Genomic DNA, 57671 nt, shown 5'->3' with positions numbered 1-57671 from the left:
CGCCAGTTCCGGCTGGCCTACGGCGAGTCGCCGTACACATACCTGATGACGCGTCGCATCGAGCGTGCGACGGCGCTGCTGCGTCGTGGGGATCTCAGCGTCACCGACGTCTGCTTCGCGGTCGGCTGCTCATCGCTGGGCACGTTCAGCACCCGCTTCACCGAGCTGGTCGGCATGCCGCCCAGCGCCTACCGGCGCCGCGCAACGGGCGCTGTGGCGGGGATGCCGCCGTGTGTGGCGAAACAGGTGACAAGACCGGTCAGGAATCAAGAAGCGCCGGCCGCCGAGCCGCAACTAGCGTGATGGCCATGGCATCCATCGCATCCGTAACCCTCGACGTGGCCGACCCGTCGGCCGCCAACCGCTTCTACACCACAGCCTTCGGCTTGGACACGCAGATACGCCTGCGGGCCTCGGAGGCACCCACCACCGGCTTCCGTGGGTTCACGCTGGCGCTCACGGTGTCCCAGCCTGCCACCGTCAACAGCCTCATCGACGCGGCCCTCGACGCCGGTGCCACGCCGCTGAAGCCTGCCGCGAAGTCGTTCTGGGGCTACGGGGGCGTCGTACGAGCCCCGGACGGGACGATCTGGAAGGTCGCTACCTCGGCGAAGAAGGACACCGGTCCGGACACCCGGCAGATCGACGAGATCGTGCTCCTGCTGGGAGTCGCGGACGTGGTCGCGAGCAAGCGGTTCTACGTCGAGCGCGGCCTTGCCGTGGCGAAGAGCTTCAGCCGCATGTACGTCGAGTTCGCCGCTGGACCGAGTCCCGTCAAGCTGGCGCTGTACAGGCGCCGTGCCCTGGCCAAGGAGGTCGGCGTCGCTCCCGAAGGCACCGGATCGCACCGACTCATGATCGGCGGCGACGCCGGGCCCTTCACCGACCCGGACGGGTTCGCGTGGGAGGCCGCATCGCTCGCGCCCACGCCCTGATGGGCCACTGCCGCCGGCCCTGCCCGGCCGCCGATCACGAGACGGCCGCCGGGTGAGTCGGCGGATGACCGACGGAGTCACTCCCCTGGAGGAAGGGCTCTCCACGAAGCGACCGGAGGAAGCATGACGGGCGTGCCGCCGCGTGGGCTTGAGGAGAGGCTGTGCGACACTCGCGCGAAACTGGAGAGCGACGTCGATCTCTGGGTTGCGACGTCGGGCTCCCCGGGCGGCGTCCATCTCATTCCGCTTTCGTACCTCTGGGACGGGACCGCGTTCCTCATCTCGACGCCGCGCGCCTCGGTCACCGGCCGCAACCTGCTGGCGGACGGCCGGGTACGACTCAGCCTCGGGCCGACGCGTGACGTCGTCGTCATCGACGGCACCGCCGAGCCGGTGGACATCGCCGACCTCGGCCCGGAGACGGGCGACGCGTTCGCGAGCGACCGGTTTCGACCCGCGCGAGCTCGACGAACCCTACGAGTACTTCTGGATCCGGCCGCGGCGCATCCAGGCCTGGCGGGAGGCGAACGAGCTGCCGGGACGCGATCTCATGCGCGACGGCCGCTGGCTCGGCTGACCGCCCCACGGGAAGCACCCGCCCCACCCGGCGCGGGGTGACTCCTCACTCGGACCGAGCAGCGCTGACGCATCTCGGACCGCTCCAGCATCGAACTTCGCCGGGACAGGCACGTGGCACCGGTGACCGTTCGGCGGCCCAGCCATCCGGTATCGGCACAAGCTTCGGGTCCCTGCCTACGCAAGTCCGCGTCCATCTGCTGAGCCGCTGGGCCTACTTGTACGCCGACCACTGACAGTGACGATCGGTGTCGAAGCAGGTTGCGACCTCGAGGGGTTGGTGTTCGTGTTGAGGTGACGAAGACGCTGCGCTCACGCAGGACCCTCTCCGCGCTGACGCCCGATCTCCATGGAAACGGAAGTGAGCATGGAAGGCGCAAACCACAGTCTCCACGCTGATGTCCTGGTCATCGGCTACGGCAAAGGTGGCAAGACGGTGGCCGCGAAGATGGGTCGCCTCGGCAAGCAGGTCGTGCTCGTGGAGCGGTCGGACCGGATGTACGGAGGCACCTGTCCCAACGTGGGCTGCGTACCGACGAAGGCTCTGGTACACCACGCCGACAAGCGCCGGCCGGAGGATGCGGCGCAGGAGTGGTACGAGCGTTCCGTCGCCAAGGTCCAAGCGGTGACCAAGATGATGCGCGACGGCAACTACGAAGGGCTGAACGGCATGGAGACCGTCACGGTTCTCACCGGTCAGGCCGCGTTTGTCGACCCGCACACCGTCGCGGTTCAGGCAGGCCGCGAACGACTTACGGTCACCGCCGACACCATCTTGATCAATACCGGCTCCGAGCCGATCATTCGCGACATTCCTGGTCTGCGTGACAGCCAGTACACCGTCACCAGCACCGAGCTGATCGAGACCACCGTCCTGCCGGAACGACTGACCATCATCGGCGGCGGATACCTCGGCCTGGAGTTCGCCGCGATCTACCGTCGGTTCGGCTCGCAGGTGACCGTGCTCGAGGCATCTGGGAAGATCCTCGGCCGTGTCGACGACGATGTCGCCGCCGTCGCCCAGGACATCCTCACCGACGAGGGCATCGAGATCATTGCCGGCGCCCAGGTGAGCCAGGTCCGCGACGGGGACGGCGGCGCGACCGTCGTCTACGACAAGGACGGCCACCAGCACTCCGTAGCAGCCGACGCCATCCTGGCCGCCACCGGCCGCGCCCCGGCCACCCGCGATCTCGCCCTGGAGGCAGCCGGGGTCCGTACCACCGAGCGGGGAGCGGTCGAGGTCGACGCGTTCTTGCGCACCAGCCAGCCGCACATCTACGCCCTCGGCGACGTCAACGGCGGTCCGCAGTTCACCTACATCTCTCTCGACGACAGCCGCATCGTCCTCGATCAGCTCATCGGTGAGGGCAAGCGCTCCACGGCAGACCGGGTGGCCATCCCGCACACACTGTTCATGACCCCGCCGCTGGCAACCGTCGGGCTGACGGAGAAGGAGGCCCGCGCGGCAGGACACCGGGTGAAGATCGCCAGCCAGCCTGTCGCCGAGATCATCGCCATGCCGCGCGCGTACATCGTCGAGGACCCCAGAGGCGTCATGAAGTTCGTCCTCGACGCCGACACCGACGACATTCTCGGCGCGGCCCTGCTCAGCATCGACGCGCAGGAACTCATCAACACCGTGGCGCTCGCCATGCGGCACGGCGTCAAGGCGACCGAACTCCGCGACGCCGTCTACCAGCACCCCACCTCCACCGAAGCCTTCAACGACGTACTCGCCACCATCGTGCGAGCCGACTGACCACAAGCCACCTGCGCCCGGGCCGTGTTCGGTGACAGGCTGGTCCGGCATCGCCAAGGCGCGTGACCCTGACATCCACTGGGAACGGCAACCTGGATTCGCCGGCCGTGTGGGCACGAGTGGTTGACATCGGGTCCTCTCCTGCTGCTCGGTGAGCCCGTCCTCGGCCGCCGTGTCCAGCGTGAACGCCCGCCTCCCGCGCTGCGCAGAAGAACATGTGCTCCGCCTGGAACCCGTAGTTGGATCCGACCGCTTCTCCGTGACAGATGCGTTGTCGCGTCCGACGGCGACGCGGGTTGTCGGAGGGAGACGCACGGACGCGAGAGCCGACGGGACCCGACGGACAGCACGCTCATCCATCTGGGACAGCACCATCCACCCGGCCGGAACCTGATCACCGACCTATTGCGTCCTATGGGTCACGTCGTGCTCATGGCTCCAGGCCGAGGACGGGTCCGAGGCAGATGGGTGGGACATGGTGAAGCGGGCTACCGGCACGGTGGTGCCGGAATCCAGGGATGCGACGTCCCGGTGGCGGCCGATTCATGCAGGCCGGTGGCGGTGGGGCAAGGACGCCAAGGGCCGGTCATCCTGGGCGCGTGGGCGTGTCCTCGCCTCACTTGCCGTGCTGATCTCCGGCCTGCTGGCCTTCCACGCGATCGTACCCAACACGGTGGGCCACCTGGGCAGTTTGGTGGAGGCGTTCCTGCCCTGGCTCGGCCTGGCCGTCCCGGTGCTGCTCGTCCTGGCCCTGCTGCGCCGCTCGGTCACCGCGCTGGTGTCCCTGCTTCTCCCCGCAGCCGTCTGGGCGAACCTCTTCGGGGCGTTGCTCCTCCCCGGGGACCGCGGTGCACATGACATCACGGCGGTCCAGCACAACGTCAGTGACGAGAACACCGCCCCTGTCGGCACGGCGGAAGCGCTCATCAAGGCCGCGCCGGAGCTCATCGCTCTGGAAGAACTGACGCCGCCCGCGTTGGCCCTCTACGAGGAGGCCCTGGCACTCGACTACCCGTACCGCGCCGTCGAAGGCACCGTCGGCCTCTGGTCGAAGTACCCGCTGGCAGACGTCGGCCGGGTGGACATCAAACCCAAGGGGATCGAGGAGGGCTGGAGCCGTGGGTTGCGGGCCGCCGCGCGTACGCCGTGGGGCGAGACCGCTGTCTACGTCGCCCACCTGCCCTCGGTCCGTGTCCGGCTGACCGGCTTCGACTCGGGTTGGCGGGACGAAAGCGCCGGCCTGCTGGGCGCGGCCATCGCCGCCGAGAAGCTGGGCAAGGTGATCCTGCTCGGTGACTTCAACAGCACGGTGGACGATCGCGGGCTGGCCCCCGTCACTTCGCAGATGAACCCGCAGCCGCAGGACTTCGCCTTCAGCTGGCCCGCGGTCTTCCCCGTTTCCCGGATCGACCACATCATGACCCGCTCGGCAACCGTTACCGGCGTTCGGACCCTGCCCGCCACCGGCAGCGACCACCTCCCGATCGCCGCCGGCATCAAACTTTCCTCCTGATCGCCGAGCGCGCCGGTCGGTGAAGCCCGCCGAGCAGTGACACGGGTGGCAGCGGTGACGGATGCGCCGACGTGGACGCACATCCAGCTGACGTACGTGCTCCGTCACTTCCCGCGCTCGTCTCACGTGGCCTTGTGCCTCGGATCATTCTGTCTCGCTCGACGACTCCTCTCAGGTCGCTGGGCCGACTCAACCGCGCACCGAATCAGCACCGTCGCCGAGGCGAACGCTCAGCTGGGAACCCAGCTCCTGAAAGCCCAGGGCATGCGCCACACGCCTTGACGGATGCGGCCGTGCTCTCCATTGCGGAAGCTGCCCGGCGTCCAGCGCATGGGTCACCGCCGCAGACGCCACGACCTGCGCCAGTCCCCGGCCTCGACAGTCAGGCGCAACCAGCACGCTCAGGTGAGCGACCGACTGCGGCCAGGTTCGATAGCCGGCCGCAGCAACGACGTCCTCACCCTCGCGGAGGACGAACGCAGGAGAGGTGATGGTCTCCAGGCCACTCTCGTCTGCGTCCTCTTCACCAGCACGGGCCAGGAGCGCGGCCAACTCGTCGTCGCCGCACATCACCTCCTCGACAGCGGCGCCTTCATGCGCACGAAGGAAGTCTGCCCGGTCGAGATAGAAGAGGGAGGCCGGCCCAAGTACATCGAGGACGGGCAACACCTCACGCAAGCGATCGTCGTCGACGAGCTCCTCAGGGGACAGCTTCCTCGAAGCGTCCGCCATCAGCTGGGCGGCGTGCACACTCGGCGCGGTGACGATGCCGGCACCTCCGAGGATCACAACCCCCGTCCACAGCGGCGGACACAACCACGAGCCGGGGGAGACCACAATGCTGGTCCCGTTCGAGGGGAACTTCACCGGCGTCACCGCCAGTTCAGTCCACAGCTCCCGAGCCCGGCCGAGCAGCAGATCGCCAGTCATGGCCGTATCGTGCCGGACCCCACGCCCCTGGACAACTGGTCGTGGCAGCGTCACAGGTATCCCGGCACAGGGGGCGGCGGGCTGCGCCGATCGTCGGCGGCAGTCGGGCCGTGGAATCATCGGGCCGCTGGGCAGGCGGGTATCTCTACGAACGGTGGTGGGTGGATGTGGTTGCCGACTGGGAGTGGGACGACACGTTGTTCCTGGGCACGGCCGCCCACTATCGGCGTGGGAGGCTGCCCTATGCCCCCGGGCTGGCGGACGTGCTCGCCGAGGTCCTGAGGCTCGACGGGCGAGGGCGCCTCGTCGACGTGGGCTGTGGACCGGGCGTCCTTGCCCTGAGCCTGGCGCACTTGTTCCGTGAGATCGTCGGCGTCGACCCGGACGGCGGGATGATCGCCGAAGCCGAGCGCGGGGCCGCCGAGTGCGGAGTGACCGGGAAGATGCAGTGGGTGCGGGCCCGGGCCGAGGATCTGCCTGCGGGTCTTGGAAGGTTCACGGTCGCGACCTTCGGCCAGTCCTTCCACTGGATGGATCGCGACCTGGTGGCGGCAATCGTCAGGGACATGCTTCAGCCCGGCGGGGCGCTGGTGCACATCTCGGACTTGAAGACGGAGACCCGAGCCGTCGACGGTCTTCCGTATCCGGCAGTCCCTTATGAGGCAGTGGAGGAGCTGGTCAGGCAGTACCTGGGACCGGTCCGACGAGCCGGCCGGGGGACGCTGCCGCACGGAACACCCGGCGACGAGGCGGCGGTGCTCACCCGGGCGGGATTCGCCGGTCCCCAGCGCCATGTAGTGCCTGGCGGGCAGGCGTTGGAGCGCACTGATGACGATGTCGTCGCGTGGTCGTTCTCGATGTCGTTCTCGGCTCCGCACCTGTTCGGCGCGCGCCGCGACGACTTCGAAGCAGACCTGCGTCGACTGCTGCGGGAGGTCTCCCCGTCGGGCAGGTTCTCCGAATGCCAACCGAGCACCGAGGTCTTCGTCTGGTGGAAAGGCACCGCCGAACCAGGACCCGCGCCTACCGCGTGACTCCTTCCGCGGAGGCCAACTCATTTGAAAATGACACCGGACAGCGTTTCGAGAGCGTCCCGCTGCCCTGAAGGACAGAGCCTTGCCGCCCGTCAACTCGGGTGCGGCGTGACTGTTCTCCGGTCCGTGGGCTGTGTAACCGCCCGAAACTCACGTCTGGGCGTATTCGTGGCGTCGGCCGGTCCAACCCGGCCCAGAGGTGCCCCTCCGCGACGCTGACCTGGGTAATTGTGATCGAGGAGCCGTTGACAGGTGCATAGATCGCTACGGAGAGTGGTGATCTCGTCAACTGGGGTGGGAACGTGGAACGACAGCAGTACGTGGAGCGGTGCTCAGAGCTCTTCGAGGTAGGCGGCTATGCCGCTGTCCGGACAACCGCTGAGGCCGGCCTCACGGAGCTCGGGCCGGATACGGATCTTTTCCGCTGGCTCGGGCAGGCACACGCAGCGGAGGACGACGACGACCATGACTCCGAAGCGGAGGCCGCCTATCGGAAGGGCCTCGCACTCGCACCGGACGATCTTGGCCTCCTGGTGTCGTACTTGGAGCTGTGCCTTCGTTCCGACTCCTTCACCTACCCGGGACGGTCGAAGCGCGCGGTCACCATGCAGGCGAGGATCGAGGAACTGGCGCCGCCCGGGTCGTCCGAACGCCGGCGCGTCGACGACGCGCTCGGCTGGGCGGGCCGCGGCTACTGGGACGACCTGAAGGCCGGCGCTGCCAAGGGACGGCTGCAGAGGGCAGCCGCCGCGGATCAGAGCGTGCTGGTCACGGACGCACTGCGGCGATCCGCCCGCGGCGAGTTCGCCGGGGATGGAGGAGAGGACCTTCACGCGGCAGAGCTGGCTGCGGCGGTCGAGCTTCTGCAAGGGCGTCGATACGCATGGATGCGCCTACTGATCGCCCATCGAGTCGCGGCGTACGTGCTGACGTTCGGCATGTCCTTCGGCGTCAACAAGGCACTCGTCTGGAGCGGAGTGCTGGACTTCAGCCTGTGGGGCTGGCTGTTCTGGATCCCGGTGCTCACCGCAGAGGCCAAACTTCGTCAGGCCAAGAGACTCGGACAGGAACGGGTCGTTGCGCGCATGCAGGAACGTCACGAGCAGACAGACGCCGCGTGAGCGGCGTTGCACAGAGGCGGCCCTTTCCGGGCGTTTCAGTTCAGCGTAAGAAGAAGGGCAGGTCAGCTCCTGCGGCATAGGCGCAAGGGAAGGAGGCTTCCCTTCCCCGCCTCCAGCGCGCCGGCCGGCAAGACCCGCCAACTGTGCGCTGCTTACCGAACCGGCCCCGTACGCGCCCGCCGGGGGCACGTACGGGGCCGGTCCGCGTTCGAGGTTCACGCGCTCGGCCGGCGACTCGCCTCGAGCCTCGTCCGCGACGAACGGATTCAGGTACGCGCTGACTACGGCTGCAGGTGCGGACGGGCCGACGACGAACTCGCCCGCTCCCGCCCCCAGCGATGGTGGAGAGAGCAGGTGACCCGGCCGGCCTACCAGCCGAACTCAAGCTTCAGCTTCAGCTCTCGCGCACCAGTGTGAACCGGTGGGTTCCCTGTTGGAGGCCGGAGACGGTCACGTATCCGGCCTCGGGACGCACCCCGGAAGTGGTCGCCCTGCCGTTCTTCCAAAGCGTCCGGCCGCCCGAGTGCACGGTGACGCGGTGACCGTCCGTGGGCAGCGCCACGGACCCGAGCGTGCCCCGCGGCGCCCGTACGGTCAGAGTGAACGTCGCGTCCTTGCGGGTCCACTCCACACCCAACGGTCCCTGCGGTGTGGGTAGTTCACCCTGTGCCCAGTCCACCGATCCGGGGTGTGGACGTACGTCCCAGGTGGCGTACCCGGGCGACGTCGGCTTCGCGCCGAGCAGTTGGTGGGTGAGCGCCGGCAGGACCCCGGTGGACCAGCCGTGCGCCATGCTCGTGTAGGCGTCCTCGTACAGTGATCCGTCCGGGCCGATGCCCTCCCACTGGGTGATGCCGGGGTCGTGGCTGTCCATCCACCCGTATGTGCGCTTGATCTGGTCGATTGCCGAGTCGGCCAGGCCGGTCTCGAAGCGCGCCACGAGCTCCGGGTAGGAAGTGAAGGCGTACACGCGCTGGGAGGCGCCTCCGAAGAGCGTGTCGTTGTCCATGAATGCGTTGCCGTAACGGCGCTTTGTCGTCTTGTCGAGGTGAGCGAGCGCCGCGGCCGCCCGTTCGGAGTCGGCGACGCCCGAGGTGATGGCGATGGCGTTGCCATCCTGGGCGTGCCGGACCGCTCCGGTCGCGGAGTCCAGATAGGCCCCCGCGGACTCGTCCCACAGGTGGGTGTTGATCGCCTGAGCTACCTTCTTGGCCCGCTCCTGCCATCGTTGCGCATCCCCGGCATGGCCCAGATGGACGGCGATGCGTGCTGCGTCACCCAGGGCCTGTACATAGTTGGCGTTGTAGTAGGTGACCCGGCCGGTGCGGCCGAGAAACGCGTAGTCGCCGTAGCCGGCTGTTCCGTTGAGGCCCTTGCTCAGCAGCCCCGCATCGTCCGTCACGCTCGGGTACCAGGTGTCGAGCACCTTGACCAGCTGCGGGTAGTAGCGCGCGGCATAGTCCCGGTCCCCGGTGTAAAGCAGGTAATCCCAGCTGCACGTCACCCACCACAACGGGTAGTCGAACAGAGGGAGGGTGTAGTTGTTGATCGAGGCCGGCGGGATCCATCCGTCGTCCCGTTGGTGTTCGGCGAGGTCGGCCAGCACGTTGCGGGCAGCCTCGGCCACTTCGTCGTGGGTGAGATAGAGGGTGCGACCGGACACCGCGAGGTCGCCGACGTAGGGGTCGCGGTCCCGTTTGGCGCCGTCGTGCAGGACCAGCTTGCCGTCCAGCGAGGCGCTGAAGGCGTTGCGGGGATCGACGTCGTCCTTGCGGAAGGTGTCGACGACCAGCTCGTTCGTGTAGGACGCGCCGTACCAGTAGCGGTTCAACTCCTCGTCGGAGCAGAGGAACCAGCCCCGGTAGGAGTCGGGTGTGCCGATGTATGCCGTGAAGTCGAGCGACACCGCGTCGACGGCCACAGTGCCCCAGGGCTGGGCGGCGGGTGCGTCGGACGGCAGGGCGTCCAGCGTGATCTTGACATAGCGGAAGCCGTGCAGTCCGTCGGCGTACACCTTGTCGCCGTCCGAACCGTAGCCCTTCTTGTCCGTCCATGATGCGCCGCCCGCCGGTACGGCGTACTGATCGGTGCCCTGCCCGGCGCCTCCCGCCTGGTCGGCGCGGGTGAAGTCGGAGCGGTCGGTGAGGTACTGCAGCGTCTCGGAGAAGGCGAGGCGCACCCCGGGGTGGTTGTCCGAGGCCCAGGCGAAGTCCACCTTCGGGTACCCGACGACGACCTTGCCGAAGTCGAGCGTCACACTGGGGGCCACCACCGGGTCCATGGCCTCCGGCCAGACCTCGTTGATACGGGTGAACACGCCCCGGCCGAGGTCCTGGGCGGCGGTGACCGTGACCCGGACCCGGGTCGTGGAGACCGGCGTGTCGAAGCGGACGGCACGCTGCACGGCACTGTTGCCGGTGACCGTGGCGACCGTCCGCCACGCCGAGTCCGCCCATACGGCCACAGTGAAAGCGGTCGGCACCCCGTCCGTGCTGGACACCACTGTCAGGCCCGACAGTTCTTGCTCCTCGGGCGTGGTGAGGGTCAGGCTGTCGGGGAAGTCGCGCTCCGTGTCGTCGTTCCAGAACGTGCTGAGGTCGCCGTCGACGGCGTTCTTGGCCTCGTACGTGCGCGGCCGGCCGTCGTTACCGTTGTTGCCCGCGTGCGTGGAGGACGCCTCGACTGCGGTTCCCTCCGGCCAACGGGGCGCCGTGGGCGGTTGGGCGCGGCGCAGGACAGCGACCTTGCCGCCGGGCGTCAGGAGGGCGTCGGGCCGTGTCACGTCACCGTCCGACCGGACGATCCGCACCGGCCGCACCATGCGTCCGGACGGTCCCTGTACGTAGCGGCGCCAGGACCCGGCCGCGGGCCGGTGGCCGGACAGGGTGGGCCCGGCGGCCGCTGCCGGGCCGGCTGCCGTCAGTGGCAGCCCGGCAGTCGCGGCCAGCATCGCACCGCTGAAACCCACTTCGAGCACCGTGCGCCGATTCGGCCCCGATGTTGTCTTCACTTCATCCGTCATATTGGCGTGCCTCCATCTGTGCGCACCGTCCACGCGCGGGTGAATCGATGTGGACCGGGTGCCACCGGAACGTCGTTACAGGTCAGTTGGAGAATCGGTGCGTGCCGGAGCCCGCAGCGAAGACGGCGCAGCCGTCCTCCATCCGGAGGAACTCCGATGTGCCATGGGCGACTTGGGTAGCCTCGGTGGCGGGGATCCATACCTCGGCGGTGGTGTTGGCGGGCACCGTGAGGGCGAGGCGGAATCCGTCGCCGTCCAGTTTCCAGCGGGTGGTGACAGGGCCGCGGACGGAGTCGTAGCGTCCCTCCGCCTCAGTTACACCGCCGCCCGGGCGGGGCCGGACGAGGATCTTCCGGAAGCCCGGTGCGGCCGGTGCGATACCCGCGATGTTCGCGTACATCCACTCACCCACGGAGCCGTACGCGTAGTGGTTGAAGGAATTCATTGCGGCGTCCTGGAAGCTTCCGTCGGGCTTGATGGAGTCCCAGCGCTCCCACATCGTCGTCGCGCCCTTGTCGATCTGGTAGCCCCAACTGGGGAAGGACCGCTGGACGAGCAGCCGGTAGGCGACATCGGTATGACCCGTCGAGGTGAGCACGGGCAGCAGGCGAGGGGTGCCGAGGAATCCGGTCGAGAGATGCCAGTCCTTGGCCTTGACGAGTTCGACGAGGCGGTCGGCCGCGGGGCCCCGGTCGGCTTCCGTCAGCAGGTCCATGGACAGGGCCAGCACATACGCGGTCTGTGTGTCGCCCTTCACCTTGCCGCCGCTCGAGACGTACGCCGCGCGGAAGGCGTCACGGACGCTTGCGTAGAGCGAGGTGTACGGCGCCGCATCCCTTCCGAGGGCCTGAGCAGCCCGGGCGACGAGGTCGGCGGCATGGGCGAAATACGCGGTGCCGATGACGTCCTTGGGGGTCTCGTCCTGGATGTTGAGCCAGTCGCCGTACCCCTCGGCCGGCCGCAGGAAGTTGCTGCTGTGCTGCTCCAGGTACTCGAGCCACTTCAGCATCGAAGGCCAGGACTGATCGAGGACCCGGGTGTCGCCGTACGCCTGGTACAGCGCCCAGGGCACGGTCACTCCGGCATCACCCCAGCCCGCCACGCCCTTGCCTACCGTGCCGACAAAGGGAGCCACATCGGTGAACGCGCCGTCGTCCGACTGACCGTCACGCAGGTCGACGAGCCATTTGGTGAGGAAGCGCCCCGACTCCATGTTGTACGTGGCCGTCGGCGCGAAGACATTGATGTCGCCGGTCCAGCCGAGCCGCTCGTCGCGCGCGGGGGTGTCGGTGGGGATGGAGACGAAGTTGCCGCGCTGCCCCCAAGTGATGTTGCTGTGCAGCTGGTTGAGCATCGGCACGTTCGTCGAGAAGTCCATGGTCAAGGGTGCATCGGTGTGGATGACCCGCCCCGCTACGGCGTTCAGCGGTGGCTTGCCCGGATAACCCGTCACCTCGACGTAGCGGAAGCCGTGGAAGGTGAAACGAGGCTCGTACGTCTCCTTGCCGCCACCCTTGAGGGTGTACGTGTCGGTGGCGCGGGCGGTGCGCAAGTTGGTGGTGTAGATCGTGCCGTCCGGGTTGAGGACCTCCGCGTGGCGCAACCGCACGGCCGTCCCCGCCTTGCCCGAGACGGTGAGGCGGACCGCACCGACCATGTTCTGGCCGAGGTCGTAGACGAAGACACCGGGCTTCGGCTCGGTCATCTTCCTGGCGGGCAGTGTGCGCTCCACGCGCGTGGGACCGCCGGCTTCGGCGACAAGAGCGGCGCTCACCTTGTCGAAGGCATCGGCCGTCACCCAGGCGGAGTCGTCGAATCCGGGGCGTGTCCAGCCCTCGGTCTCCAGGCGGGCGTCGTATTCCTCGCCCGACATGATGTCGGCGCTCGCGACGGGACCGGTCGCTGCCCGCCAATCGGTGCCGGACAGCACCCGCTCGGTCGAGCCGTCGGTGTACGTGACCTCCAACTGGGCGAGGAACGCGGGTCGTTCGCCGTACTGGTGGGGACCGAACATGCCGACATTCCCCGCGTACCAGCCGGTGGCGACGGTCACACCGAACGCGTTGGCCCCGGCCCGGACCAGTTTCGTGACGTCGTACGTCTGGTACTGGACCCGCTTGCGGTAGTCCGTCCAGCCGGGCGCGAGCCGGTCCTCGCCGACCCGCTCGCCGTTGAGATGAGCCTCGTACAGGCCCAGAGCCGTGGAGTACAGCCGCGCCCGCGCGACGGATGTGCGCTTCAGGCGGAACTCATGGCGCAGCTGCGCGGCGGGCGATGAGGACGGTGTCACCTTGCCCCACGGGCCCGAACCCCACTTCGCGAGCGCCTTCGCCTGCTGCCAGGAGACGTCGTCGAAAGCGGCGGAGCGCCAGTCCCCGCCCGGCTCTTCATCGACGGCCTTCCAGTCGGCGCCGGTGACGAAGGCGCGCACCCCGTCCGCGGTCGTCAGCTCGAGGAGTCCGAGCAGACCGGCCGGCGAGGCCGTGGCGTTGGTGGCGGATACGGCGATCACCGAGGTGCCGGTCGGCAGGTGAGCGGTCACGTCGACGAGGGCGGGGCGGCGCCAGTTCTCCGCCGGCCCGTCCGCTTCGGCGTGCGCGACCTGCGTCCCGTTCACGTACGCGGTGTAGCCGTCGTCGGCCGTCATGACCAGGCGTGCACGGGTCACCCCTTCGGGGATGTCGACACGGCCGCGGAAGAAGCGGGTCGCCGCGGGCGCGCCGGCGGCCGGGTCGCCCTCCGGGAACCAGATCCAGGAGGCGTCGTCCAGCGCGGGGGCGCCGACCAGCTCGGCGGGCGCGCCGATCCACTGCGCGGACCAGTCGGACCGGTCCGTCAGACCGGTCTCCCACCAGGACGGCTCGCTCCAGGCGGAGGCTTTGCCCCCGGCGTCCCAGACACGCACCGACCAGTAGTAGCGGGTACGTGACGTGAGTGCGGGTCCCGCGTACGGCACCAGGACGGAGTCCGGGGACATGACCTTGCCGCTGTCCCACACGTCGGGCTTCGCGAGGCGGCCCGGGGAGCCGGCGACGCGTATCTGATAGGCGCTCTGCGCCTGGCCCGGCTCGTCGGACGCCAGAGGCCAGCTCAGCCTGGGTTGTGGCACGTCAAGACCGAGCGGGTGACTCACGTACTCGACGGTCGGTCCGTTGACGTGTACGCCCTGCGTCACTTCTGTTCCTCCGGCGGCGGCCCCGGGGGCTTGAGTTGCCTGTGCGGCGGCGCCGGGTGCGGCGGAGGCGATGGCCGTCCCCAGGGCTGCCGTGGCGGTCGTGCTGAGCAGTCTTCTTCTGCTGATCACGCTCGGCTCCATACGACTCGATGATGAATCGTTTCAGGCATGGAAACTAGGGTGGGTGAAGTGAACTGTCAAGGGTTTGGGCGTAGCCGCAAGGGGTTCAAAGATTTGCAAGTCCGCGGCATTGACGCCGCTCGTACTGCGAGGCTAGGTTCCGTGCGTCCTACTTGAAACCTTTCACGGCTACCCTCCCTGGCCCGGCCTTGCGGACTCGACCGGTGCTGTTGGCGCCTGCGGCGGGAACGGCTGCCGACTGTGCGGTTCCGATTCGTGCGAGAGCGGACCGACTTCACCGTCTCCAAGCCCTCGACGTCAGTCATCGGTGAGCCTTGTCGGTGGACGTGCACAGCGTGGGGCCGCGATCTGCGGTCGTTCGGACTGAGCGAGACATAGGGTGAGTCTGTGACAGTAAGGATCAAGCTATGAGCGGCCTGCCGCGCGAACTGCGAGAGTTGATCGCGTCCGGGCCCATGGTTCACCTGAGCACGATCAACCCCGACGGAAGTCCGCAGGTGACGGTCATCTGGATCGGGCTGGACGGCGATGATCTCGTCAGTGGTCACATGTCGCGCCACGTGAAGCTGCGCAACATCGAGCGCGACCCACGGGTCGTATTGTCCTTCGACGCACCGCGGGCGCCCGGCGTCTTCTTGAACGAGTACGCCGTATTGCGGGCGCGGGCCGAAGTTCAGCCGAGCGGAGACGCCTGGGATCTGCTCAATGGATTGGCGAAGGTCTACATGTCCCAGGACGCAGAATTCCCGGTGCCGAAGGGGCCCGGCTATCTCGTGCGCTACTCCGTCGAACGCATCGGTGGCGTCGGCCCGTGGGCGCCCACCTCCCGCTGACCCGCGGGCAAATGGCAAGAGGTATAGATCGCCGCTCTCGGTCACAGCTGGTTGGCGGAGCTCCCCAGGTTTATGGTTGAAACGCATGACGATGCAATCGGAGGCGATGATTGTGGGGCTGATAACCGGTCAGAACCCGGGCAGTGCCAGGGCTGTCGCCGAGGCCGTCGTCCGTCAGCCGACTGCAGCCTGACACGGCGTGGTGGGGGGACCGGTTCACCGAGCCCCGCGGATGCACCGTTGATCAACTCGATCTGTGCGTAGTAGATCCGGCCCGGAGACGCGAATCTACGTGGACGTGTGCGCCGGGCCCGGCCTGGTGAGACGACGCGTTCAGGAGAGGTCATGGGCGGAAGTGAAGCGCAGGTCGATTTCGTGTCGGAGGCCCCCGAGCCGCGCCTGTCGGCCGTCAACTGGATCCACGGATCCCCGTCGGCGAAACACAACACAGACCCGGATATCCAGGTCCACGCGTACGACGAGCACACGTTCATCCTGCGCCAGAACATGGCGGTCAACTACGAGGCGCCGTTCCTGTTCCTGATCTTCGGCAACACTCGAGCTGTACTCATCGATACCGGGGCCACCGGGTCCGCCCAGTTCTTTCCGCTGCGCCGGGTTGTCGACGACCTGGTCGGGCGGTGGTTGGCCGAGCATCCCCGGGATGACTACACGTTGCTCGTCCTGCACACCCATGGCCACGGCGACCACATCGCGGCCGACGCACAGTTCACCGACCGTCCCCGGACCACGGTCGTTCGGGCGGACCGGAGCAGCGCCTGGGGCTACTTCGGTTTCACCGACGACCCGGACCGGGTGGCCCGGGTCGACCTCGGTGGCCGAGTGCTTGAGTGCTTCGCCACCCCCGGCCACCATGAGGCGGCCATCACCTACTACGACCCGCACACCGGATTCCTGCTCACCGGCGACACGGTCTACCCGGGGCGGCTGTATGTGGAGGACTGGGACGCCTTCGGAAGAACTGTCGACCGTTTGATCGCGTTCGCTGACACCCGACCCGTGACACATGTCCTCGGCTGCCACATCGAGATGACCAACGAGCCCGGTGTGGACTACCCGGTCCTGACCACGTACCAGCCGGATGAGCCACCGCTGCAGATGACCACCGGCCAACTGCGCAGCATTCGCGAAGCGATGGACGAGATCGGCGGCCGACCCGGACGGCACGCCTTCCCCGACTTCATCATCTGCAACGGGGACGCGTGAGCAGTCGCGGAATCCGGGCGCTCCACGTCAGCCGCCTCCCATGGTGACCGTCCGCCTGTACAGCGGAGACACGGGACCCCGCTCTGGATCCGGGCAGTTTCGTGATCATCGGTCGTGTTGAGCGGGGCGACGACGTCTCGGCAGCGATCCTGAACGTCGTCGCAGGTGGCCCCTGCTGGGCGCGACAGGGGAGACACCCGTATCGGACTCAGGTCACTGGAGTCGGGGCTCTTCCGGTCAATGGCTCGCTGTCAACGCGCGCTGGTCAGGTCACGATGGATGACGCGCGCAGCTCCTTCGATGGTGGCGACGCCGTAATCCATCGTGAGGTTGCCGCTCGAGAGGACAGCCATGCCGTAGTCGTGACCGCTGCCGGTGAAGGCGCCGACGCTGTGCACCCGCCATCCGTCGGTCGCGCGCGGCAGCCACCCATTCTTGACGTGCACCGTTGCCGAAGCGGGTGATCCGGCGGGCACCCCCCACCTCTGGCCGGGGGTGACGTGCTCCATCAGGTCGAGAGCGTAGGCGCGCGAGGTCGTGGTGAGCACCGAGTTCTCCGTCGACAGCAGCTGCATCAGCCGGAGCTCGTCCCCGGCGGTGATCTGGGTGAGCCCCCAGCTTCCACCGGAACCTGGGACGGTGTGCCGCATGTCTGCCAGGGTCAGGAACTTCTTGAAGCCGGCGGATCCGATCTGGTGCCAGAGAGCGGAGGTCGCGTCGTTGTCGGACTTGGTGATCATCGCGGTGGTCAGTTTCACCTCCTGCGGAGTCAGCTTCCGGTGTGCCTCCTCGGCCTGCCGCAGCAGTGCCCCGAGCACCGTGACCTTGACAACACTGGCGGAGTCGAAGTGCGCGTCGGCCCTGAGCGCGCAGGTGGTTCCGGTGATCCGGTCGTAGAGGGCCAGCGCCGACGTGTCCTGCCGCCCGTTGAGAGCACCGGCTATGTCCTGGGACAGCCGGGAGGCCAGTCCTGTTTTATCCGAGGTGCAGACGACCTTCGAACCACCCACTGCGGCGCCGGCCGTGCTTGCCGAGGCCGGGGTGGCCGTGGTGAATACGGCGAGCAATGAGCTTGCGGCAAGGGCAGCGGCCACACCGCGCCGAGAGCAGGTCAATATGTGCGATCCATACATGAAGGCTATGTCCCGTCCTGCTGCGTGTCGGAGTTCCTCTCGCCGGACCTTGCGTGGCCGGGGAGAGTCGGCTCCCGCGACGCCTGCTTTCAACCGCTCGGCGAGGCGGGCTGCGGCAGGTGACTGCCCTGGCACCCGTGTGGGCCGCAGAGAATGGATGAATGGGGAGAATGGTCGAGCCAAACCGGATTGGATCCCCATTTCATATCTCAAAGCGACCATACGTTCCGAGGAGACAAGGATTTCGGATAAGGAGGGCGAATTGTCCGATATGGGCACTATGTCGGCATGTGATATTCGCCAAACAAAAGCGGCCTCGGAAGCGGGGACCCCGACCGCCGACGCGGCAGGACAGTGAACATCCCGCTCCGGTGCCGTCAGCTCCTGACGGCACCGGAACTCACTCCTTGACCGCCCCCTCGTTGGCGCCGCTCACGAAGTAGCGCTGGAAGCAGAAGAACAGCGCGGCCACCGGAATGGTGGAGAGCAGGGCTGCCGTCAGCTTCAGCGGATACTGGGTGCCGCCGCCGAGACCTCCCGAGACAAAGCGGGCCAGACCCGTGGTGAGCGTCTCGTACTGGCTGGACTGGGTGCTGACGAGGAAGTGCGTGAACTCGTTCCACGACCCCTGGAACGACAGGATCGTCAGAGTGATCAACGCCGGTCGGGCCATCGGCAGGACTACGGACCAGAAGATCCGGAACACGCCTGCCCCGTCGACCCGGGCGGCCTCCTCGACCTCACGCGGCACGGATTCGAAGAACTGCTTCATGATGAAGATGCCTGCCGCGTCCACCAGCAACGGCAGGATCATGCCGGTGTACGTGTCGAAGAGCCCGAAGGCGTTGAGCACCAGGAACTTCGGGATGAGCAGGGCCACTCCGGGCACCGCCATCACTGCGAGCACAAAGCCGAACAGTGCCGAGCGGCCCCGGAAGCGCAGCCGCGCCAGCGCGTACCCTGCCATCGAGTCGAACAGCACCCGGCCTGCAGTCACCAGTACCGCCACCAGCGCCGAGTTGCTGAGCCAGCGCAGGAAGGGAATCCCTTCCGAGGCTTGGCTCAGCCCGAACAGCCGCTGATACGCGGCCGTCGTCGGAGTGGTGGGCAACATGGCCAGCGGATGCGCGGCGGCATCCGGGTCCGTCTTGAAACCGGTCACCAATTGGAGGACGAACGGCAGCAGATAGAGCAGACCCAGCCCCAGCACCACGGCGTACCCCACCAACCGAGCCGGCAGCGGGAAACGGCTCAGGACAGGGTGTCCTCGTTCGCGCGGTGCGCGACGGCGAGCGGACCGCCGGGCCCGGTCGCGTACGGCCGTACCGGCGGCGGTCATCGGTTCCTCCCGGTGTGTACGTCACGCTCCCGCAGCGCCCAGCGCTGGAACGCGGTCAGAATGAGGATCAGGGCCAGCAGAATGAACGCGATCGCCGAGCCCTGCCCGAAGTCCGCGTTGTCGAAGCCCGCGGAGTACGACAGGAATGCGGGCGTGAGCGTCGTGTTGCCCGGGGCGCCCTGGCCCATCACGTACACCTGGTCGAAGACCTGCCAGGTGGAGATCAGTCCCAGAGTGAGCACCAGGAACAGCACGGGACGCAGCGCGGGCAGCGTCACATACCGAAGCATCTGGCGGCGATTGACCCCTTCCATGGCAGCCGACTCCTCCAGCTCCCGCGGGATGTTCTGGAGCGCTGCGAGGAAGATCAGCATGAAGCTGCCCGAGGTGGTCCACACGGCGAGCAGGATGATCGTGCACATTGCGACCGAGGGACCCGCGAGCCACTCGAACCACGACAGACCCAGCAGTGAGTGATCGGCGAGCACCCCGGCGGGCCGTTCAGGATCGACGATTCCCAGACCGCTCAGGATCAGGGAGAGCACTCCGCGCGGGTCCGCGAACCAGTTGGGACCCTTGAGACCGATCCAGGACAACATGGAGTTGACGGCTCCGCTGCCCTGGAAGAGAAAGAGGAAGACCGTGGAGACGGCGATGGAGCTGGTGACCGACGGGAAGAAGAACGTTGTACGGAGCGCGCCCCGCCCCCGCAGCAGTTTCTGGTTGACGATCAGGGCCAGAGCCATTGCCAGCACGGTCTGCAGAGGGACGGTCAGCAGGACGTAATAGGCGTTGTTGCGCAGGGCGGTCGCGAAGAGCGTGCGGTCGAGTCCGTCCTGGGTGAGCAGCGTCCGGTAGTTGTCCAGACCGACGAAATCGGCCTGACCGGAGAACGGGTTGGACTGTCCGTCCCAGTGCAGCAGGCTCACCCACAGCGCCATCAGGATGGGAAGCACCATGAAGAGGCCGAGGACGAGCGCCATGGGGCTGACGAACAGCCAGCCCCAGGTGCCCTCCCCGCGAAGGCCCGCGCGCTGGGGGCGGGCCTTCGCGGTCGTACCGGTTCTGCCGGGTGCGCTGTCAGGTGCGCCGGCCGAGCCGGTCGTGGGGGGAGTGCCGCTTGCGCGCATCGTGCGGATGGGCATGGGGCTCAGTTGCCCTTCACGATCGCCTGTTCGCCGTTGCGCTGAAGGTCGGCGAGGATCTTCTTCGGGTCGGCGGTGCGCAGCGACTGGAGATCGGTGTTGAACTGGCTCAGGACCTTGTCGAAGCCGGCGATCGTCACCGGGCCCTGCGCGTAGGCGTTGCCGTCCACCCAGGCCTTGGCGGCCGGCTGCTTCTCGGCGTACGTCTCGAGCGCACTTGTCCGCGACGGCATGACACCGAAGGCGTCGGCGAATGCGAGCTGCTGCTTGGCGGAGGTCAGGTACTTCACGAGGTCGACGCCCGCCGCGCGGTGCGCGCTGTCGGCGGCGACGCCCCAGCAGTTGCTGAAGGCGAGGGTGCCCTTGCCGGCCGGCCCCTCGGGCAGCGGCGCGACGGCGTACTTCACGTCGGGGTAATCGAGCTTCATACCGCCGTCGAGCCAGTTGCCCTCGATGGTCATGGCGGCCTTGCCCTTGCCGAGCGCCTCACCGCCCCAGCTGGTGTCCACCTGCTTCGCGAACTTCATCGAGCCCGACTTGAGCAGGGACTGAACGAAGGTGAGCCCCTTGGCGTTCTCGGAGGTGTCGGCGGTCATCTTCTTCTGGTCCGCGTCGGTGAGCCAGCCGCCCGCCTGCTTCATGAAGACGCCGAGTCGCTGGTACTCGTCGCTGGTGACCAGACCGGTGACGCCGTTGCCCGTGAGCTTGTCCGCGACGGTCTTCAGGTCCGCCCAGCTCTTCGGATAGTCCTTCTCCGTCAGCCCGGCCTTCTTCCACAGATCGGTGTTGATGGCGAGGCCGAGGGTGGAGGTGTCCTTCGGCAGGCAGACCAGCTTTCCGTTGTACGAGAACGAGGTGCGCAGCTGCTCGGAGAAGTCGTCGGCGTCGGATATCCGGTCCCCGTACGCGTAGAGCGAGCCGCCCTTCGCGTAATTCGCGAACTGGTCGGAGTTGACGTAGAAGACGTCCGGCGGCTTGTGCCCGGCGAAGGACTGAGCAAGCTGCTGGTTCATGTCCTTGGCGACTTCGACCGTGACCGTGTTGCCTGACTTCTTCGCATACGCGGCGGTGGCGGTCTTGACTGCCTGGGTTTCGGCGTCCCCCGAGGTGGCGATCAATACCGTCAGATTCTGCTTGCCGGCCTTGTCCTGCTTGGGCTCCTTGTCGCTGCCGAAGCTGGATGAGCAGCCGGTGGCGGCCAGCAGCGCCGCGCAGGTGGCGAGGGCGGCGACGGCCGTACGGGTGACCATGAGTTCCTCCAGAAGGCATAACTTGCGGCTCAGCTGCCCGGAAGGGCGTGCTGTGAATCGGTGGCCCGTGAACGGGCGTGGGGAGTGGTTCAGTTGCCCGACGCGGGTGTGCTGTCACGCACGACGAGAGATGGTTCGAGCAGGACGCGCTCAGGCGGAGCGTCGGGTTGGGACATTCGGGCCAACAGAAGACGGACACATTCGCGGCCGACGGCCTCCAGTGGCTGGGCAACGGTGGACAGTCCGGGGGAGAGGAGCGCCGCCGTGGGGGAGTCGTCGAAGCCGACGACGGCGACGTCCGTGCCCGGAACGGCCCGTCGCTCGCGCAGGGCCTGATAGCAGCCCAGGGCGAGCATGTCGCTGGCGGCGATCACGGCCGTCGCTCCCGCGTCGAGCAGCGGTCCGGCGGCGGCCTGTGCCGAGGTGATGTCATCGATGCTCTGCGCCCGCTTGCCGCGTACGGCAAGGCCGTGCCGCTGCATGGCGCGCTGCCAGCCCTCGGCGCGGTCGTCGCCGACTCCGGAGCCGCGCGGCCAGCCGAGAAAGGCGATCTTGCGATGCCCCATAACGACCAGATGCTCGACCGCGGAGTCCGTGCCCGAGGCGCCGTCGACATCCACCCAGTCGCCTATCTGGCGGCCGGACCATATCCGGCCGAAGCCCACGAATGGCACACCGCGCTTCTCCAACCAGGCCTGGCGCCTGTCGCCCCGCTCGGTGCCGCTCAGCACGAAACCGTCCACGCTGTGCAGGTCGAGGAGCTCCTCGTACCCCTCGAGGCCGGTGCTGCCGGGGGGTGAGGCGAAGAGCAGGATCCGGTAGCCGGCCTCGTCGGCGGTCTGGGACAAGGCGTGCAGAAACCGGTCCATGACCGGGGCAGAGGTGCCGGGGGCGGTGGGGCGTATGCCGTAGCCGATGAGCCTGCTGGAGCGGGTGCGCAGGGTCTGGGCGGCTCGATGCGGGCGATAGCCCAGCTCGTCGATGGTGCGGCGGACCCGCTCCAGGGTCTCCGGACGGAGCAGTTCCGGCGAGTTGATCGCATTGGACACTGTTTGCGGAGAGACGCCGGCCCGCCTCGCCACCGTGGCCAGAGTCACCGAACCTGCCTTGGGTGCGGGGGCGTTGGGGGAGCGGGGCATGGGTGTCTCCGGAACCGGTTGTGCGAACGGACGAGTTGATTGGAGCGTTCCAATACCGTTGTCAACGCTGTGAAGTCGTAGTTAGGGTTCTTGGAACGCTCCAATGCCTGAGAGGTTCTGCTCTGTTGGACACCACTGTCAAGACCCACGACATGACGAACTCCGACACGGGGCCCGGCCCTTCGGCCGAAGGCCTCCAGCCATTCCTGCATGACGCCTGTGTGACGCTGTACGCCCCGAGCTTCGCGATCTCGCACGCCGACGGACAGATCGACGGTTCCGCCGACGGCTTCTACCACGGCGACAGCAGAGCGCTCGCCCGCCTGACCGTCGCGGCGGACGGGATCGCGATTGCGCCGGTACGGGGAGCCGTCGAAGGAGCGGACCGGGCGGCCTTTCGCGGTGTGCTGCGCGGTCTGGGTGAGGAGACTCCGGATCCGGCGGTCACCCTGCTCCGGCGCCGCCGCGTCACCCCCGGGCGCCTCGAGGAGACCCTCGAAGTCGCCAACGCCGGACGGCAGAACGTCCGTTTCCGGCTGATCGTCACTGCCGGGACCGACCTCGCCGCGATGGAGCGCGTCAAGTCCGGACGCGCGCAGAGCCCGGTCTCCGCCACCGCCACCGAGAGCGGACTCGACTGGTCACAGGACACCTTCGCCGTACGCCTCACCAGCTCCCCGGAGCCCGCCACCGTCGACCCGGCCGCCGGACGGCTGGAGTACGACATCGAACTCACCCCCCGCTCGTCATGGACCGCTGTGCTGCGCTGTGACGCGGCTCATGAGGACGGCGATCAGTTCCCCGCGCCCCCGGCGGACAGCCTGCCCTGGCGCACACCGGTACTGCGCAGCGCCGACCGGCGTTTCGACCAGTGGCTGAGCCAGTCGGCCGCCGACCTCGACCGGCTGCGGCTGACCGATCCCGACAAACCCGCCGATCAGTTCCTGGCCGCCGGAGCCCCGTGGTTCCTCACCCTCTTCGGCCGCGACTCCCTGTGGGCGGCCCGTATGCTGCTGCCGCTGGGCACCGATCTCGCTGCGGGTACGCTGCGCACCCTCGCCCGCCGCCAAGGCACGAAGTCCGACCAGGACACCGAGGAACAGCCCGGCAAGATCCTGCACGAAGTGCGCCGAGCCACCCAGAACTTCAACGAGAACTTCTCCCTGCCGCCCTGCTACTACGGCACGGTCGACGCCACCCCGCTCTGGATCACCCTGCTGCACGACTCCTGGCGCTGGGGCCTCGCGCCCGAGCAGGTGGAGCAGCTCCTTCCGCACGCGGAGTCCGCCCTCGCCTGGATGCGTGACCATGGCGACGCGGACGGCGACGGATTCCTGAAGTACATCGACCGCACCGGACGTGGCCTGGCCAACCAGGGGTGGAAGGACTCCGGCGACTCCATCCGGTATCGCGACGGCCGCTTCGCCACTTCCCCGATCGCGCTCTGCGAGGTCCAGGCCTACGCGTACGAGGCGGCCCGCGGCGGCGCCGACCTGCTGCGCGCCTTCGGCCGACCCGGCGCCGACCAGTGGGAGGAGTGGGCCGAACGGCTGCGTGACCGCTTCCGCAGCCACTTCTGGGTGGAGGACGAACGGGGTCCGTACCCGGCCGTCGCGCTCGACGGGGACAAGAAGCCGGTGGACTCGGTCACCTCGGGCTTCGGGCAACTGCTGGGCACCGGCCTGCTCAACCATGAGGAGAGCGCCTTGCTGGCCGCCAGGCTCGGCGCGCCCGACCTCGACTCGGGCCATGGCCTGCGGACCCTGAGCAGCGACTCCGTGGCCTACAACCCGTACGGCTATCACATCGGTTCCATCTGGCCGCACGACACCGCGATCGCGGTACACGGCCTGGTCAGGGCCGGGTTCCCGGAAACGGCCGCGTCCCTCTCCGGGGGTCTGCTGACCGCCTCCGCGGGCTTCGACGGGCGGCTTCCCGAACTGTTCGCCGGTCATGGCGCGGCGACCGACACCCGGCCCTCGCCCTATCCGGCGTCCTGCCGTCCTCAGGCCTGGGCGGCGGCCTCGTCCGTCATGATCCTGCAGTCGATGCTGGGGCTCTCTGCCGATGCCCCGAGCGGAACGCTCACGGTCGCGCCCGGATTCGCTGAGGAATACCGGCCGCTGAAGGTCGAGGGCCTCGACATCGCCGGCGGGCGGCTGGACATCTCCATCGACGCCGACGGTACGGCGCACATCGAGGCGCCGAACGGCCTGGTGGTGAAAAGGGAGCACATGACGCCCCGTTGACGCGGAGCGGCTGTACCCGCCGCGCACGCGTCGCCGACGACGTCGAAACCGCCGTCCGCGACCCGCACGTCGTGCGCCAGTAGTGTCTCCAGGGCCTCGGTGAGCGGTTGGGTCGGAACCATCGCTTCGCTTCCCTCAGTGATCACCAGTGATCGTTCGGAGAGGGAACGGCCGGTGCCCCGAAACACGGAAGGCCGCCCTCGGGCGGCCTTCGCGAGTCTTGCGTACGCGCGGTCAGAACTGCTCGACGAAGTACGGCTCGACCGTCATCCAGCCGTTGCCGGCCGCCCCGTTACGGCGACCCGAGTCACTCCGGGCGAGGGTGTACCAGGAGTCGACGTAGTCCGGGTCGTCGGTCCACCAGGAGGTGGGGATGGCCGCCAGGACCGCGTTCACCAGGGGAATGTACGCCCCCTGGTCCGTGATGGTGAGCAGGGCCGTGGTCAGAGCCTGGGCGAGCGCCTGGTAGTTCGTGTCGCCGTCGTCCTCCATCATCACGGCGTCGGCGAGGTTGTACTTGTAGTTCGACCAGTTGACCAGGATCTGGTTGGGGTAATAGACGACCCCGTCGCTGTTCAGATAGGGCATGTCCACCGTGTCCACGCGCACCTTGCCGTCCAGCCCGAAGCCGGTCACAAGCGTGTACACCTCGGCGTCACCCTTGACCCAGGGCTCCTCGTCGTCGGCCAGTTCGACCGATGTGACGCGGGTGGACCACCAGCCGCCGGCGGCCTGCCGCGCCTGCGGCCGGGGGGTGGCGACACCGTGCTTCGCGAATTCTGCTCTCAGGACGCCGAGGCCCGCCGCGAGGGCCTTGGAGACGTCGATGTCCACCACGTAGACAGGCCGTTGGGGCACCTCACGGGCGTCGAGGGTGTGCGCTCGTCCGTGGCTGTCATACGCGGTGATCGTCTCGGCGGCGTCGTCGGCAGGGGCCGCGGCCACCAGCGGGAGGGCCTCACCTGTCAGGTCCTCGCGCATCGAGGCGTCGCCGAGACGGACGCGCAGCAGCGAGCCGGTGTTCGCGGCCAGCCCCTTGGCCGCAGCGATACGGCGGTCCGCCTCGCGGACCGCCGGGATCAGGGCCTTGCCGCTCCTGGTGGTGGACCGAGCCGCCAGGGCCTGTACATCGACCTGGGCGGACGAGAGGGCCGCGCCGCGTACCTGCGACCGCCAGTCCGCATCCGCCAGCGAGACGGCGAGGGAGCGGGCGACATCGTCCTCGATGCCGCGCACGGCGGACGGTGCCGCGGCGGACGGCCGCGCCGGGGACGCCTCGGCGGACGCCGATACGGCTCCCTGCGCCGTGGCGGTGGTGACCGCGGTGAGAAGGACGGCCACGAGGGCGGTACGCCGCAACTGCTTCTTGCTCAAGAGATCCTCCTGATGCCGAACGCTGGCTCCGCCAGGGCGGAGCCGCCGGGTGGGCGGCTGCGCTGCTGGACGGGTTCTGGGACGTCTGCGCCCAGGATGGCGGCATGAGGTCTATGCGAGTAGATCTGCGAGGGTAAATTTCTCGTGTCGGGATCACGTCAACTCGGCCGGTCTGTAAGGGAGTTGCCTCCGGCACAGGAGGCTGTCGTCCTCCAGGGCGTCATGAGGCCGGTGCCATGCGTACCCTCTGAGACCTCGATCGAGTTCCCTGCGTAGGGTCTTGGGTTTCCGTCCACTGCTCTTCCCGGGAGTCCCGCCATGGAACACAACTCCGTATGTCCCTGACCCGTTCAGTCGGCCCAGCCGGGACAGGTCCGCTCATGACCGGAGCTGGACAAGGATCGGCGATTCAGCCACGCTCGGCAGCGAACGGAGCCGCCGGAGCCGAAGACCGGAGCGGCCAAACGTTCGCCGACGCGGCGGTGGGTGGTCGTCAGCACCCCGCTGAACGGTCGGGACAGCCGGGCCGTCCCGATTGCGGCCACTGGACGCTGCTGTGCCGGATTCTCGGCCTGCGGCGCGGCCGGCCGCGGGGAATCCGTCATCAGCAGACTGGACACGGGGGCCACGCCCGAGGTGGTCCGCCCGGTCGACGTGCGAAGGGCTCCCGGGCGGACTCCACTGCCCATGCTGCCCCGGCCGTCGACACTGCTGCCGTTGACGGGGCCGGTAGTGAGACCGGTCGGGTGGTGCCGCGTTCCGTGAACCGCGTCGCTCGAACCGTTTCCACGCGGTAGGTTCGCCCTCCGGCTCCTGTCGGGTCAGTGGGCCCCGACTTCGTCGACGTCCAGGCCGCGGTCGACCCCGTGGGGGACGACCTTCTGCCCGCGCTCGAGTTCCAGGCGTTTGCCGTCCAGGTGGATCTCGACCTGGTCCGGTTCGAAGGACACCATGTCACCGATCCGGCCGACCTCCGGGTAGGCGTCGCGGTACGTCCAGGCGGCCCGGGGCGCATTGCCGATGTCGTAGTAGTCGCACAGGCCCTTGTAGGGGCAGAAGGTCTGTCCTTCGACGGGGCGCAGCTGGGTCTCGTCGATGTCGGCGCGCGGGACGTACCAACGCGGAGCGAATCCGGATTCGTAGAGCACGACGGGGTGCTCGGAGCGGGCTATCACGGTGTCGCCCAGGCGGACTTCCAGAGGCCTGGAGGTGCTGCGGATGTCGATGCGGTGGTACGGGTCCGCGGCGTGGCCCAGGATGCGCTCGTCCTCCTCGTAGAAGGCGTCCATGGCCCGCCACGCGAAGGCGATGCGGCCTTGCAGCTCGGCGGCATGCCCGGGCGGCGAGGTGAACTCCCAGGCGGCGCGTTCGATGGTGCGGTCGCCGGTGTGGACCGCGTACCAGGTGGTCTCGCCCAGGTCCTTGTGGTGGGTGACCTTGTCGCGTGGGGCCAGGACCTGGGGGTCCACGTCCCCGCGGGGGAAGTAGGCGACGGGGTAGCGGCCCGGCTCGTGGAGCAGGATCACGTGCTCGCTGTCGGCGATCCAGGTGTCGTTGAACTTCACGCGCATGCGGCGACGCAACGGCTCGGCGAACAGCAGGCGCTCAGGAAGGGGCTCGGGGGTGAGGAAGTGTCCGATCGCCCTTACGGAAAGGGGTCCTTGCTGCCAGGACAGTCCCATGGCGTTTTCCTTCCGGGTGCGGGGTCGGCGGGAAGCTGCACCCCGCGGGATGGTCGGGTGGTTGTCGTTGCCCGGTCAGGGATTGCAGGGCAGCGTGAGACCGCGACCTCCGGTCGGCGGCAGCAGGCCCGGATGACCTTGCCGTCGATGGCGGTGGCGCCTCGATCCTCCGCGTCAGACGAGGACGCGGCCGAGGAAGTCGCGGATGTGCTGGGTGATCGGCTCGAGGTGGCTCTCGAGGGCGAAGTGGCCGGACTCGAGCAGGTGGATCTCGGCGTCGGGCAGGTCCGTGCTGAACGCCTCGGCGCCCGCGGGGCCGAAGATCTCGTCGTTGACGCCCCAGACCGCCAGCAGCGGGACCTGGGAGTCGCGGAAGTACTGGTGGACCTGCGGGTAGAGGTCGACGTTGGTGGGATAGTCGCGGAAGAGCTTGAGCTGGATCTCGTCGTTGCCCGGCCGGTCCAGCAACGCCTGGTCGTGGACCCAGTTGTCGGGGCTGACCAGGCTGATGTCGGCGACTCCGTTCACGTACTGCCATCGGGTGATCCCGGCGGTCAGGGCGCCTCGCATGGGGGCCTCGGTGTCGGGTCCGGGCGCCTGGGCGTAGGCGAAGACGCCGTCCCAGAACGGCTTGACGAAGCCCTCTTCGTAGGCGTTGCCGTTCTGGCTGATGATCGCGGTGATGCGGTCCGGGGCCTGGAGCGCGAGGCGCCAGCCGATGGGGGCGCCGTAGTCCTGCACGTACATCGCGAACCGGTCGATACCCAAGTGCTGCAGCAGGCCGGAGGTGACCTCGGTGAGGGCGTCGAAGGTGTAGGGGAAGTCCTCCAGGGCGGGCATCGCCGACTGGCCGAACCCGATGTGGTCGGGAGCGATGACGTGGTACCGGTCGGCGAGTGCCGGGATCAGGTGGCGGAACATGTGCGAGCTGGTCGGGAAGCCGTGGAGCAGCACCACGTCGGGTGCCTGGGGGTCGCCGGCCTCCCGGTAGAAGACCTCGAGGCCGTCGACCGTTGCGGTGCGGTGGTGAACTGCGGGGGTCATAGTCCTAACCCTTCTATCGAGCTTGAGTGGTTATGGACCCAGTCGACCACGCTGGTTCTAACCTGTCAAGGTGCTTTTAGTGGTTAGAGCCGTGGGAGGCGTCGCGGATGCCTCCAGGTCGGGGTGCGTTCGCCGCCGGTCACGAGCTCGGGGCGGGGGAGGCGCGGATCGGTGGGCCTTCCTCAAGCCTCCGCCCCTCGGTGACTCGTCGGCCAGTGGAGCCGCCGGGTATGAGTGCACTCGGCTCGCCGGTGTCGGCCTGGTGGGCCTGTGCGTACGAGGTGCCGCCCCCCGGCCGCGGCGAACGCTTCGTCGGGAGCTAACCGTCAAAAATTGCTTTCATGGTTAGATCGAGCTTGGTTCGTGTAACCTGTCAAGCAATTCAATGCGGTTAGGAGGCGTGATGGCGGCCGACGCAGATCGAGAGCAGCAGGACGCACTGCTGGAACTCCTCAACACGACGCCGGTGGTCAATGGGGTGGTCCAGGATCAGCTGGCGGATCCGGAAGCGGCCGAGGCCTGGCAGCGGGCGCACGGCGGCAGCGGGACCGCGGACGAGCACCGCCACCTCCTGCAGGCGCGCGAAACCCTGCAGGAGGTGGTGCGTGGCAGCCGGCCGGCAACGTCACTGGCCCCGGTCCTCGAGGGCGTCACGTCCCGTCCGCAGGTGTCCTCCGCCGGAGTGTCCTGGGACCTCGACGCCCGCAAGGAGCGCCGGATGGCAGTGCAGGCGGTCATGACCTGGAGCGCGCTGCAGAAGGCGACGCCCGGGCGACTGCGGCCGTGTGCCAATCCGGACTGCCGGCGGTTCCTCCTCGACCGCAGCAAGACCAACAAGGCGCGCTGGTGCTCGATGGCTGTCTGCGGCAACAGGATGAAGGCCAGGCGCCACTACCAGCGCACCCGCAGCGGCGCGGCCGAGTAGCACCTCCACCAGGCCCCGAGCAGGCGGCGGGGCTCAGCTCTCCGTGGCAGGCCATTCCCCCGACCGGGCCCCGGCTGCGGTGTCGACTTCGGGCCGTCCCCACCTCCGCAGGGGCGCCCGCCTGGCCCTGTGCACCGTCGGCACCTACCGACCCGAGAGTCCGCACCTGCTCGCTGACCGGACCACCGCGGAGCCGTGTTTCGGCCCCGGCCAGATCAACCACCTCGACGAGGCCCTCACCGCAGCGGGCGTACGCCACCACAGCGAGATCTGCACCGCGCACCGCGGTGCCACCAGGCCGACACCGCCGCCTGCGAAAGCACTGCGGACAAGCGCCACCGGACCGCACTGGTGACGCTCCTGGACCGCGCAGTCCGACCGGCACGCGCTTGAATCGCGGCCTCTGTCCCACGGGCATACGGTCGGCAGGGGCACGGCCGTCGCACGCAGCCGCTGCGGACCGAACGCAGCCTCTGCGCGCGGCCCGCGAGCCGGCGGCCGTCGAACGACCGGATCAGAACGCACGTCTTGAGAGGAGTCCGCGATGTCGGCTGAGAGCACCGCCACTGTCTCGCTGGGGCCTGACAGTGACCTGGACGAGGTCTTCGAGTTGGCTCAGCAGTTGCGGGTGGACTCCGTTCGCGCCAGCACCGCCGCCGGCTCCGGTCACCCCACCTCCAGCCTGTCCGCCGCGGATCTCATGGCCGTCCTCATGACACGTCACCTGCGCTACGACTGGCAGAGCCCGAAGAACCCGGCCAACGACCACCTGATCTTCTCCAAGGGGCACGCCTCCCCCTTGCTGTACGCGATGTTCCTCGCCGCCGGCGCGATCGACGAAGAGGAACTCATGACCACCTACCGCCGCCAGGGTGCGCGCCTTCAGGGCCACCCCACTCCGGTCCTGCCCTGGGTGGATGTGGCCACCGGCTCCTTGGGCCAGGGCATCGCCTACGGCGTCGGCATCGCGCTTGCCGGACGGGACCTGGAACAACAGTCCTCCCGCGTGTGGGTGCTGTGCGGCGACAGCGAAATGGCAGAAGGGTCGGTGTGGGAAGCCCTGGACAAGGCAGGTCGTCACCGGCTGGCCAACTTCACCGTGATCATCGACGTCAACCGCCTCGGCCAGAGCGGTCCCACGGAGCTGGGCTGGGACACCGACGCCTACGTCCGTCGCGCCGAAGCCTTCGACTGCCGTGCCCTTGTCGTCGACGGCCACGACCTGGCGGCCGTCGAACAAGCCCTGGTTGTCGCGGATGACGGGCAGGCCCCCACCGTCATCGTCGCCAAGACGGTAAAGGGCCAAGGTGTCGCCGAGGTCGCAGACGCCGAGGGCTGGCACGGCAAGCCGCTGCCCGACGACCTGGCCGCCCGAGCGATCACCGAACTGGGCGGCGTACGCCACCACACCGTCCGCGGCCCCCAGCCGCCCGCCGCCCCATCCACGGACCCGGTCGCTCCGGTGCAGGTGACGCTCCCGCAGTTCAAGATGGGCGAAGCTGTCGCCACCCGCGTCGCATTCGGCAAGACACTCGCCGCGATCGGCGCCCGCCCCGACATCGTGGCTCTGGACGCCGAAGTGGGTAACTCCACCCACGCGGAGGACTTCGGCAAGGCACACCCCGAGCGGTACTTCCAGATCTACATCGCCGAACAGCAGATGATCGCCAGCGCGGTCGGCATGGCCGTACGCGGCTACCGCCCCTACGCCACCACCTTCGCGGCCTTCCTCACCCGAGCCCACGACTTCATTCGTATGGCCGCCATCTCTCAGGTCTCCATGAGTCTGTGCGGTACCCACTGCGGTGTCGAGATCGGCCCGGACGGCCCTTCTCAGATGGGCCTGGAAGACCTCGCCATGATGCGGGCCATCCACGGTTCCACGGTGCTCTACCCCAGCGACGCCACATCCGCCACGGCCCTGACCGCTTCCATGGCGGACCTCGACGGCATCTCCTACCTGCGCACCACCCGGGGTGCCTACCCCGTCCTCTACGCCCCTGACGAGACCTTCCCGGTCGGCGGATCCAAGACCCTGCGCGCCGGCGACAGTGACCAGGTCACTCTCCTGGGCGCCGGCGTCACCGTCCACGAATGCCTTGCCGCCGCCGACCAGCTGGCCGCCGACGGCATCCCCGCCCGCGTCATCGACCTGTACTCCGTAAAGCCCCTGGACGTCGGCACCCTCGCTCGCGCCGCCCAGGAAACCGGCGCTCTGGTCGTCGTCGAGGATCACCATCCCGAGGGCGGCATCGGCGAGGCTGTGCTGTCCGCGCTCGCCGCACAGCGCCTCACCCCCGCATTCGCCCACCTTGCCGTGCACGACCTGCCGGGCTCCGGGACCCCGTCCGAACTTCTCGACGCCACAGGCATCTCACGCACCCACATCACCCGAGCCGCCCACGACCTCGTCGGCCGCTGAGCACCATCGCCACATGCCGCTGAGCGCGAGAGGGGGTGAACCGACTCGGGCTGACCGCCACCACCGTTCGTGCCGGTGCGACGCGGAGCCAGCCGGCCGGCCCGTGAATCGATCCTGACGGTTGCAGTTCCAGCGACTGATTCCCCATTCGGTTGTCGAGCCTGGCTCGTTACTGGATGTGGTCACCTCGCCCAAGGCCGGCAGCACGGTTTGGTGGACTGCTCCGGAAGGGACGGCCGTCGCGCAGGATTACCACTGGACGTTCAGGTGACGGCGCGCGAGGCCGACGACAGCTTGTGGGGCTTCTTCCCGGCCCCTTTGGTTCCGTCGAACGCCTGGAGACACGGCAGCGCCGGGTGTTCCTGGAGCGACGACATCGAAGTGACGCCGGCAGCCGCCCGCCCGTGGCTGCGGACATGCAGCTGACGCTCGCCGGCTGGGACCCCTGGTCCTCCGATCCCATCCGACATCACGACTTCAATGGCGGTAGCTCAATCGCCCGATCTCTCGGCATCGTGCCGAAGCCAGACATAATTGACCGGCTGAGCGGCATTCCAGTTCTCGGCAAGGCCAGGGGCCACCGGCATGAACCCGGCCCCCAGATAGCACCTCAGAGCCTTCTCGTTGTCCGGGTGCACGCGCATGAAGACATCGGCCCAACCCGACTCGTGAGCTTGCGCGAGCAGGCCCCGGACGAGCACGCGGCCGAGCCCCTTCCCGCGGGCCTCGGGTGCCACGATGATCCGAGCCAGCTCGACCTCGTCCTCCTCGGCGTCGAACCACAATTCCCCGTAACCGACGAGCTTCTCATCCTCGACGAGCACGTGAGCCTGAACGTCGTCATCCTGCTGCCACGCGGAAATCGTCTGTGCGGGCACAGGGAACTCCTGCCGCCCGCACCACATGACGACTTCCGCGGAAGCAGTCGGCCAGTCCGCCACCGCGGCAGCGTGAGCGGTGGCGAAAGGGAGAAGATGCATACGTGTCAATCCATCCTGGGCCCACGAGCTGATGCGGTACGGGCACCGGCTGTTCGGCCCAGCCACCGCACAGGCCGACACTACGTGCCCCGCTCAGCCACATCCAGCCCGATTCGGGCCCCTCGGCCGGGCACCCGCAGGCTGTAGAACCGGATGAAGTAGTTCTGGCGCCACTGGGAGAGCAAGCATGGTCGAGCGCCTGGCCTTCGTACGCTCAACGAGCAACTGGGAGGCGGCGTCGACATGGAAGCGCAGACCGCCGAACTACTGAGCAACCTGGTCACTCGCAGGGTTACCAGGGCCAGCCAGCTGCGAGACGTGGCCGGCGTTCAGCTCCAGGCGGGTGCCGGTGAAGCGGGTTCGCATACGGCGGTCGTGGGTGACGATGACGACCGCGCCCCGGTAGCCGGTCAGAGCTCCTTCAAGTTCCTCGACCAAGGCCGGGGAGAGATGGTTGGTGGGCTCGTCCAGCAGCAGGAGATCGACGGGTTCGCTCACCAGACGGGCCAGCTCGATACGGCGCCGTTGTCCATAGGACAACTCGCCCACTTTCAGGCGCAGGTCTGCGGGGCTGAACAGGCCGAGCGAGAGGAGACGGTCGGTGTGCTCGTCCAGGTCGCCTCCGCGGCCCTCGGCGAACGCCTGCGGCACCGTCAGACCAGGCGGCCACGGTGATTCCTCCTGCCTCAAGTGCCCGACCCGGCCACGGGTGTGTACCGTCCCCTCCTCGGGCTGCAGTTCACCCGCCAACACCCGCATCAGCGTCGTCTTGCCCGCTCCGTTGGGGCCGGTGACCAGCAGCCGCTCGTCGCCGCCGATCCGCAGCGACGGCACATGCAGACGGTGCCCGACACGGATGCCGGTGAGGTCCGCGGCCGTCTGCCGCGCCGGCCCGTCGACGGTGGTCAAGTGGGCGGCGAACACCAGCGGATCGGGCGGCGGTGCCACGGGACTGTTCGTCAGCCGCTCGACTCGCTCCCTCGCGTTGCGAATACGGCTCATCGCCCCGTGACCGCGGCTGCGGGTACGGAAGGCGCCGTGGCCGAACACGGCGAACGGCAGCTTGCGCGGGATCGCCCCCAGCCGTGCCACATTCGTGTCGGCCAGCTTCTGGTTGCGGACCATCTCCGTGCACCAGTTCTCGTACTCCTGCAACCGGCGCCGCCGCTCGGCGGCTTTGGCGGCAAGATAGCCGTCGTAGCCGTCGCCGTAACGCGCCACCATGCCCTCGTCGACCTCCAGGATCGTGGTGGTGACCCGCTCCAGGAACACCCGGTCATGGGTGACCGCGAGCACGGTGCCACGATGCCCCTGCAGGTGGGCCTCCAGCCAGCGCACCGCCTGGTCGTCCAGGTTGTTGGTCGGCTCGTCCAGCAGCAACAGCTCCGGCTGGGACGCCAGGACCGCGGCCAGCGCCAGCCGCGACCGCTCACCGCCCGACAGCGTGCCCAGCATCCTGTCCCGGGGCAGCCTTGGCAGGCCGAGTCCGCACAGAGCAACGTCCACCCGGGCATCCGCTTCATAACCGTCGCGCGCCTCGAACTCGGCGACCAGCTGGGCGTAGGCATCCAGGGCCGCGGTGAGCCCCACGCCCGCCAGGCCCTGGAGCCCGGTTTCGGCCTGGCGCATGCGCTCCTCGAGGCCGCGCAGATCGGCAAGAGCTTTGTCCACCGCGTCCTGGACGCTGGCCTCGGAAGGCAAAGCCAACGACTGGGCGAGATAGCCCGAGCCGCCCGGCGCGATCACGGTCAGCTCGCCGTTGTCGGGCCGGTCCTGCCCGGCAATCAGTCGCAGCAGGGTGGATTTCCCGGCTCCGTTGTCGCCGATGATCCCGGCCTTGTCGCCAGGCTTGAGGCTGAAAGACACGTCGTCCAGCACGACGTGATCGCCGTGGCGGCGGGCAACATTCTGAAGAGAGAGCTGTGTGGTGAGCATGAAGAGTCCCCTGTTCTCGGCCAGGCCGATCGGAACGGGCAGCTGGACGCATCCGCGCAGACCAGAACACTCCACGGCACGCCGGACAGCAGGCGGCATCGCGGGAGAGCGGGAGCACGGATGAGAACGCGCGACGGCGGAGCCAAGCTCAACGCGGTCGCACGGGGACTGTCACAGGGAACCCATGTACAAGACCGTAGGCCGGGAATCTGCCCGCCTGCAAATCATTTCCCGACGAGGTGGGACAAGCATGTCCCAGGAGCGAGCCGACCGCTTGACGAGCCGCGCGGAGGACGCACTCGACGGCCGTCGAGGCGGACACCGGCGAAGCCGCTGATGGTGCAGCCGGAGGCCACCCTCGGCGTTCCGTACCACCGCCACTCGACGCACGCGATCGGGCCACCGGGACCAGCCCCACATCCTGGGTGGAATCAAACAGACGCCCCGAGCAAAACGCTCTTTCAGCGCGTTCGTCCTCCCTCCGGCATCAGAAGGGGCGATCGTTTTCCGGGCGTTCACGATGAACTCATGTCTGAGCTTCGTGCGATCCGGGGTTGCGGCTTAGCTTCGCAAGGTCCAGTTCGCCCGAAATAGACGAGGCATAGATGTCCCTGCGGCATGCAGTCGCCAGCCTAGCCGTCCTGCCCGTGCTCGCCGTTCCGGCGACCGCGCAGGCGGCCACGGCCCAGCACCACCACCACGTACCGCCCCAGAAGACTCATTTCGACCTGCAGGCCCACCGCGGCGGCCTCGGCCTGACCACCGAGGAGTCGCTGGAGGGCTTCGGCAAGGCTCTGCGCCTCGGCGTGAGCACCCTGGAGCTGGACACCCACATCACCAAGGACCAGAAGGTCGTGGTCAACCACGACCGCCAGATCAGCGCCCAGAAGTGCAAGGACACCGGTCCCGTGACGCCCGGTGACCCGATGTACCCGTATGTCGGCAAGTACATCAAGGACCTGACGCTGGCCCAGATCAAGAGCATGGACTGCGGCTACCAGCAGCTGCCCGGCTTCCCCGAGCAGGAGCAGGTCAAGGGCTTCCGCATGGTGGAGCTCCAGGACGTCCTCAACCTGGTCAAGAGCTACAAGGCCAAGAAGGTCAAGCTGAACATCGAGACCAAGGTGGAGGCCGGCGCGCCCGAGCAGACCGCACCGCGTGAGCTGTTCGTCCGCCGTGTCTTCGAGGAGATCCACCGTTCCGGGATCGAGAAGCAGGTCACCATCCAGTCCTTCGACTGGGGGTCGCTGAAGGAGATGCACAAGCTCGCGCCGTCGTACCCGCTGGTGGCGCTGACGAACTACGACTTCCTCCAGGTCGGCAAGCCCGGCGCCTCCCCGTGGCTCGGTGGCATCGACGCCGACGACTACGACGGCGACTTCGTCAAGGCCGCCGCTGCCGTCCCCGGTGTCACCGCGCTGTCCCCGAACTACGGTTTCCCGCAGAACGGCACGATCGCGGACCCGGCCTTCCGCTTCTACCCCGACAAGAAGATGATCTCCGAGGCCCATGAGCGCGGTCTGAAGGTCATCCCGTGGACCTGTGACGACCCCGCCACCATCGAGGCGCTCATGGACATGGGCATCGACGGGATCATCACCGACTACCCCAACCGCGTGCGGGACATCATGGCCGACCGCGGCATGCGCCTGCCCAAGGCCTACCCCGCGCCGCGTCACTGACGACCGGCACACCACGGACGCGTACGCCCCGGAGCACCCAGCTCCGGGGCGTACCCCGAAAAAAGACCGGCGCGGGTGACGCCGCTACGAGCGGCCCGGCGTCGGCCGCGCCAGTTCGACGTTGAACTGGGCGCCGGCCAGCAGAGCCAGATTGGTGAACCAGACCCAGATCAGGAAGACGACGAGCCCGGCGAGCGAGCCGTACAGCCGGCTGTACGAGCCGATGTGCGTGGCGTACAGGGCGAACCCGGCCGAGGCGACCAGCCACAGGAACGCGGCGAGCACCCCGCCGGGAAGGCTCCGCCGCAGACCCCTGGCCGACGCCGGTCCGGTGCGGAACAGCACCATGATCAGACAGGCCACCAGGAACACCAGGACGGGCCACTTCAGCACGGCCCACAGCGTTTCACTGGCATGTACCAGGCCCAGCCGGTGCCCCAGCCAGCGGGCCAGCGGTCCGGTCAGCACCAGGGCGAACGCGCTGGTCATGAGCAGCAGCAGAAGTCCCACGGCGGTGGCCACGATGATGTGGGCCTTGCGTAGCGCCGGCCGTTTGTCCCGCACCCCGTGCTGGGTGTGCAGCGCCCTGCGGAAGACGGCCAGGTAGCTGGAGGCGGACCACACGGCGCTGACGGTCCCCGTCGCGATGAGCAGCCACACGGCGCCGCGCTCGTGGGTCGCGGCCTCCAGCGGTTGGCGCAACGCGGCTCCGGACTCCGCCGGGGCGAACGCGGTGATGTCGGTGATCAGCGCGTCGGTGGCCCGGGGATTGGCCAGGCCGATCAGAGCGACGGTGACCAGCAGCGCCGGGAGCAGCGCGAGGATGGCGTAGTACGTCAGGGCGGCGGCCCAGTCCGAGAGGTCGTCCTTCCAGATAGACACAGGGGTACGGCACAGGGCGGACCGCCAGTGGGCGGCCCGCCCTGCAGGGCCGACCTGGCGGGGGACGCGTCCGGCGGCGGTTGCGGTGGTCTTGCTCGGCACGGCTGGTTCTCCGGGGGACGTGGTCAGGCGCGGCGCGGCCTGGCAGCGCCGGGGGAGGCAGCGGATCCCCCGGTGTATGGACATCCTTGCTACCACTTCCGCTTCTGCCACCGTCACCGGGTCGTACACCCGCCGCGTCCCGGAGCGTGGCGGCGGAGGTCGGTCGATGACCGCTGTCAGCACCACCGCCGCGGCGGTTGTCGGGGCTCGGGGCAGCTCACAAGCCGACGGTGCGCTGGTGTGGGATCGGCACCGGAGTCTCTCCCTGCTGCACGGCCACCGTCCGCATCGGGGCGGGAATCTTGATGCCTTCGGCCCGGTAGCGCTGGTGCAGGCGCTTGATGAACTCGTGCTTGATCAGGTACTGGTCGCTGAACTCACCGGCCCGAAGGATCACCGTGAAGTTGATCCTGGAATCCCCGAAGGTGTGGAACCGGACGGCCGGTTCATGGTCGGGGACGCCGCCGGTGATGTCGGTCATGACGCTCGCGACGACCTCGGCGGTCACGCGCTCGACGTGCTCCAGGTCGCTGTCGTAGCCGACTCCGACCTGGACCAGCACCGACATCTGCTGTTCCGGCCGGTTGAAGTTGGTCATATTGGTGCCGGCCAGTTGGGCGTTGGGGATGATCACCAGGTTGTTCGACAGCTGACGCACCACGGTATTACGCCAGTTGATGTCGACCACGTACCCTTCCTCGCCGCTGCTCAGCCGGATGTAGTCGCCGGGCTGCACCGTCTTCGAGGCGAGGATGTGCACGCCCGCGAACAGGTTGGCGAGAGTGTCCTGCAGCGCCAGAGCGACCGCGAGGCCGCCCACACCCAGTGCGGTGAGGAGCGGGGCGATGGAGACACCCAAGGTCTGCAGCACGACGAGAAAGCCCATCGCCAGCACCACGACGCGCGTGATGTTGACGAAGATGGTGGCCGACCCGGCCACCCCGGACCGGGACTGGGCGACGGACCGCACCAGACCGGTGATCACCCGGGCCGCGGTGAGTGTGGCTACCAGGATGAGCAGCACGGTCAGCGTCCGGTTGACGTTGCGTCCGACCTGCGAGGTCAGCGGGAGCACCGCGGCGGCCGCCGCCACGCCCGCAGCTATCGCCGCCCAGGGCGCCAGGGTCCGCAGAGAGTCGACGATGACGTCGTCCCCGCTCCACCGCGTCCTGCGCGCACGCTCTCCCAGCCACCGCAGGGCGGCGCGCAGCAGCAGTCCCGCCAGGACGCCGGCAGCCACCATGACCCCGGCGACGATCAGGTCGTGGAGTGTGAGTGCCCGGTTCACCGGTTGCCTCCCGTCGAGAGGCGGAGCGGTCCGGCGGCGGAATCCGTTGCCGGGTGCCGTATGTGATCTATTGTCACCTTGTGATACCTGCTTGATTCTCGGATCCGAAACGACCTTCCATCCTGCCGCATCCGGCGGGCAGGTCGGCACGCGGCTTCGGGTACCCCGTGTGATGACCCAGGGGGACACAAGGGCAGGTCGGGCGTGGCATCCAACAGTGGAAGCAGGCCGATGCGCCGGACGGCTCCTCAGCCTTCCGAACCGTCGACGGTGCAGACGAGCTCGCCGTCCTGGGCGTCGCAGACGACTGTGTCGCCGGGGTTGAGCGCCCCGTCGAGCAGCATGTTCGACAGCCGGTTGTCCAGCTCGGACTGAATCGTGCGGCGCAGCGGCCGGGCGCCGAACTCGGGCTGGTAGCCCCGGTTGACCAGCAGCTCCTTGGCCGTTTCGGTGACTTCCAGATCGATCTTCTGCGCGTGCAGTCTGCGGCGGCTGCGCTCCAGCAGCAGGTCGACGATCCGGATCAGATCCTTCCGGGTCAGGGCGTGGAAGACGACGATCTCATCGATCCTGTTGAGGAATTCGGGCCGGAAATGCGCCCGCAGCTCGGCCATGAGGTCGTCCCTGATCTCGTCGACCGAGCCCGAGTGGTCCAGGATGTGCTTCGACGCGATGTTGCTGGTCATGATGATCACGGTGTTGCGGAAGTCGACCGTACGGCCCTGTGCGTCCGTGAGCCGCCCGTCGTCCATGACCTGGAGCAGCAGATTGAAGACGTCCGGGTGGGCCTTCTCCACCTCGTCGAAGAGCAGGACGCAGTAGGGCTTGCGGCGCACCGCCTCGGTGAGTTGCCCCGCTTCCTCGTAGCCGACGTATCCGGGCGGGGATCCGACGAGCCGGGAGACGGTGTGTTTCTCCTGGAACTCGCTCATGTCGAAGCGGACCATTCGGTCCTCGCCGCCGAACAGCAACTCTGCGACCGCCTTCGCGAGTTCGGTCTTGCCGACGCCGGTGGGGCCGAGGAAGAGGAAGCTGCCGGTGGGGCGGCCGGGGTCACCCATGCCCGCGCGGCCGCGGCGCACGGCCTGGGCCACGGCGGTGACCGCCTCGTCCTGGCCGATCACGCGCTTGTGGAGTGCCTCTTCGAGTTTCAGGAGCCGCTCGCGCTCGGTCTCGGTGAGCTGTGAGACAGGAATGCCGGTGCGCCTGGACAGTACTTCGGCGATGTCCTCGGCGGTGACATCGGCGACCTCGGCCCGCTCCCCGCCGAGATCGGCGAGTCGGTGCTCCGTCTCCCGGATGAGCGATTTGAGCTCGGCCGCGCGCTCGAAGTCCTCGTTGCTGACCGCTTCGTCCTTCTCCCGGTTCAGCATGGTGAGCCGGTCCTTGAGCTCGGCGGCCTCGGTGCTGCCACTCACGCCGCGCAGCGCCACCCGCGCTCCCGCCTGGTCGAGGAGGTCGATGGCCTTGTCCGGCAGGAAGCGGTCGGTGATGTAGCGGTCGGACAGCGCGGCCGCGGCGTCGACGGCCTCGTCGGTGATACGCACCTGGTGATGGGCTTCGTACGAGTCGCGCAGCCCGCGCAGGATCTCGACGGTCTCGTCCACGGTCGGCTCGCGCACCATCACGGGCTGGAATCGTCGTTCGAGGGCGGCGTCCTTCTCGATGTTCTTGCGGTACTCGTCGATGGTGGTCGCGCCGACGAGACTGAGATCTCCGCGGGCCAGCGCGGGCTTGAGGATGTTTCCGGCGTCCATGGCGCCTTCGCCTCCGCTCCCGGCACCGACCATGGTGTGCAGTTCGTCGATGAACAGGATGATGTTCTTCTCCGCAGCGGTGACCTCGTCGATCACCTTCTTGAGCCGCTCCTCGAATTCGCCGCGGTACTTGGAGCCTGCGACGAGTCCGGCCATGTCGAGTGAGACGACCCGCCTGTCCTGCAGGGCCTTGGGCACGTCACCGGAGATGATCCGCTGTGCCAGCCCCTCCACGATGGCGGTCTTCCCGACGCCGGGGTCGCCGATGAGCACGGGATTGTTCTTGGACCGGCGGGAGAGGATCTCCACGGTCTGCTCGATCTCGTCGGCCCGGCCGACCACGGGATCGAGCCGCCCGCTGCGAGCCTCGTCGGTCAGATCACGCCCGTAGTCGTCGAGGGTCGGGGTGCTGCTGTGCCCGTCGGCCGCGGACCGCCGACCGCCGAGGCCCTCGCGCAGCGTCTGCGGGGAAGTCCCCTCGGAACGCAGCATCTGCGCGGCATCGGAACTCGGTTCCTCCAGCAGCGCACTGAGGATGTGCTCGGGGCCTATGTACGAAGCGCCGCTTGCCTGGGACCGAGCGTGAGCGGCCAGCAGAGCCCGTTTCGCGGAAGGCGTCAGGGCGGGCTCCCCGTTCCCGCTGCCTGAGGGCAGTAGCTCTTGCACGTCTGCCGCCAGCCTGTCCGGATCGACGCCGGCCTGTTCCAGCAGGCGGCGGGCCGGCGCCACCTGCGTGGCGGCCCACAGCAGATGCTCGGTGGCCAGGTCGGACCCGTCCTCCGCAGCCCGGGCGCCGGCAGCCGCCAGCAGTTCGTGCGAGGAGTCACTGAGGAGGCGGCCGATGGGCACGCGTTGTACGGCGGGCGGAGAGGCCGCCGGGCTCATTCCGAAGAAGCGATCGAAAAGGTCGGAAAACGGGTCGCCTGACCCGAAGGGAGAAGACGTCACAGTGCTCACCCGATCCGGCGCGGGCTGCCGCGGGCGCCACACGACCGCGTGCCCCCTGCTGTCGTCGATTGCCCGTACACGTCCAGTCTTCGCCAGGAGGGGCCATCATGCGACCGGAGGAGGTCAGGCATGACGGCGAGCTCGCGTGGGCGACCGGCCACGGATCGCAAGTGCTGCCCAGCCGGCAACTACCGTACGAAGTCGTTGCATCGCGGACTCCTGACACGGGAGTGATGTCGTACCGAGTACGAATTGGTTGCGGTCTCGACTTCCCACCGTGGTTCCATCGCCTCTGCGACAGCATGACGACGCATGAGCAGAGACCGCTATGTCGACTTCATGCGCGCGTGGGCCATCGTCCTGGTGGTGATGGGGCACTGGCTGATCACCGCCTTGGTCCCAGGACCAGGTGGGCAGATCACCGCGCCGGAGCTGCTGGTGACCATTCCCTGGACCCAGTGGCTGACCTTGGGGTTCCAGATCATGCCGTTGTTCTTCCTGGCCGGGGGGCACGCAGCGGGCGGTTCCTGGTCGCGGGTCCGTGAGACGGGTGGTACGGCCGCCGGGTGGGTCGGACGGCGGGCGTTGCGGCTACTGCTTCCGGCGGCCGTGTACAGCGGGCTGGTGCTGCTCGCCGTCGGGATCTGCTCGGCCGTCGGCGTGGATCCGGACACCCTCGCGTTGGTGGGGTGGGCGATGGCGATGCAGTTCTGGTTCCTGCCGGTGTATCTGCTCCTCAGCGCCCTGACTCCGTCGCTGCACGCGGCGCACCGGCGCTGGAGCCTGCTCGTTCCCGTGGCGATGGGCGCGGCCGCCCTGGCGGCCGACGCGTTGACGTTGGCGGTAGGTGTGCCGTACGTCGGTCTGCTCAACTATGTGCTGGTGTGGGGCGTGGCCTACCAGCTGGGCTTCTGCTGGCGCGACGGCCTGCTGACGGGGCGTCGGCGGGTGCCGGTCGCGATGGCGGCGGGCGGGGGACTGGCCTTCGTGGCGCTGATCACGCTCGGGCCGTTCCCGGTCAGCCTGATCCTGGTGACCGGGCAGAACCCCAGCAACACCGATCCGCCGTCGGCGGCCATGCTGGCGTGGGCAGTGGCCCAGGTCGGCCTGTGTCTGCTTGCCGCGCCGGCGGTACGGCGGCTTCTGGACCGCGAGCGTGTGTGGCGGGCGGTGCGCCATGTGGGCGGCGCCAGCATGACGCTGTACCTGTGGCACATGCTGCCGGTTCTGGGCGTCGCCGCCGCGTTCTACCTGACCGGGATCGCGCCCGCGCCCGCGTTCGGGTCCGCGGCATGGTGGGGGCTGCGGGTGCCTTGGCTGCTGGTTCTCGGCGTTGTCCTGGTCGGTGTTCTCCTGGCGCTGCGGCCGCTGGAGCACCGGCAGGCGCTTCTGTACGAGCGAGTCCGGCCGGACATCGGCTTGCGCCGCTCTTGGCCGCTGTGGCTCGGCCTGGCGACAACCGTTGCCGCTCTGAGTTGGTTCGCCATGCGGGGCTTCGCATATGGCGGCCGCTTTCCTGTGCTGCCCGCGCTGAGCCTGGCGGTGGGCACGACGCTTGTGATGGCCCGCCGACGGACGACGGTGCACCGAACCACCGATGATGAGTCCAAGAACACCTTGAGGAAGGCCGCCTGACGCCATGTCGGGTCGGCATCCGGGTCCGTTGTGATGTCGGCCGGGCAACTACTCATGCAGGTCTGAGTAGTTGCCCTCAGGTGCGGGGCGGTCGTGGTCTTCTACCGTCCGATTCATGTGCTCGGTTCGGGGTCTCACCAGTGATTTCGCCGTTGTGTTGCCGGGTGTCTGCTGTCCGACCGCCCGCTGGGTCGGGGGAGGGAGCAGCGGATGCTGAGGAAGTGCTCCGTTCCTTCGGTTCTGTGGCTCACCGGCGCTCTACTGGCCGTGGGCCTGTCCGTGGTCGGTCACCAGGTGTGGGAGGGAGAGCCGTATCCGGCGGTTGTGCCTGACCAGGTTGCGGTACGGCTCAAGGGGGAGGCTCAGCGGGTGTACGAGGAAGTGGCGCTACCTGGGCGGCCTGGCGTGAATTCCAGTGGTGTGGAAACGGGCGCCTGTTACTACCGGGGGCTGCGGTCCATCGCCCACATCGACGAAGGCCGCAGCGACGTGCGCAGCTTTGTTCTCGAGTGGCGGGTGACAGACGTCCCGCGAAGCACCGCCCGTGCCGGCCAGGAACGCGTACGCCGACGGCTGGAGCACGAGGGCTGGAGGCTCACCGGCGAGAACGTCTCCGACATGGGGTTCCGCTTCGAGCACCCGGACACCGACGACATGGTCGCCGTGGACTGGTACGAGCCCACCGGGACGCTCGCCGTCAGTGCCTACGCCCCGTGCGGGAAGCTCCCGGCCGGCTTCGACGAGTACGCATGGCCGGAGTCCGAATGGAGCGCCGGGTGACCGCCGCGCGGAGACGGACCGGCACGTCCCCCTCAGATGACAGCTAGGGCCTCTCGTTTGGATCATGCTGGGCTCGCGGGGGTCTGGCACGCACATCTGCGGCGTTGTCGTCAGTTTTCCCCGAGCTCTCGGCTTCGCTCGAGCAGGGGACGCCCCATTCGCTCCGCGTGGGCTCCTTCCTCCGCCTTGCAGCTGCACGCTCCGGACCCCGCTCCCTGATCCAGCCTGATCCAAACGAAAGACCCTGGTGGAGCGGCGTCGGCCGCGGTCCGGTGGTACCGGGCCGCGGCCGGAACGGGAGCGGGGTCAGCGGGCGGAGAAGGCCGGGTCGCTAGTGCTCGCGTGGCCGCTCTCCACGTGGGCGGCAAGGCGGCGCACGAAGGTGCCGTCGTGGTCGGCGGTCACGGTCAGGTCGTACCAGCCATGGGTGCGCTCGGTCCTGGCCGAGTGCACCACGTGGGCGCCGGGGCGCAGCCGGTAGGTGGCCGGCTTGTGCTTGCCGTACTCGTCCTTGATCGTGAGCGTGATGGTGTTGCGGCCGTCGTTGGTCAGGACGAGGCGCACGGCTCCGTCCTTGCTGTCGTGGCGGGCGTCGACCTCGGGGCCTGCGGCGGTGACCTTGCCGGCGAACTGGCGCAGGAAGCCGTTGGGACCGTGGACGGTGAAGTCGTAGGCGCCGTGCGAGTTCGCGGAGACGTTCCAGACGCCGGACAGCGAGTGCCCCGAACCGACGGTGTACGTCCACGGGCCGGAGGCGTCCGTCGCGGAGGTGACCAGGAAGCCGGCGCCGGCCTTGCCGTGGGAGGCGAAGTCGATCCGCAGCGAGCCCGCGGCGCCGACCTTGCCATCGACCGCGAGGTCGTACGGGATGGGTCGGGCGGGGCGCAGACCGTGCTCCTGGCGGGGCAGCGCGCCCTTGGCCGGCGGCGTCGGCACGTAGTCGGGGTGCCGGTCACCGTCGGGCGGCAGGTAACCGGTGGTGTCGGGCAGGTGCGGCGTGTGGCTGTCCTTGTGCCGGAAGTCGAACGCCGTGGTCAGGTCACCGCAGACGGCACGGCGCCAGGGGGAGATGTTGGGCTCCGTCACGCCGAAGCGGCGCTCCATGAACTGGATGATCGACGTGTGGTCGAAGGTCTGGGAGCAGACGTAGCCGCCCTTGCTCCACGGCGACACCACGAACATCGGGACGCGCTGACCCAGGCCGTACGCCCCCGCCGGGCGGCCGCTGTCGCCCGCGTACAGGTCGCCGCTGACGTCGACGGTGGACTTGCCCTGTGCGGCCGAGCCGGCCGGGAAGGGCGGCACGACGTGGTCGAAGAAGCCGTCGTTCTCGTCGTAGGTGATGAACAGTGCTGTCTTGCTCCACACATCGGGGTTGGAGGTGAGCGCGTCCAGAACCTGCGAGATGTACCAGGCACCGTAGTTGGCGGGCCAGTTCGGGTGCTCGGTGAAGGCTTCGGGCGCGACGATCCACGAGACCTCGGGCAGCTTGCCGGCCTTCACGTCGGCACGGAGGATGTCGAAGAAGCCCTCGCCCTTGCGTGCGTCGGTGCCGGTGCGGGCCTTGTCGTACAGCGGGTCGCCGGGCTTGGCGTTGCGGTACTGGTCGAAGTACAGCAGCGAGTTGTCGCCGTAGTTGCCTCGGTAGGCGTCCCCGATCCAGCCCCAGCCGCCGTCCGCGTCCAGGCCGTCGCCGATGTCCTGGTAGATCTTCCAGGAGACGTCGGCGTTCTCCAGCCGCTCCGGGTACGTGGTCCAGGCGTAGCCCGCCTCGTCGTTGCCGAGGACCGGGCCGCCGCCCTTGCCGTCGTTGCCGGTGTAACCCGTCCACATGTAGTAGCGGTTCGGGTCGGTGGAGCCCATGAACGAGCAGTGGTAGGCGTCGCAGACCGTGAAGGCGTCGGCGAGCGCGTAGTGGAACGGTATGTCCTCACGGGTCAGGTGCGCCATCGTCGTGGCGGACTTGGCCGGGATCCACTTGTCGTACTTGCCCTTGTTGAAGGCGGCCTGGGTGTCGTTCCAGCCGTGCGGCAGGTCCTCCAGGAAGGCCAGGCCGAGGTCCTTGGCGTCCGGGTGGAAGGGCAGGATCTCCTTGGTGCCGTCCGACTGGTGCCAGACCGGCTTGCCGCTCGGCAGCGTCACCGGGCGCGGGTCCCCGAAGCCCCGAACGCCGCGCAGTGCGCCGAGGTAGTGGTCGAAGGAACGGTTCTCCTGCATCAGGACGACGATGTGCTCGACGTCCTTGATGGAGCCCGTCCTGCGGTGCGCGGGGATCTCCGCCGCGCGAGCGATGCTGGTGGACAGAGCGGACAGAGCAGCGGTGCCGCCCGCAAGTTGCATGAACCGTCTGCGGTCGATGGCATTCATGAAGAGCATGTCTCCCGGAAAATCCGTAGGCCGTAAAGAGTGCAGCGGCCAGCATTTCCCAACTTGTTCAAACAAGTGGCGGCGTAGAAGCGAACCATTCGGGAAACCTGTCCCAACCCGGCGCGTGACCGGGGGGCAGGGCTGACCGGGTCGAAGCGTGCCGAATGCCGGGAACACCCCACCAGGGCAAGGCTGTTGTCCCGGGCCGCAGTGTGCGGCGCAAAACGCCTTCGGTCCTGGCTCCGGTCACCGTCCCGTCGCGCACGACCCCCGCCCGCTGGGTGGAGCGCAGCGTGTGAGCTCTGCTCGTCGGCGAATCAGGCCCGGGTGAACGTCATCCGCACCTCGCTGCACGCTGCGGACCTCGGACGAAGGCGACGGCCGGCAGCAGGGATCGCCGCGTTCCTGGGCAGCATTCAGGAGGCCTTGGGTGAGCTGGAGTTCTCGTGCAGATTCGCTGCGTGGAGCCATCTGCCATGCAGAGCCGGGTCTCAGTTGCCGGCAGAGGACGTCGACCCCCTGTCTCCCTCCGCAGGCGCCGCCACGGACGGCAGCGGAGGTCACTTGAGCGGATGTTCTCAATCGGCAGGCGCGGTCGGTACCGACGAGACGGGACAGGTCACCTGCACCACGTCGATCCTCTCGGGGCGAGCCGGTCCATGTGCCGGCGGATGGGTCGGGTGCCTGCGCCTATCGGTGGCTTCTACGGGGCGAATCGGCGCGCGAGTGCGGTAGCGCGTGCGCGTGCCGGGCGTCGCAGGGCGGGCGGGACGTCACGGTCATGCCTGGGCCCGGGTCATGCCTGGGCCCGGAGGCCGAGAACCGGTGCGACCCCGGCCCGGCGGCCCCCGGCTGTCTTCGCGGGACTCGCCGGCGTCGCGCCCGGGCCGGTCCGACGGGCCAGCGCGTTGTTGCCGATCGAGTTGTGGACGCTGAAGCTCACCGCGTCGGAGCAGTACCGGTCGTCGGACCACTCGACGGGGCGGCCCTCGCGGGTGGTCGTGACCCGGCGCACCCGAAGCAGCGGACTCGTCCGGCGCACGCCCAGCAGTTCGGCGTCCTGCGCTCCCGCCGCCACCGCGTCGATCAGATGCTCACCGTACGCGAAGACCAACCCCGAGTCCTCGAAAAGCCGTTGCGTCACCGATGGACAGTCCGCCTCGATGCGCTCCACAGCCGGGGCGATCCAGTCCGCGTACACCGTCCGTTCCAGCAGCACCGGTTCGCCGTCCAGGCCGCGCAGCCGCAGGACGTGGAGCACCGGTACGCCGACCGGCATCTGGAGGCGTACCGAGTCCTGGGCGGTCGTGGGACGGTACTCCGAGGACACCACCCGGCCCGTCGCCGTACGGCCCATCGCGCGCGCCCACTGGGCGAAGCTGCGCAGCTCGGCGAAGCTCTGATTGCGGCGGCTGGCGAGCACCACGCGCCGCGCGCCCTGCCGGGACCCGATCAGACCCTCCGAGGTCAGGGCGGCGACGGCCTGGCGGACGGTGCCGCGCGAGACGCCGTAGCGTGCAGCGAGTTCTGTCTCAGGGAGCAGCCGGCTGCCCACCGCGTACTCATCGCGATCGATCGCCTCGCGCAACTCCTCGGCGATCTCCTCGTGTCGGGCTGCCATGGTCCCCTCTCGTGCTGTGCGCAGTGTGCAGGTGAACCAGCGTAGACGAGAACGGGAAGGGCTCCGTTCTCGTGGAGGGCATCCGACGAGTGTCCAGGAGAGTGGTGGTCACAGTTGCCCCTCTGTTAACCGGGGCGTCATGGAGGGCGTGCCTACTGAGGACAACTTGTTCAAACAAGTTCTCTGTCGAGCCCCAGCGGGACTCTCCGCCCGGGGCGCCACACCAGGAGAGATCGTGACGTTGCCCCTGTCCAGGATCGCCGTGCTCACCGGCGGCCTCGCCGTCGCCGCCCTCAGCCTCAGCGCCTGTGGCGCAGCCACCAGCCAGTCTGCCACCACCCCCGACGGCAAGAAGGCCGCCACCGCCGGCTCCGCGACGGACTTCGGCGGCATGGACGCCCTCGTCGCCGCGGCGAAGAAGGAGGGCACGCTGCACGCCATGGCGCTGCCCCGCGACTGGGCCAACTACGGCGCGTTGATCGACGGCTTCACCAAGAAGTACGGCATCAAGATCGAGGTCGAGAACCCCGACGGCAGCAGCCAGGACGAGATCAACGCGGTCACCTCGCGCAAGGGCCAGGACCGTGCCCCCGACGTGCTGGACCTGGGCAGCTCGTTCGCCCTGAGCGGGGCCCAGCAGGGACTGTTCGCGCCGTACAAGGTCGCCTCGTACGACGACATCCCGGCCGCGCAGAAGGACCCGCAGGCACGCTGGTACAACGACTACGGCGGCTACGTCTCCATCGGCTGCGACGCCAAGCGCGTCAAGCACTGCCCCACCACCTTCAAGGACCTCCTCAAGCCCGAGTACAAGGGCCAGGTCGCGCTCAACGGCAACCCGACCAAGTCCGGCTCCGCGTTCGGCGGCGTCTACGCGGCGGCCCTGGCGAACGGCGGTTCCCTCGACGATGTCCAGCCGGGACTGGACTTCTTCGCCGAGCTGAAGAAGAACGGGAACTACACGCCGGTCGAGTCGACCCCGGCGACCGTCGAGAAGGGCGAGACGCCCATCAGCATCGACTGGGACTACCTCAACGCCGGCTATGCCGACGAGTTCAAGAGCAAGGGCGTCGACTGGAAGGTCTCCGTCCCGTCCGACGGCCGGTACGCGCAGTACTACTCGCAGGCCATCACCAAGGACGCCCCGCACCCCGCCGCCGCCCGCCTCTGGCAGGAGTACCTGTACAGCGTCGAGGGTCAGAACCTCTGGCTCAAGGGCTACGCCCGCCCGGTGCTGATGCCCGCCATGGACAAGGCGGGGACGCTCGACAAGGAGGCCGCCGCCAAGCTCCCCGAGGTCTCCGGCGCGGTCACGTTCCCGACCGAGGCCCAGCAGAACAAGGCCAAGGGCGTCATCGCCCAGGGCTGGGGCAAGGCCGTCTCGGGATGACCTCCGGCATGACTGTCACTTCCGCGCCGCCCCCCGTGGCAGCCGCGCCCGCCGCCGCTGCCCCGGGGCGGCGGCGCCGGAGCGCCGGGTGGCTCGCCGTCGTTCCGTTGCTCGTCTTCGTGGCGATCGCCTTCGGGATCCCGGCCCTGGCCATGCTGAACGGCGCCTTCACCGTCAAGGACCCGGCCACCGGCGCCACGTACTACACCACCGCCAACCTGACCGCGTCGCTGCACGGCGCCTATCTGACAGCGCTCCTGGGCAGCGTCAAACTGTCCGCCGTCTCGGCGGCCATCGCCATGCTCCTCGGGCTGCTGCTCGCCCAGGCCGTGGTGGTCTCCCGCTTCCGCGCACTGCGCGAGGCCGTACTCACCGCCTCCGGGGTGCTCGCGAACTTCGGCGGCGTCCCGCTCGCCTTCGCCTTCGTCGCGACGCTCGGCAACTCCGGTGTCCTCACAACCCACCTGGGCCTCGCCGACGCGGGCTGGACCCTGTACAGCTTCTGGGGCCTGACTCTCACATACCTCTATTTCCTGATCCCGCTGATGGTCCTCACCATCACGCCCGCCCTCGACGGGCTGCGCTCCCAGTGGCGCGAGGCCGCCCGGAACAACGGCGCCACACATGCCCAGTACTGGCGGCACGTCGCCCTGCCGGTGCTCGCGCCGTCGTTGCTCGGTGGTCTGGTGCTGCTGTTCGGCAGCGCCTTCGCCGCCTACGCCACTGCCGCCGCCATGGTCGGCAGCTCGGTCCCGCTGGTCACCCTGCAGATTGCCGACGCCATCTCCGGCAATGTCCTGGTCGGCCAGGAGAACGTGGCTCTGGCCCTCAGCCTCGACATGGTCCTCGTCGCGGGCCTGGTGATGGCCGTGTACCTGCCCCTGCAACGACGGAGCGCGCGATGGCTCGCCTGAACACCACCTTCCGCCCCGGGCGGGCCGCGGTCCTCGCCGTCGCCGGGCTCTACTTCCTGGTGCCGCTGGCAGCCTCCGTGATCTTCACGGTCGACGTGCCGGGTCAGGGCCTGAACGTCGACGCGTACGCGCAGATCCTCGGCACCGACGGCTTCCTGCCCAGCCTGGTGCTCTCCCTCGAACTGGCCGCAGCCACGATCGCCGTCGTTCTGCTGCTGATGGTGCCCGCCATGGTCGCGCTGCGGCTCGGCGCGCCCCGGCTGCGGCCCGTGGTCGAGGTCATCTGCTCGCTGCCGCTGATCGTCCCGCCGATCGCGTTCGTCGCCGGGATCGGAACGGTCCTCAAGTGGGGTCCCGAGTACCTCGCGACGACGCCGCTCTTCCAGACGTTCGTCGCGCTCCAGAACCCGGACTTTCCGGTCGTGCTCGTCCTCGCCTACGTCGTGATGGCTCTGCCGTTCGTCCACCGTGCCCTCGACGCGGGGCTGCGCGCCGTCGACGTGCGCACGCTCGTCGAGGCCGCCCGCAGCTGCGGCGCGGGCTGGCCTCAGGCCCTCGTCCGCGCGGTACTGCCGAACCTCCGCGGCGCGCTGCTGAACGCGGCGTTCCTCACGCTGGCACTCGTGCTGGGGGAGTTCACGGTCGCCCAGCTCCTCGGCTTCCAGCCATTCGCCGTGTGGATCTACAGCATCGGCGGTTCCCAGGCCCAGATGTCCGTCGCCGTCTCCGTGCTCAGCCTGTTCCTGACCTGGGCACTCCTCCTGGCGGTCGCCACCCTCGGCGGCCGCCGCGCCCCCTCCCGTACCGCCTCCCAGGGATGACCCCCACCATGACGATCACCACGCTGGAGAAGGCCGCCACGACCGGCGCCGCAACCGTCGAATTCCGCGGCATGCGTCGCAAGTTCGGCGCCACCGTCGCCCTCGACGGCCTCGACCTGACCGCGCGGCCCGGAGAACTCCTCGCCCTGCTCGGCCCGTCCGGCTGCGGCAAGACCACCGCACTGCGCGTGCTCGCCGGGTTCGAACACCCGGACTCCGGCGAGGTACTCGTCGACGGCGAGGACGTGACCCGGGTGCCGGCCCACCGCCGCGACGCCGGGATGGTCTTCCAGTCGTACAGCCTTTTCCCACACCTCACCGCGCTCGACAACGTCGCATTCGGGATGCGCATGCGCAAGGTCCGTACGGCCGAGCGGCGCGCCCGCGCCGCCGAGCTGCTGGAGTTGGTAGGCCTCGGGGACACGGGTGAACGCTTCCCGCACCAGCTTTCCGGCGGGCAGCAGCAGCGCATCGCGCTGGCCCGCGCGCTCGCGCTGCGCCCGCGGGTCCTGCTGCTCGACGAACCGCTGTCCGCGCTCGACGCCAAGGTACGGCTGACGCTCCGCGAGGAGATCCGCCGTCTGCAGCAGGAACTCGCCATCACCACACTCTTTGTGACGCATGATCAGGAAGAGGCACTCTCGATGGCCGACCGCGTCGCCGTGATGCGCGCGGGGCGGCTGGAGCAGTGCGCTGCCCCCGCCGAGCTGTACGCGCGGCCCGCAACCGCGTTCGTCGCCGAGTTCGTCGGCACCATGAGCCGGATCCCGGGCGTCCTCGACGCCGAGCGCACGACGGTGGCGGTCCTGGGGCGACGGCTGCCCGTGGACGGCGACCCGGGCGAGGGCAACGACGTGGACGTCCTCGTACGACCCGAAGCCGTCCGGCTCGCCGCGGACGACATGGGCGACGCCAGAGTCGTCGCCACCGCCTTCCTCGGCGCCGTCACCCGCGTCGCCGTCCGCCTCGCCGACGGCACCGAGGTCAAGGCCGACCTGCCGACGCACGACGCGGCGGTACTCGCCGCGGGCACCGCCGTGACCGTGATGCTCCCGGACCGGCCGGTGCTGGTCGCGGCCCGGCGCCACTGAATCCCGGCGTCGCCGCATCCGAATGCCCGCAGGACGTCTGCAGGCGTACTGCCCTGCAGGACGTCAGCACCCGCCCTACGCCAACCCGCTGAAAGAGACCTTTGTGAAGCACCCGCGCACCACGCCCGTCCAGCCGTCGCTGCTGGAAGCCGTGCTGTTCGACATGGACGGCACCCTCGTGGACACCGAGCAGCTGTGGTGGGGGGCCGTCGACGAGGTGGCTGCCGGGTTGGGTTACACACTCACGGAGGCCGACCAGCCCGATGTGCTGGGCCGCCCCGTGGAGCACACGGCGAGGGCACTGGGCCGGGCCGCCGGCGCGCCGGTCGACGCGGTCGCCGCTGAGCTCCACAGGGAATTCGCGGCCCGGGTGCGCGCCGACGTCGTGCCGCGCCCCGGCGCTGTCGAGCTGCTCGTGGCGCTGCGCAGCGAGGGCGTTCCCACCGCCCTCGTCACGGCCTCGCCGCGGCACGTCGCCGACACCGTCGTGAAGGCCCTGGAGGCCTTGGGCGCGGGCCGGTTCACCATCACGGTCACCGCCGACGACACGCTCCGCACGAAACCCGACCCCGATCCGTACCTCGCCGCCTGCCAAGCCCTGGGTGTGGCTCCGGGCGCCTGTGTGGCCGTGGAAGACACGCCTACGGGCGTTGCCTCGGCGGAAGCGGCGGGCTGCCATGTCCTCGCGGTCCCGTCCGTCGCACCCATCGAACCGCGGGACCGGCGCACGGTTCTCGGGAGCCTGGAGGAGGCGTCCTTGGGGCTGCTGAGTGCGCTCGTGCGCGCCGGGGTACCGGAATCGCGTGCGCTCACCGAGCCGGCTCAGGCTCAGGGGAGGCGCGCCCTGGGCCCGGCCCGTTGAGGCCGGGCGTGGTGGTGGGCGCGGGCACCGGCCTGGAAAGTGACGCCACCACTTGTCCTTGTTCGTAGTTCACGCGATGCCCGTCACCAGGCCTCGCCACCGGGTGCTGTGCGCCCTCCTGCAACGGACCGGGGCCGTCGCGCAGGGGTGTTCCCGCTCGGCGCCTCCACCGGTAGGTATTCGCGCTCTCACGCTGTTCCGCCGGCGGCGAGTCGCATGAGGTCGGTGTTGAAGTCGACGTCGTCGGTGGTGTGTTCGGCGCGGGTGGCGTTGCCCCCGAACTGGTGTTGGTAACCGGTCCAGGCGCTGTCGGCGATCGACCGGCCGACGCCGCTGCGCAGCAGGAGTACGAGTTCGGTGGCGGCGCGTTGGATCCGGTCGCCGAGCGCGGCCTGCCCCCAGTCCTCGGGTGCGGCGAAGAGGGAGGTGGGCACGGGGAGGGCGCGCAGGAAGGCGAACAGGGGCCGGAGTTGTTCGTCGACAACCATGGCGTGCCGGGATGTGCCCGCGGTGGCGGCGAGGATGACCGGTTTGGCGATGAGCAGGTCGTTGTCGAGGATGTCGGCGAAAGACTTCAACAGTCCACTGATGCCTGCCTTGTATACGGGTGTGCCGGTGATGACGGCGTCGGCCGCGGCAAGGCGTTCGAATGCGGTCTTGAGGCGCTCGCTGGGGAATCCGGAGACGATCGCCTGGGCGATGTCGACCGCGAGCGGTCCGAGCTCGATGACACCGACGGTCGCGGACCTGTCGGATTCGAGGAGCAGGTCGAGGACTTTTTGCGCGGTGCGGTCCACGAGAAGGCGGGTGGACGAGGGTTCGCTCACACCAGCGCTGACGACGACGAGGCGCAAGGGACTGTCCGGTTCGGAGGAATCGTGCGGGTCGGAGGTGTTGAGGCTCATGCGGGGTTTCTTTCCTCTTTCTTCGGCGCGGTGGATGTCGCTGCCTCGTACTCGTCGGCCTCGAAGCGCGCGAGGCCGACGTCGCGGAGCGCCTCGCCCGGGAGAAGGCCTCCCACGCCTCGATCGCGAGTGGAAATGCTGCCTGCCCTGGTCACACGGCCGACGGGAAGTGTGCCTCGACGGCCGGGTCGCTGTCCTGGTACGGGGATGCGCCGGAGAGGTTGTCGCCGCGGTTCGGGTTCGGGCGCGGCTGCCGTGGCTCGGCATCGCCGTACTTCTCCGTGACCCGGGTGCTGTGGACGGGGGCGTCGGGCACTCCAGGGGCGCGCCTGCCGGCCATCTCCTTGCGGAGCACCGGGACGACCTCGGTTCCGAGCAGTTCGACCTGCTCGAGCGCCATCTCGACAGGCAGGCCCATGCCGTCGAGCGCGAAGAGCTGGCGCTGGTAGTCGCCGAAACCCTCCTGGAAGGTGAGGGTCTTGTCGATGACCTCCTGCGGACTGCCGACGCTCAGGGGTGTGCGGGTCATGTAGTCATCGAGCGAGCTCCCCCGGAAAACCGGATACTCCTCGAAGTACGGGCGGAAGGTGTTCACGGCATCCTGGGACCGCCGGGCGATGAACGCCTGCCCGCCGAGACCGACGATTGCCTGTTCCTTCGTGCCATGTCCGTAGTGCTCGAAACGTGCGCGGTAGAAGTCCACGAGCGGCTTGAAGTGCAGGTTCGGCGCCAGGATGTGATTGGCGAAGTACCCGTTGCCGTAGTAAGCGGCCTGCTCGGCGATCTCGGGCGTGCGGATCGAGCCGTGCCAGACGAAGGGCGGCACGTCGTCCAAGGGCCGCGGGGTCGAGGTGAAGCCCTGCAACGGAGTGCGGAAGGTGCCCTCCCAGTCCACGACATCCTCCCGCCAGAGCCGGTGCAACAGGTTGTAGTTCTCCAGAGCGAGAGCCACGCCCTGCCGGATGTCCTTTCCGAACCACGGATAGACCGGCACCGTGTTGCCACGCCCGATCATGAGATCGAGCCGTCCCTTCGCCACGTGCTGGAGCATGGCGTAGTCCTCGGCGATCTTCACCGGGTCATTCGTGGTCATGAGCGTGACCGACGTGCTCAGGATGATGCGCTCGGTCAGCGCCGCGATGTGTGCCAGCAGGGTGGTGGGCGAGGACGGGATGAAGGGGGGATTGTGGTGCTCGCCGAGTGCGAACACATCCAAGCCGACCTCGTCGGCCCGCTGCGCCACTCGCATCACGTTGCTGATGCGTTCCGCCTCGCTCTGGGTGTGGCCGGTGACCGGGTCGGGTGCGATGTCGCCGACCGTGAAGATTCCGAACTGCATTCTGTCCGTCTTTCTGTGTTGTCCCTGCGCGGGGACACCCCTCCGCCACCTGGGTGCGGATCGTCTCGCCGTGCGACAGCGGCCGGCCCTGGGCGTCGTGGGTCACGTCACCGAACGTGTCCGGCCCGAGCGTGATCGGGGGCCCTGGCATCGACGGGTTCGTCATTTCCCACAGCGGTCGAAAGGGTGGCGCAGGCCCTGCGCTCCGCACCGGCGTCGGGGACGCTGGTGCGGAGGGGTGTCAGCGGCGCCTCGTGATAGCTCGCGTCAGCCGACGCGCAGCGGAGCGAGGGCGTTGCTCCAGGCGACGACCTGGTCGAGAGTGGTGGTGAGGCTCTCGCTGTGGAGGTCGGCGGGCTTGAAGACGCTGAAGTTCTCGAAGTCGGTGAACAGGGAGAGCGCCACCTGGGAGCGGACGTCCGCCATCTGCAGCTCACCGGCGATCAGGCGCAGGTGCTCCACGGCGCGGGTGCCGCCGGTGGAGCCGTAGCTGACGAAGCCGAGGGACTTGTTGGCCCACTCGGCGGCCAGGAAGTCGATGGCGTTCTTCAGGGCACCGGGCACCGAATGGTTGTACTCGGGGGTCACGATGACGAAGCCGTCGAACGAGGCGATCTTCGCGGCCCACTCCTGCGTGTGCGGCTGGTTGTACTGACCCATCGCAGGCGGGTACACCTCATCCAGCAGCGGCAGCTTGTAGTCCAGCAGGTCGACGAGTTCGTACTCCGCGTCGGTGCGGGCCGTGGCCAGCCCGTGCACCCAGTGGGCGACGGCCTCGCCATTACGTCCGGGGCGCGTACTGCCGAGGATGATGCCAATCTTTGTCATCTTTTGTTCCTTTGCTTGGGTATGTACTTGCTGAGTCAAGTAAATGACCGAGTACTTGCCTTGTCAAGGAGATAGGATGTGAGGCATGCCCCGCGACGAACAGCCCCTGCGCCCCTTGGACCAGACCGAGGAATTGCTCGTGCGCGCCCTGGGCAATGTCATGACGGCGCTGCCACGACTGGTGGACGCGGACATGGTCCGTGACGGAGCGCTTCCCCTTTCCGAGTACACCCCCCTCATGTTCCTGTCCGAGGCTCCCCACCACCGGATGCGGATGAGCGAACTCGCCGCTGCCTGCAACCTGTCCCTCAGCGGAATGACCCGCGTCGTCAACCGCCTCGAAAAGCAGGGACTCATCCAACGAGCCAAGTGCCAGGAAGACCTACGCGGATGGAACGCCGTCCTCACCGCCGACGGCCTCGCCCGCCTGCGGGAAGCCTGGCCCTCCCATCTGGCCAGCATCCGACGGCACGTCCTCGACAACCTCGCCGGCCACGACCTCGCCGCACTCGGCGCCGCACTCCAACGCGTGGCGACCGCACCCTGACCCTACGAACACCCTGACCCGTCGACGTGGCGATCATCGGGACGCCGAGGGGAAGGTGGTCGGCGCACGGCAGGCCCGGCCCCGGGCGACACGGCCCTGGCATCCGATGAAGCGCAGCGGCACCAGGATCGCGAGCGGCATCGGTGAGCCGCGGCAACGGTGACCGCCCCTACGGAGCCGACGGCACGGTACCGAGGTGTTCCACGACGCGGGACGGCTCCTCAAGCACGGCCGCGGTGCCCTCAGGCAGGAGGCCCGGCATCGTTTCGGCGCTCCGTCGACACCCCTGTCGGTTGCTCGGCCCAGACGGTCTTTCCCCGGGTTTGGTAGCGGGTGCCCCACTGGTCCGCGAGGCTTGCGATGATGAACAGCCCCCGGCCGGTCTCGTCGATGGTGCGGGCATGCTTCACCTGCGGAGCGCTGGTCGCGTTGTCGCTGACCTCGCAGGTCAGCATCCGTTCGAAGATCAGGCGTAGTTGCAGGGGCGGAGTGCCGTAGCGGACGGCGTTGCCGACGAGCTCGCTGACGATGAGCTCGGTGGTGTACGCCGTCTCCTCGTCCACCCCCCAGGCCGCCAGCTGGTGGCGGGCCGCTGCGCGGGCGATCGGTGCGGCCTCGGGGTCCGCGGGCAGCGAGAGGGTCAGTACCCGGTCCTGGGGCAGCGCCTTCGTGCGGGCGAGCAGCATCAGTGTCTCGCCGGTCCGGTGGCCGTCCGGGAGCGCGTGCGCGATGTCGTCGCACAGGTCAGGCAGGGGCCTTGTGCCGGCGCCGTCCAGGAGCGGGCGCAGTGGACCGGACGGCGTCAGGACCTCGTCCGCGAGCGCGGCCGTGCCCATCGCCAGAGTGCTTCCTTCCGGGAGGCTGACGGTCGTCGCGGGGAATGGGGCGTTGCCTGTTCCGGCGAGTGGGGGGCCTGGAGGGACGGACAGACCGGCCGAGGTGCCGTCGGGGAATACCGCGACCGGCTCCGGGAGACCGGCGCGGGCGATGGTGCAGGTGAGTTCGACCGGGTCGTAGATCGCGATG

The 57671-nt window shown here is 68.6% G+C and carries 42 protein-coding genes and 2 pseudogenes (1 of these 44 running past the window's edge); 22 read left to right on the top strand and 22 right to left on the bottom strand.

Going from position 1 to position 57671, the window contains the following annotated elements; translation table 11 throughout:
- From ACIA8E_RS35435 to ACIA8E_RS35415, 5 genes and pseudogenes are all read left to right on the top strand, one after another.
- Nucleotides 1–303: the 3' portion of a helix-turn-helix transcriptional regulator gene (locus tag ACIA8E_RS35435; RefSeq protein WP_399304512.1), read on the top strand. The gene continues 162 nt to the left of window position 1, outside the view; 303 of the gene's 465 nt are visible here — the last part of the coding sequence; the start codon falls outside the window, past its left edge; the stop codon is at nucleotides 301–303.
- A gap of 5 nt (nucleotides 304–308) precedes the next feature.
- Complete coding sequence (locus tag ACIA8E_RS35430) at nucleotides 309–935, top strand: glyoxalase (RefSeq protein WP_399304510.1); 627 nt, start codon at nucleotides 309–311, stop codon at nucleotides 933–935.
- Between the two features lie 123 nt (nucleotides 936–1058).
- Nucleotides 1059–1512: pseudogene (locus ACIA8E_RS35425) on the top strand (pyridoxamine 5'-phosphate oxidase family protein).
- Between the two features lie 366 nt (nucleotides 1513–1878).
- On the top strand, nucleotides 1879–3273 hold the full coding sequence (locus ACIA8E_RS35420) for an FAD-dependent oxidoreductase (protein ID WP_399304508.1): 1395 nt from the start codon (nucleotides 1879–1881) through the stop codon (nucleotides 3271–3273).
- Nucleotides 3274–3748: 475 nt separating this feature from the next.
- Nucleotides 3749–4786 carry an endonuclease/exonuclease/phosphatase family protein gene (locus tag ACIA8E_RS35415; RefSeq protein WP_399304506.1) on the top strand — a complete coding sequence of 346 codons (1038 nt, stop codon included), beginning with the start codon at nucleotides 3749–3751 and terminating at the stop codon, nucleotides 4784–4786.
- A gap of 189 nt (nucleotides 4787–4975) precedes the next feature.
- Here ACIA8E_RS35415 and ACIA8E_RS35410 read toward each other — a convergent pair whose 3' ends face one another.
- Nucleotides 4976–5716 (bottom strand): GNAT family N-acetyltransferase, encoded by a 741-nt coding sequence (locus ACIA8E_RS35410; RefSeq protein ID WP_399304504.1) that lies wholly within the window; start codon nucleotides 5714–5716, stop codon nucleotides 4976–4978.
- A gap of 167 nt (nucleotides 5717–5883) precedes the next feature.
- On the opposite strand from ACIA8E_RS35410, the gene ACIA8E_RS35405 reads away from it, so the two are divergent.
- Both ACIA8E_RS35405 and ACIA8E_RS35400 read left to right on the top strand, forming a co-directional pair.
- Nucleotides 5884–6750 carry a class I SAM-dependent methyltransferase gene (locus tag ACIA8E_RS35405; protein ID WP_399304525.1) on the top strand — a complete coding sequence of 289 codons (867 nt, stop codon included), beginning with the start codon at nucleotides 5884–5886 and terminating at the stop codon, nucleotides 6748–6750.
- A 302-nt stretch (nucleotides 6751–7052) separates the two neighbouring features.
- Nucleotides 7053–7871 (top strand): hypothetical protein, encoded by an 819-nt coding sequence (locus tag ACIA8E_RS35400; RefSeq protein WP_399304502.1) that lies wholly within the window; start codon nucleotides 7053–7055, stop codon nucleotides 7869–7871.
- A 394-nt stretch (nucleotides 7872–8265) separates the two neighbouring features.
- Here ACIA8E_RS35400 and ACIA8E_RS35395 read toward each other — a convergent pair whose 3' ends face one another.
- Together ACIA8E_RS35395 and ACIA8E_RS35390 are read right to left on the bottom strand one after the other, a co-directional pair.
- Nucleotides 8266–10893, bottom strand: a complete 2628-nt coding sequence (locus tag ACIA8E_RS35395) for an alpha-L-rhamnosidase C-terminal domain-containing protein (protein WP_399304501.1) — start codon at nucleotides 10891–10893, stop codon at nucleotides 8266–8268.
- A gap of 82 nt (nucleotides 10894–10975) precedes the next feature.
- On the bottom strand, nucleotides 10976–14197 hold the full coding sequence (locus ACIA8E_RS35390) for an alpha-L-rhamnosidase (RefSeq protein ID WP_399304499.1): 3222 nt from the start codon (nucleotides 14195–14197) through the stop codon (nucleotides 10976–10978).
- 419 nt (nucleotides 14198–14616) lie between these two features.
- Between ACIA8E_RS35390 and ACIA8E_RS35385 the strand changes: the two genes are divergently transcribed.
- Together ACIA8E_RS35385 and ACIA8E_RS35380 are read left to right on the top strand one after the other, a co-directional pair.
- Nucleotides 14617–15042, top strand: a complete 426-nt coding sequence (locus ACIA8E_RS35385) for a PPOX class F420-dependent oxidoreductase (RefSeq protein ID WP_399304497.1) — start codon at nucleotides 14617–14619, stop codon at nucleotides 15040–15042.
- Between the two features lie 345 nt (nucleotides 15043–15387).
- A complete protein-coding gene (locus ACIA8E_RS35380) occupies nucleotides 15388–16269 on the top strand; it encodes an MBL fold metallo-hydrolase (protein WP_399304495.1) in 882 nt (293 codons plus the stop codon).
- A 251-nt stretch (nucleotides 16270–16520) separates the two neighbouring features.
- Here the strand turns inward: ACIA8E_RS35380 and ACIA8E_RS35375 are convergent, their stop codons facing one another.
- The 5 genes from ACIA8E_RS35375 to ACIA8E_RS35355 form a co-directional block, all read right to left on the bottom strand.
- Nucleotides 16521–17363, bottom strand: a complete 843-nt coding sequence (locus ACIA8E_RS35375; protein ID WP_399304493.1) for a serine hydrolase — start codon at nucleotides 17361–17363, stop codon at nucleotides 16521–16523.
- 439 nt (nucleotides 17364–17802) lie between these two features.
- Nucleotides 17803–18741 (bottom strand): carbohydrate ABC transporter permease, encoded by a 939-nt coding sequence (locus tag ACIA8E_RS35370; RefSeq protein ID WP_399304491.1) that lies wholly within the window; start codon nucleotides 18739–18741, stop codon nucleotides 17803–17805.
- Complete coding sequence (locus ACIA8E_RS35365; RefSeq protein WP_399304489.1) at nucleotides 18738–19886, bottom strand: carbohydrate ABC transporter permease; 1149 nt, start codon at nucleotides 19884–19886, stop codon at nucleotides 18738–18740. Before ACIA8E_RS35365 ends, ACIA8E_RS35370 begins: the two co-directional genes overlap by 4 nt.
- 5 nt (nucleotides 19887–19891) lie before the next feature.
- On the bottom strand, nucleotides 19892–21136 hold the full coding sequence (locus ACIA8E_RS35360; RefSeq protein WP_399304487.1) for an extracellular solute-binding protein: 1245 nt from the start codon (nucleotides 21134–21136) through the stop codon (nucleotides 19892–19894).
- Between the two features lie 89 nt (nucleotides 21137–21225).
- The gene (locus tag ACIA8E_RS35355) at nucleotides 21226–22275 is read right to left on the bottom strand and encodes a LacI family DNA-binding transcriptional regulator (protein WP_399304485.1); all 1050 of its coding nucleotides are present in this window, start codon (nucleotides 22273–22275) and stop codon (nucleotides 21226–21228) included.
- Between the two features lie 125 nt (nucleotides 22276–22400).
- On the opposite strand from ACIA8E_RS35355, the gene ACIA8E_RS35350 reads away from it, so the two are divergent.
- Nucleotides 22401–24524: a glycogen debranching N-terminal domain-containing protein gene (locus tag ACIA8E_RS35350; protein WP_399304483.1), complete on the top strand. Its 2124-nt coding sequence runs from the start codon at nucleotides 22401–22403 to the stop codon at nucleotides 24522–24524.
- 234 nt (nucleotides 24525–24758) lie between these two features.
- Here the strand turns inward: ACIA8E_RS35350 and ACIA8E_RS35345 are convergent, their stop codons facing one another.
- The 3 genes from ACIA8E_RS35345 to ACIA8E_RS35335 form a co-directional block, all read right to left on the bottom strand.
- On the bottom strand, nucleotides 24759–25898 hold the full coding sequence (locus ACIA8E_RS35345; protein ID WP_399304481.1) for a DUF3103 family protein: 1140 nt from the start codon (nucleotides 25896–25898) through the stop codon (nucleotides 24759–24761).
- Between the two features lie 821 nt (nucleotides 25899–26719).
- Nucleotides 26720–27580, bottom strand: a complete 861-nt coding sequence (locus ACIA8E_RS35340; protein ID WP_399304479.1) for a DUF427 domain-containing protein — start codon at nucleotides 27578–27580, stop codon at nucleotides 26720–26722.
- A gap of 174 nt (nucleotides 27581–27754) precedes the next feature.
- Nucleotides 27755–28624, bottom strand: coding sequence for an alpha/beta fold hydrolase (locus ACIA8E_RS35335; protein WP_399304478.1), 870 nt, complete (start codon nucleotides 28622–28624; stop codon nucleotides 27755–27757).
- A gap of 403 nt (nucleotides 28625–29027) precedes the next feature.
- Here ACIA8E_RS35335 and ACIA8E_RS35330 point away from each other — a divergent pair, with 403 nt between their 5' ends.
- The 3 genes from ACIA8E_RS35330 (at nucleotide 29028) to ACIA8E_RS35320 (ending at nucleotide 31971) form a co-directional block, all read left to right on the top strand.
- A complete protein-coding gene (locus ACIA8E_RS35330) occupies nucleotides 29028–29549 on the top strand; it encodes a CGNR zinc finger domain-containing protein (protein WP_399304476.1) in 522 nt (173 codons plus the stop codon).
- Between the two features lie 43 nt (nucleotides 29550–29592).
- Nucleotides 29593–29904 (top strand): hypothetical protein, encoded by a 312-nt coding sequence (locus ACIA8E_RS35325; RefSeq protein WP_399304474.1) that lies wholly within the window; start codon nucleotides 29593–29595, stop codon nucleotides 29902–29904.
- Between the two features lie 189 nt (nucleotides 29905–30093).
- Nucleotides 30094–31971 (top strand): transketolase, encoded by a 1878-nt coding sequence (locus tag ACIA8E_RS35320; RefSeq protein ID WP_399304472.1) that lies wholly within the window; start codon nucleotides 30094–30096, stop codon nucleotides 31969–31971.
- A 491-nt stretch (nucleotides 31972–32462) separates the two neighbouring features.
- Here ACIA8E_RS35320 and ACIA8E_RS35315 read toward each other — a convergent pair whose 3' ends face one another.
- The gene (locus ACIA8E_RS35315) at nucleotides 32463–32951 is read right to left on the bottom strand and encodes a GNAT family N-acetyltransferase (RefSeq protein WP_399304523.1); all 489 of its coding nucleotides are present in this window, start codon (nucleotides 32949–32951) and stop codon (nucleotides 32463–32465) included.
- 264 nt (nucleotides 32952–33215) lie between these two features.
- Complete coding sequence (locus ACIA8E_RS35310) at nucleotides 33216–34886, bottom strand: TlrC/CarA/OleB/SrmB family ABC-F type ribosomal protection protein (protein WP_399304470.1); 1671 nt, start codon at nucleotides 34884–34886, stop codon at nucleotides 33216–33218.
- Nucleotides 34887–35491: 605 nt separating this feature from the next.
- Here ACIA8E_RS35310 and ACIA8E_RS35305 point away from each other — a divergent pair.
- Nucleotides 35492–36568, top strand: a complete 1077-nt coding sequence (locus ACIA8E_RS35305; protein WP_399304468.1) for a glycerophosphodiester phosphodiesterase family protein — start codon at nucleotides 35492–35494, stop codon at nucleotides 36566–36568.
- 84 nt (nucleotides 36569–36652) lie between these two features.
- Here the strand turns inward: ACIA8E_RS35305 and ACIA8E_RS35300 are convergent, their stop codons facing one another.
- From ACIA8E_RS35300 to ACIA8E_RS35290, 3 genes are all read right to left on the bottom strand, one after another.
- Entirely contained in the window at nucleotides 36653–37552 is a 900-nt protein-coding gene (locus ACIA8E_RS35300) for a YihY/virulence factor BrkB family protein (RefSeq protein ID WP_399304466.1), read from the bottom strand.
- A gap of 217 nt (nucleotides 37553–37769) precedes the next feature.
- A complete protein-coding gene (locus ACIA8E_RS35295) occupies nucleotides 37770–38840 on the bottom strand; it encodes a mechanosensitive ion channel family protein (protein ID WP_399304464.1) in 1071 nt (356 codons plus the stop codon).
- Between the two features lie 248 nt (nucleotides 38841–39088).
- Complete coding sequence (locus ACIA8E_RS35290) at nucleotides 39089–41554, bottom strand: ATP-dependent Clp protease ATP-binding subunit (protein WP_399304462.1); 2466 nt, start codon at nucleotides 41552–41554, stop codon at nucleotides 39089–39091.
- A gap of 303 nt (nucleotides 41555–41857) precedes the next feature.
- Here ACIA8E_RS35290 and ACIA8E_RS35285 point away from each other — a divergent pair, with 303 nt between their 5' ends.
- Both ACIA8E_RS35285 and ACIA8E_RS35280 read left to right on the top strand, forming a co-directional pair.
- A complete protein-coding gene (locus ACIA8E_RS35285; protein ID WP_399304460.1) occupies nucleotides 41858–43180 on the top strand; it encodes an acyltransferase in 1323 nt (440 codons plus the stop codon).
- Between the two features lie 210 nt (nucleotides 43181–43390).
- Nucleotides 43391–43960 carry a hypothetical protein gene (locus ACIA8E_RS35280; RefSeq protein ID WP_399304458.1) on the top strand — a complete coding sequence of 190 codons (570 nt, stop codon included), beginning with the start codon at nucleotides 43391–43393 and terminating at the stop codon, nucleotides 43958–43960.
- Between the two features lie 306 nt (nucleotides 43961–44266).
- Here the strand turns inward: ACIA8E_RS35280 and ACIA8E_RS35275 are convergent, their stop codons facing one another.
- Both ACIA8E_RS35275 and ACIA8E_RS35270 read right to left on the bottom strand, forming a co-directional pair.
- On the bottom strand, nucleotides 44267–46327 hold the full coding sequence (locus ACIA8E_RS35275) for a phosphocholine-specific phospholipase C (RefSeq protein WP_399304456.1): 2061 nt from the start codon (nucleotides 46325–46327) through the stop codon (nucleotides 44267–44269).
- 796 nt (nucleotides 46328–47123) lie between these two features.
- A complete protein-coding gene (locus ACIA8E_RS35270) occupies nucleotides 47124–47948 on the bottom strand; it encodes a GntR family transcriptional regulator (protein WP_399304454.1) in 825 nt (274 codons plus the stop codon).
- 235 nt (nucleotides 47949–48183) lie between these two features.
- Here ACIA8E_RS35270 and ACIA8E_RS35265 point away from each other — a divergent pair, with 235 nt between their 5' ends.
- The 5 genes and pseudogenes from ACIA8E_RS35265 to ACIA8E_RS35245 all read left to right on the top strand — a co-directional run.
- Nucleotides 48184–49338 (top strand): ABC transporter substrate-binding protein, encoded by a 1155-nt coding sequence (locus ACIA8E_RS35265; protein ID WP_399304452.1) that lies wholly within the window; start codon nucleotides 48184–48186, stop codon nucleotides 49336–49338.
- 8 nt (nucleotides 49339–49346) lie between these two features.
- Nucleotides 49347–50252 carry an ABC transporter permease gene (locus ACIA8E_RS35260; RefSeq protein WP_399304450.1) on the top strand — a complete coding sequence of 302 codons (906 nt, stop codon included), beginning with the start codon at nucleotides 49347–49349 and terminating at the stop codon, nucleotides 50250–50252.
- Nucleotides 50240–51073 carry an ABC transporter permease gene (locus ACIA8E_RS35255; protein WP_399304449.1) on the top strand — a complete coding sequence of 278 codons (834 nt, stop codon included), beginning with the start codon at nucleotides 50240–50242 and terminating at the stop codon, nucleotides 51071–51073. Before ACIA8E_RS35260 ends, ACIA8E_RS35255 begins: the two co-directional genes overlap by 13 nt.
- 8 nt (nucleotides 51074–51081) lie before the next feature.
- A complete protein-coding gene (locus tag ACIA8E_RS35250; protein WP_399304447.1) occupies nucleotides 51082–52164 on the top strand; it encodes an ABC transporter ATP-binding protein in 1083 nt (360 codons plus the stop codon).
- 103 nt (nucleotides 52165–52267) lie between these two features.
- Nucleotides 52268–52978: pseudogene (locus tag ACIA8E_RS35245) on the top strand (HAD family hydrolase); the annotation flags it as partial.
- Between the two features lie 236 nt (nucleotides 52979–53214).
- Here the strand turns inward: ACIA8E_RS35245 and ACIA8E_RS35240 are convergent.
- The 3 genes from ACIA8E_RS35240 to ACIA8E_RS35230 all read right to left on the bottom strand — a co-directional run bounded on the left by ACIA8E_RS35240 (nucleotide 53215) and on the right by ACIA8E_RS35230 (nucleotide 56098).
- A complete protein-coding gene (locus ACIA8E_RS35240) occupies nucleotides 53215–53931 on the bottom strand; it encodes a CE1759 family FMN reductase (RefSeq protein WP_399304445.1) in 717 nt (238 codons plus the stop codon).
- A gap of 151 nt (nucleotides 53932–54082) precedes the next feature.
- Complete coding sequence (locus ACIA8E_RS35235) at nucleotides 54083–55270, bottom strand: CE1758 family FMN-dependent luciferase-like monooxygenase (RefSeq protein WP_399304443.1); 1188 nt, start codon at nucleotides 55268–55270, stop codon at nucleotides 54083–54085.
- A gap of 267 nt (nucleotides 55271–55537) precedes the next feature.
- Nucleotides 55538–56098 (bottom strand): NADPH-dependent FMN reductase, encoded by a 561-nt coding sequence (locus tag ACIA8E_RS35230; RefSeq protein ID WP_399304441.1) that lies wholly within the window; start codon nucleotides 56096–56098, stop codon nucleotides 55538–55540.
- An 85-nt stretch (nucleotides 56099–56183) separates the two neighbouring features.
- Between ACIA8E_RS35230 and ACIA8E_RS35225 the strand changes: the two genes are divergently transcribed.
- On the top strand, nucleotides 56184–56645 hold the full coding sequence (locus ACIA8E_RS35225; protein WP_399304440.1) for a MarR family winged helix-turn-helix transcriptional regulator: 462 nt from the start codon (nucleotides 56184–56186) through the stop codon (nucleotides 56643–56645).
- Between the two features lie 242 nt (nucleotides 56646–56887).
- Here ACIA8E_RS35225 and ACIA8E_RS35220 read toward each other — a convergent pair.
- The coding region (locus ACIA8E_RS35220; protein ID WP_399304438.1) for an ATP-binding protein at nucleotides 56888–57671 on the bottom strand (784 nt) is incomplete at its 5' end.

Source organism: Streptomyces sp. NPDC051664, assembly GCF_044453545.1.
Classification (GTDB): Bacteria; Actinomycetota; Actinomycetes; order Streptomycetales; family Streptomycetaceae; genus Streptomyces.
Note: the sequence above shows the minus strand (reverse complement) of the source record. Positions and strands in the feature narration are given on the sequence as shown.

Excerpts from the sequence above, each read along its gene's own strand:
- ACIA8E_RS35270 (WP_399304454.1), bottom strand. The coding sequence starts at position 47,948 with ATGGCAGCCCGACACGAGGAGATCGCCGAGGAGTTGCGCGAGGCGATC.
- ACIA8E_RS35225 (WP_399304440.1), top strand. The coding sequence starts at position 56,184 with ATGCCCCGCGACGAACAGCCCCTGCGCCCCTTGGACCAGACCGAGGAA.
- ACIA8E_RS35285 (WP_399304460.1), top strand. The coding sequence starts at position 41,858 with ATGAGCAGAGACCGCTATGTCGACTTCATGCGCGCGTGGGCCATCGTC.
- ACIA8E_RS35420 (WP_399304508.1), top strand. The coding sequence starts at position 1,879 with ATGGAAGGCGCAAACCACAGTCTCCACGCTGATGTCCTGGTCATCGGC.
- ACIA8E_RS35415 (WP_399304506.1), top strand. The coding sequence starts at position 3,749 with ATGGTGAAGCGGGCTACCGGCACGGTGGTGCCGGAATCCAGGGATGCG.
- ACIA8E_RS35280 (WP_399304458.1), top strand. The coding sequence starts at position 43,391 with ATGCTGAGGAAGTGCTCCGTTCCTTCGGTTCTGTGGCTCACCGGCGCT.
- ACIA8E_RS35365 (WP_399304489.1), bottom strand. The coding sequence starts at position 19,886 with ATGCCCATCCGCACGATGCGCGCAAGCGGCACTCCCCCCACGACCGGC.
- ACIA8E_RS35255 (WP_399304449.1), top strand. The coding sequence starts at position 50,240 with ATGGCTCGCCTGAACACCACCTTCCGCCCCGGGCGGGCCGCGGTCCTC.
- ACIA8E_RS35355 (WP_399304485.1), bottom strand. The coding sequence starts at position 22,275 with ATGCCCCGCTCCCCCAACGCCCCCGCACCCAAGGCAGGTTCGGTGACT.
- ACIA8E_RS35330 (WP_399304476.1), top strand. The coding sequence starts at position 29,028 with ATGGCGGCCGACGCAGATCGAGAGCAGCAGGACGCACTGCTGGAACTC.
- ACIA8E_RS35260 (WP_399304450.1), top strand. The coding sequence starts at position 49,347 with ATGACTGTCACTTCCGCGCCGCCCCCCGTGGCAGCCGCGCCCGCCGCC.
- ACIA8E_RS35335 (WP_399304478.1), bottom strand. The coding sequence starts at position 28,624 with ATGACCCCCGCAGTTCACCACCGCACCGCAACGGTCGACGGCCTCGAG.
- ACIA8E_RS35250 (WP_399304447.1), top strand. The coding sequence starts at position 51,082 with ATGACGATCACCACGCTGGAGAAGGCCGCCACGACCGGCGCCGCAACC.
- ACIA8E_RS35315 (WP_399304523.1), bottom strand. The coding sequence starts at position 32,951 with ATGCATCTTCTCCCTTTCGCCACCGCTCACGCTGCCGCGGTGGCGGAC.
- ACIA8E_RS35340 (WP_399304479.1), bottom strand. The coding sequence starts at position 27,580 with ATGGGACTGTCCTGGCAGCAAGGACCCCTTTCCGTAAGGGCGATCGGA.
- ACIA8E_RS35395 (WP_399304501.1), bottom strand. The coding sequence starts at position 10,893 with ATGACGGATGAAGTGAAGACAACATCGGGGCCGAATCGGCGCACGGTG.
- ACIA8E_RS35310 (WP_399304470.1), bottom strand. The coding sequence starts at position 34,886 with ATGCTCACCACACAGCTCTCTCTTCAGAATGTTGCCCGCCGCCACGGC.
- ACIA8E_RS35430 (WP_399304510.1), top strand. The coding sequence starts at position 309 with ATGGCATCCATCGCATCCGTAACCCTCGACGTGGCCGACCCGTCGGCC.
- ACIA8E_RS35320 (WP_399304472.1), top strand. The coding sequence starts at position 30,094 with ATGTCGGCTGAGAGCACCGCCACTGTCTCGCTGGGGCCTGACAGTGAC.
- ACIA8E_RS35305 (WP_399304468.1), top strand. The coding sequence starts at position 35,492 with ATGTCCCTGCGGCATGCAGTCGCCAGCCTAGCCGTCCTGCCCGTGCTC.
- ACIA8E_RS35380 (WP_399304495.1), top strand. The coding sequence starts at position 15,388 with ATGGGCGGAAGTGAAGCGCAGGTCGATTTCGTGTCGGAGGCCCCCGAG.
- ACIA8E_RS35360 (WP_399304487.1), bottom strand. The coding sequence starts at position 21,136 with ATGGTCACCCGTACGGCCGTCGCCGCCCTCGCCACCTGCGCGGCGCTG.
- ACIA8E_RS35370 (WP_399304491.1), bottom strand. The coding sequence starts at position 18,741 with ATGACCGCCGCCGGTACGGCCGTACGCGACCGGGCCCGGCGGTCCGCT.
- ACIA8E_RS35410 (WP_399304504.1), bottom strand. The coding sequence starts at position 5,716 with ATGACTGGCGATCTGCTGCTCGGCCGGGCTCGGGAGCTGTGGACTGAA.
- ACIA8E_RS35235 (WP_399304443.1), bottom strand. The coding sequence starts at position 55,270 with ATGCAGTTCGGAATCTTCACGGTCGGCGACATCGCACCCGACCCGGTC.
- ACIA8E_RS35275 (WP_399304456.1), bottom strand. The coding sequence starts at position 46,327 with ATGAATGCCATCGACCGCAGACGGTTCATGCAACTTGCGGGCGGCACC.
- ACIA8E_RS35385 (WP_399304497.1), top strand. The coding sequence starts at position 14,617 with ATGAGCGGCCTGCCGCGCGAACTGCGAGAGTTGATCGCGTCCGGGCCC.
- ACIA8E_RS35230 (WP_399304441.1), bottom strand. The coding sequence starts at position 56,098 with ATGACAAAGATTGGCATCATCCTCGGCAGTACGCGCCCCGGACGTAAT.
- ACIA8E_RS35240 (WP_399304445.1), bottom strand. The coding sequence starts at position 53,931 with ATGAGCCTCAACACCTCCGACCCGCACGATTCCTCCGAACCGGACAGT.